The 57671-nt window shown below is 49.5% G+C and carries 44 protein-coding genes and 2 rRNA genes (2 of these 46 running past the window's edge); 33 read left to right on the top strand and 13 right to left on the bottom strand.

All coding sequences use genetic code 11. The features are described from left to right. The 7 genes from ACJJII_RS09550 to glpQ all read left to right on the top strand — a co-directional run. Positions 1-309: the 3' portion of a VWA domain-containing protein gene (locus tag ACJJII_RS09550; RefSeq protein ID WP_413664370.1), read on the top strand. 696 nt of this gene lie to the left of the window's left edge; 309 of the gene's 1005 nt are visible here — the last part of the coding sequence; the start codon falls outside the window, past its left edge; the stop codon is at positions 307-309. 23 nt (positions 310-332) lie between these two features. Continuing rightward, on the top strand, positions 333-995 hold the full coding sequence (locus tag ACJJII_RS09545) for a hypothetical protein (RefSeq protein WP_282934292.1): 663 nt from the start codon (positions 333-335) through the stop codon (positions 993-995). Positions 996-1007: 12 nt separating this feature from the next. Beyond that, positions 1008-1670 (top strand): hypothetical protein, encoded by a 663-nt coding sequence (locus ACJJII_RS09540; RefSeq protein ID WP_444892778.1) that lies wholly within the window; start codon positions 1008-1010, stop codon positions 1668-1670. A gap of 30 nt (positions 1671-1700) precedes the next feature. After that, a complete protein-coding gene (locus ACJJII_RS09535; RefSeq protein ID WP_282934294.1) occupies positions 1701-3164 on the top strand; it encodes a M48 family metalloprotease in 1464 nt (487 codons plus the stop codon). A 100-nt stretch (positions 3165-3264) separates the two neighbouring features. Further along, entirely contained in the window at positions 3265-4896 is a 1632-nt protein-coding gene (locus ACJJII_RS09530; protein WP_413664367.1) for a long-chain fatty acid--CoA ligase, read from the top strand. A gap of 459 nt (positions 4897-5355) precedes the next feature. After that, positions 5356-5775: a hypothetical protein gene (locus ACJJII_RS09525; RefSeq protein WP_444892775.1), complete on the top strand. Its 420-nt coding sequence runs from the start codon at positions 5356-5358 to the stop codon at positions 5773-5775. A 165-nt stretch (positions 5776-5940) separates the two neighbouring features. After that, positions 5941-7029 carry a glycerophosphodiester phosphodiesterase gene (gene glpQ / locus ACJJII_RS09520; protein ID WP_413664365.1) on the top strand — a complete coding sequence of 363 codons (1089 nt, stop codon included), beginning with the start codon at positions 5941-5943 and terminating at the stop codon, positions 7027-7029. A 45-nt stretch (positions 7030-7074) separates the two neighbouring features. Here the strand turns inward: glpQ and ACJJII_RS09515 are convergent, their stop codons facing one another. The 3 genes from ACJJII_RS09515 to ACJJII_RS09505 form a co-directional block, all read right to left on the bottom strand. Further along, positions 7075-7854, bottom strand: coding sequence for an enoyl-CoA hydratase (locus ACJJII_RS09515; RefSeq protein ID WP_444892773.1), 780 nt, complete (start codon positions 7852-7854; stop codon positions 7075-7077). Positions 7855-8069: 215 nt separating this feature from the next. Beyond that, on the bottom strand, positions 8070-8990 hold the full coding sequence (locus ACJJII_RS09510) for a dimethylarginine dimethylaminohydrolase family protein (RefSeq protein WP_444918975.1): 921 nt from the start codon (positions 8988-8990) through the stop codon (positions 8070-8072). An 88-nt stretch (positions 8991-9078) separates the two neighbouring features. Then, positions 9079-10326, bottom strand: a complete 1248-nt coding sequence (locus ACJJII_RS09505) for a Zn-dependent hydrolase (RefSeq protein ID WP_444918974.1) — start codon at positions 10324-10326, stop codon at positions 9079-9081. Positions 10327-10455: 129 nt separating this feature from the next. Here ACJJII_RS09505 and ACJJII_RS09500 point away from each other — a divergent pair, with 129 nt between their 5' ends. Beyond that, positions 10456-11238, top strand: coding sequence for a tryptophan 2,3-dioxygenase (locus tag ACJJII_RS09500; RefSeq protein WP_413664361.1), 783 nt, complete (start codon positions 10456-10458; stop codon positions 11236-11238). Positions 11239-11362: 124 nt separating this feature from the next. On the opposite strand, the gene ACJJII_RS09495 is transcribed toward ACJJII_RS09500, so the two are convergent. Together ACJJII_RS09495 and ACJJII_RS09490 are read right to left on the bottom strand one after the other, a co-directional pair. Further along, positions 11363-11788 carry an ExbD/TolR family protein gene (locus ACJJII_RS09495; RefSeq protein ID WP_413664360.1) on the bottom strand — a complete coding sequence of 142 codons (426 nt, stop codon included), beginning with the start codon at positions 11786-11788 and terminating at the stop codon, positions 11363-11365. 185 nt (positions 11789-11973) lie between these two features. Beyond that, the gene (locus ACJJII_RS09490) at positions 11974-12426 is read right to left on the bottom strand and encodes a methylglyoxal synthase (protein ID WP_413664359.1); all 453 of its coding nucleotides are present in this window, start codon (positions 12424-12426) and stop codon (positions 11974-11976) included. Between the two features lie 272 nt (positions 12427-12698). On the opposite strand from ACJJII_RS09490, the gene ACJJII_RS09485 reads away from it, so the two are divergent. Both ACJJII_RS09485 and ACJJII_RS09480 read left to right on the top strand, forming a co-directional pair. Beyond that, a complete protein-coding gene (locus ACJJII_RS09485) occupies positions 12699-13103 on the top strand; it encodes a hypothetical protein (protein WP_282934304.1) in 405 nt (134 codons plus the stop codon). 1184 nt (positions 13104-14287) lie between these two features. Next, entirely contained in the window at positions 14288-15208 is a 921-nt protein-coding gene (locus ACJJII_RS09480; RefSeq protein WP_444918973.1) for a hypothetical protein, read from the top strand. Positions 15209-15278: 70 nt separating this feature from the next. Here the strand turns inward: ACJJII_RS09480 and ACJJII_RS09475 are convergent, their stop codons facing one another. The 4 genes from ACJJII_RS09475 to ACJJII_RS09460 all read right to left on the bottom strand — a co-directional run bounded on the left by ACJJII_RS09475 (position 15279) and on the right by ACJJII_RS09460 (position 21686). Further along, positions 15279-16199 (bottom strand): phosphoribulokinase, encoded by a 921-nt coding sequence (locus ACJJII_RS09475; RefSeq protein WP_444918972.1) that lies wholly within the window; start codon positions 16197-16199, stop codon positions 15279-15281. Positions 16200-16282: 83 nt separating this feature from the next. Beyond that, positions 16283-19432, bottom strand: a complete 3150-nt coding sequence (locus tag ACJJII_RS09470; protein ID WP_444918971.1) for an efflux RND transporter permease subunit — start codon at positions 19430-19432, stop codon at positions 16283-16285. Further along, positions 19429-20592 carry an efflux RND transporter periplasmic adaptor subunit gene (locus tag ACJJII_RS09465; RefSeq protein WP_444914783.1) on the bottom strand — a complete coding sequence of 388 codons (1164 nt, stop codon included), beginning with the start codon at positions 20590-20592 and terminating at the stop codon, positions 19429-19431. The genes ACJJII_RS09470 and ACJJII_RS09465 overlap by 4 nt, the downstream gene beginning before the upstream one ends. A gap of 383 nt (positions 20593-20975) precedes the next feature. Further along, positions 20976-21686 carry a Crp/Fnr family transcriptional regulator gene (locus tag ACJJII_RS09460; protein ID WP_413664353.1) on the bottom strand — a complete coding sequence of 237 codons (711 nt, stop codon included), beginning with the start codon at positions 21684-21686 and terminating at the stop codon, positions 20976-20978. 345 nt (positions 21687-22031) lie between these two features. Here ACJJII_RS09460 and ACJJII_RS09455 point away from each other — a divergent pair, with 345 nt between their 5' ends. From ACJJII_RS09455 to ACJJII_RS09440, 4 genes are all read left to right on the top strand, one after another. Further along, positions 22032-23246, top strand: coding sequence for a TonB family protein (locus ACJJII_RS09455; RefSeq protein ID WP_444918970.1), 1215 nt, complete (start codon positions 22032-22034; stop codon positions 23244-23246). A 154-nt stretch (positions 23247-23400) separates the two neighbouring features. After that, positions 23401-25464, top strand: a complete 2064-nt coding sequence (locus ACJJII_RS09450) for a M13 family metallopeptidase (protein ID WP_444918969.1) — start codon at positions 23401-23403, stop codon at positions 25462-25464. Positions 25465-25633: 169 nt separating this feature from the next. Beyond that, positions 25634-27520, top strand: a complete 1887-nt coding sequence (locus tag ACJJII_RS09445) for an MFS transporter (RefSeq protein WP_444918968.1) — start codon at positions 25634-25636, stop codon at positions 27518-27520. Positions 27521-27693: 173 nt separating this feature from the next. After that, entirely contained in the window at positions 27694-29517 is a 1824-nt protein-coding gene (locus ACJJII_RS09440) for an MFS transporter (RefSeq protein WP_444918967.1), read from the top strand. Positions 29518-29574: 57 nt separating this feature from the next. Here the strand turns inward: ACJJII_RS09440 and ACJJII_RS09435 are convergent, their stop codons facing one another. Then, positions 29575-31506: a cytochrome c/FTR1 family iron permease gene (locus ACJJII_RS09435; RefSeq protein ID WP_444918966.1), complete on the bottom strand. Its 1932-nt coding sequence runs from the start codon at positions 31504-31506 to the stop codon at positions 29575-29577. A gap of 171 nt (positions 31507-31677) precedes the next feature. On the opposite strand from ACJJII_RS09435, the gene ACJJII_RS09430 reads away from it, so the two are divergent. From ACJJII_RS09430 to ACJJII_RS09365, 14 genes are all read left to right on the top strand, one after another. Continuing rightward, entirely contained in the window at positions 31678-32157 is a 480-nt protein-coding gene (locus ACJJII_RS09430; RefSeq protein WP_444918965.1) for a glutathione peroxidase, read from the top strand. Further along, positions 32157-32636: a MarR family winged helix-turn-helix transcriptional regulator gene (locus tag ACJJII_RS09425; RefSeq protein ID WP_444918964.1), complete on the top strand. Its 480-nt coding sequence runs from the start codon at positions 32157-32159 to the stop codon at positions 32634-32636. The genes ACJJII_RS09430 and ACJJII_RS09425 overlap by 1 nt, the downstream gene beginning before the upstream one ends. Positions 32637-33018: 382 nt before the next feature. After that, positions 33019-34554: a 2-isopropylmalate synthase gene (locus ACJJII_RS09420; protein ID WP_444918963.1), complete on the top strand. Its 1536-nt coding sequence runs from the start codon at positions 33019-33021 to the stop codon at positions 34552-34554. Further along, positions 34555-35343 (top strand): uracil-DNA glycosylase family protein, encoded by a 789-nt coding sequence (locus ACJJII_RS09415; protein WP_444895225.1) that lies wholly within the window; start codon positions 34555-34557, stop codon positions 35341-35343. Further along, positions 35340-35816, top strand: coding sequence for a ribosomal protein S18-alanine N-acetyltransferase (gene rimI, locus ACJJII_RS09410; RefSeq protein WP_444918962.1), 477 nt, complete (start codon positions 35340-35342; stop codon positions 35814-35816). Before ACJJII_RS09415 ends, rimI begins: the two co-directional genes overlap by 4 nt. A 123-nt stretch (positions 35817-35939) precedes the next feature. After that, positions 35940-37322 carry an MATE family efflux transporter gene (locus ACJJII_RS09405; RefSeq protein ID WP_444918961.1) on the top strand — a complete coding sequence of 461 codons (1383 nt, stop codon included), beginning with the start codon at positions 35940-35942 and terminating at the stop codon, positions 37320-37322. A 203-nt stretch (positions 37323-37525) separates the two neighbouring features. Continuing rightward, entirely contained in the window at positions 37526-38836 is a 1311-nt protein-coding gene (locus ACJJII_RS09400; protein ID WP_444918960.1) for a YHYH protein, read from the top strand. A gap of 442 nt (positions 38837-39278) precedes the next feature. Further along, the gene (locus ACJJII_RS09395; RefSeq protein ID WP_444895229.1) at positions 39279-40643 is read left to right on the top strand and encodes a YHYH protein; all 1365 of its coding nucleotides are present in this window, start codon (positions 39279-39281) and stop codon (positions 40641-40643) included. 30 nt (positions 40644-40673) lie between these two features. Then, a complete protein-coding gene (locus ACJJII_RS09390) occupies positions 40674-42221 on the top strand; it encodes a YHYH protein (RefSeq protein WP_444918959.1) in 1548 nt (515 codons plus the stop codon). 30 nt (positions 42222-42251) lie between these two features. Continuing rightward, entirely contained in the window at positions 42252-42794 is a 543-nt protein-coding gene (locus tag ACJJII_RS09385; RefSeq protein ID WP_444918958.1) for a hypothetical protein, read from the top strand. A 284-nt stretch (positions 42795-43078) separates the two neighbouring features. Beyond that, positions 43079-44377, top strand: a complete 1299-nt coding sequence (locus ACJJII_RS09380) for a YHYH protein (protein WP_444918957.1) — start codon at positions 43079-43081, stop codon at positions 44375-44377. A gap of 245 nt (positions 44378-44622) precedes the next feature. After that, positions 44623-45144 carry a hypothetical protein gene (locus ACJJII_RS09375; protein WP_444918956.1) on the top strand — a complete coding sequence of 174 codons (522 nt, stop codon included), beginning with the start codon at positions 44623-44625 and terminating at the stop codon, positions 45142-45144. A 267-nt stretch (positions 45145-45411) separates the two neighbouring features. After that, positions 45412-46860: an ATP-binding protein gene (locus ACJJII_RS09370; RefSeq protein ID WP_444918955.1), complete on the top strand. Its 1449-nt coding sequence runs from the start codon at positions 45412-45414 to the stop codon at positions 46858-46860. Positions 46861-46866: 6 nt separating this feature from the next. Continuing rightward, positions 46867-47541 (top strand): response regulator, encoded by a 675-nt coding sequence (locus tag ACJJII_RS09365; protein WP_444918954.1) that lies wholly within the window; start codon positions 46867-46869, stop codon positions 47539-47541. Between the two features lie 34 nt (positions 47542-47575). On the opposite strand, the gene ACJJII_RS09360 is transcribed toward ACJJII_RS09365, so the two are convergent. Continuing rightward, on the bottom strand, positions 47576-49342 hold the full coding sequence (locus ACJJII_RS09360) for an aminopeptidase P family protein (protein ID WP_444918953.1): 1767 nt from the start codon (positions 49340-49342) through the stop codon (positions 47576-47578). A 277-nt stretch (positions 49343-49619) separates the two neighbouring features. Here ACJJII_RS09360 and prfC point away from each other — a divergent pair, with 277 nt between their 5' ends. The 5 genes from prfC to ACJJII_RS09335 all read left to right on the top strand — a co-directional run bounded on the left by prfC (position 49620) and on the right by ACJJII_RS09335 (position 54458). Then, positions 49620-51203: a peptide chain release factor 3 gene (gene prfC, locus ACJJII_RS09355; protein ID WP_444918952.1), complete on the top strand. Its 1584-nt coding sequence runs from the start codon at positions 49620-49622 to the stop codon at positions 51201-51203. A gap of 63 nt (positions 51204-51266) precedes the next feature. Further along, the gene (locus ACJJII_RS09350; RefSeq protein ID WP_444906448.1) at positions 51267-51884 is read left to right on the top strand and encodes a 1-acyl-sn-glycerol-3-phosphate acyltransferase; all 618 of its coding nucleotides are present in this window, start codon (positions 51267-51269) and stop codon (positions 51882-51884) included. 11 nt (positions 51885-51895) lie between these two features. Next, on the top strand, positions 51896-52663 hold the full coding sequence (locus ACJJII_RS09345) for a TSUP family transporter (RefSeq protein ID WP_413664330.1): 768 nt from the start codon (positions 51896-51898) through the stop codon (positions 52661-52663). A 4-nt stretch (positions 52664-52667) separates the two neighbouring features. Next, on the top strand, positions 52668-53018 hold the full coding sequence (locus ACJJII_RS09340; RefSeq protein ID WP_282934336.1) for a hypothetical protein: 351 nt from the start codon (positions 52668-52670) through the stop codon (positions 53016-53018). Positions 53019-53048: 30 nt separating this feature from the next. Next, positions 53049-54458, top strand: coding sequence for a M20/M25/M40 family metallo-hydrolase (locus ACJJII_RS09335; protein WP_444918951.1), 1410 nt, complete (start codon positions 53049-53051; stop codon positions 54456-54458). 766 nt (positions 54459-55224) lie between these two features. On the opposite strand, the gene rrf is transcribed toward ACJJII_RS09335, so the two are convergent. Both rrf and ACJJII_RS09325 read right to left on the bottom strand, forming a co-directional pair. Continuing rightward, positions 55225-55340, bottom strand: a 5S ribosomal RNA gene (rrf, locus tag ACJJII_RS09330). 203 nt (positions 55341-55543) lie between these two features. Then, positions 55544-57671 (bottom strand): 23S ribosomal RNA (locus ACJJII_RS09325); it runs 754 nt beyond the window's last position.

Here is a 57671-nt window from a genome sequence, read left to right as displayed (position 1 = left end):
TCCAGCCCTGTTGAAGGTATCCAGAAAGCTGTCCGCAGCTTTTATGATCCCAGTAAGAAAATCAGTATTTATGTGCTTGGCGATGAATTCACCGGAAAATCAATCCGAAGGGTTATGTTAGCTGTCGAACGGGTAAATGCTAAGCACGGTGAGGGAAAACGAAATATCAGAATCCATGCAGTAGGATTCCCTGTACAGTTCTCTCGCCCTCCACACCTACAAACCACAGGACTGCGCTTTGCGGCCCTTATGCGCGAACTCACCTATCGAAACGGCGGCACTTTCGTGGGGTTGAATGACTTTCGCTAGTTAAATGATTCAAGGAGGAACATATGAGGTATAGGTCGACTTCCTTTGGACACCTAAAGGTACTTATTCTTGTAAGTTTCTTCCTGGGTGCTTGCAGTCATACAGTACAGGTGGATGGCAATTACCCTGCCCCAATAGGCGATCAATTGCCAATAACAGTAGGCTTCTACCTCAGTGAGGACTTTAAAAGTTTCACTTATAAAGAAGACAGTGAAGATCGTGAAGAATGGAATATAAGCACAGGCAGAGCACAAAAAAATCTGTTTGAAACAGTATTGGGTTCCATGTTTACCGATACCGTATCTCTATCCAGTTATCCACAAGAAGTCCCCGCCAATGTCGAACTGGTGATAGTTCCAGAAGTGCGAGAGCTGCAGTTCACAATGCCCAGAGAGACAAGAGTCAATATTTTTGAGGTATGGATTAAATACAACATGACCGCATTTGACCCCAGTGGCGGACAGGTTGCCAACTGGGTAATAACCGCATACGGAAAAACCCCTACCGCATTTTTACAGTCCCAGGAACAGGCATTAACTCAGGCGATAAATATCGCCCTGCGCGATGCCGGAGCAAATCTCTATACCGGGTTTGGGAAAGTTCCTGAACTACAGGCCTTTCTCTCTGGGAAGCGCCGATCGCTATCACTGAGAGAAATCAAGGTGAAAGCCAAAAAGGCTGAATAAGAGGAGTAAATCGTGTTCAAGCCACTTCTAGTTGCAGCGATAGTATTTATTAGCGGTTGTACCACTGTCGTAATTGATGAGTATCGACGCTCCGATGGTGAGCTTGCCGAAGGAGATTCCGTCGTCATCCTCGGCCGCCGTCATTCCAGTGAATATGAAACAGAGCCTGATTTAATTGCCTGTGTTGGTAGAGAACTACACAACCCTGAGTTAGGTGTAAACATTATTCCAGAGCAAGACTTTGTCGATCTTATGTACCCCTGGTTTGAACCCAGGACAGCACCTATGCATGTTCGCTCCCTAGATCGCCTGATGGAAAATGAAAGTGTGCGTGAGCGAATGGAAACCTATGGAGTGAAGTACATCGTCTGGATTGATGGTTCGACGGAGACCACAGCCAGTGCCGGCTCTATCAGCTGTACCATCAGTACCGGGGGTGCAGGGTGCTTTGGCTTTGGGACCTGGGATAAAGAATCTGACTACGAAGCAGCAGTATGGGATTTCAGGGACCGCGAACTGTCTGGGAAACTTAGTGCAGATGCCAAAGGAACCTCCTATATGCCCGCGATCGTGGTTCCAATACCACTAATCGCCAGGGTCCAGAATAATGCCTGTAAAGGAATGGCGCTGCAGCTCCAACAATTCTTGATGCCAGCAGTAACACCCAGTTCATAAAAATTAAGACGCTACGGGAGGCCAGGGGTAATGAAATTTATCGAGCGTGCTTTTGCCAGCGCTATCCTGATACTCAGTGCAGGCTGTGCATTTAACCCTGCCACCAATAAGCCTGACCTGGTTCTAATGTCAGAGGACAAGGAAATCTCTATCGGTAAAGAGATGCATGAAAAACTGATAGAGAGTACTCCAATCTATAAAGACCCAGTCCTAACCGCTTATGTCAATCATGTCGGCCAAAAAGTGGCCGCCGCCAGCGACAGACCGGATATCAAGTACCAATTTACGATCATCGACAGCCAGGATATCAACGCATTTGCCCTTCCCGGTGGGTATATCTACATCAACCGAGGCCTTCTAACTTACCTGCACTCAGAAGCTGAAATGGCCGCTGTACTAGCTCATGAGATTGGCCATATCACCGCCCGCCATGCGGTAAGGCAAAAAACAGCTGCGACCGGAGCCAGCGTTGTATCAGTATTGTCAGTTTTGGTTACCGGTAGTGGTGTAGTCGGAGATGTTGCAAATTTATATAGCACCGCTGCAGTGAAGGGTTACGGCCGCGAGATGGAACTGGAAGCGGATCGCTTCGGAGCCCAATATATGTTCAACGCTGGTTATGACCCCCAGGCCATGATCAATGTTATTGGGCTATTAAAGGATCAGGAGACATTTGCCCGACGCCGTGCCCGTATTGAGGGCAAGAAACCGCAAACTTACCACGGGGTTTTTGCATCTCACCCTAGAAATGACCTTCGCCTACAGGAAGTTGTAAACGCTGCAGGCCAGCTTCCCGAAGATAACAAAGAAACCAAAGTAGAATACTATCGGGAAAAAACAGATGGCCTTGTGTACGGACAGAACACACAGCAGTCCACTAAAAATCGCTACAATCACAAGCGGCTGGGTTTCTCCCTTCTATTTCCCGATGGCTGGTTGGTAGAAAATCAACGTTCAGCCATTGTCGGCTCTGCACCTGATAAAAGTGCACAAATTACCATTACAGTTACCCAACGCGATGGCAACCAGCCCGCTGACATGGCTCTGCGCTCAGAGTTCGATCTACGACAACTGGAGAAAGGGGAGAAACTCAATCAATATCGACTTGAAGGCCATACCGGAAAAATTCCACCGCTTGAAAAAGAGGATGCAGATCCAGACAGAATTGCGGTAATTTTTTATGGTAGCAGACAATTTGTACTGCAGGGAAAAGTCACAAATGATGAAGACTCAGATCCAGAAGCTATTGATAAATATGACAATTTATTCCTGACCAGCATTAGAAGCTTCAGGCCGCTACGACAAACTGACATTGTAGAAGAGAAGGACATCAAACGCTTGCGCTACGTCCAGGCCAATGAAAAAACTACTTTTGCCTCCCTGGCAAAACATATGGAAATCGGCGAATATGCAGAGGAGCAATTACGCCTGTTAAATGGTTATTATCCCCGAGGAGAACCCAAGCCCGGAGAATGGATAAAGATCGTTCAATAATTTTATAAGAATCAGCCCCTAATCCTTTTTCTATCACCCCCCAAAATTTTGGAGGGTTAGTGTCTATCTGAAAATAAAAGATAATAATAAGGAGTAAGTGATGAATGGCATGATGATGCAATCCCAGCTCATCCTCACCGGTATTATGAAGCATGCTCTAAGCAACTCACCGGATAGTGAGATTGTTTCAGTTACCTTGGATAACCCCGATTTTCGTTATAGCTATCAACAAGCTTTTGAGCGAGTCTCGCAATTGGCAAATGCACTACAAAAGCTTGGAGCCAATGATGGAGATCGAATTGGTACTCTTGCCTGGAACGATCACCGGCATTTTGAACTCTACTACGCAACTTCTTGCAGCGGGCTCGTTTGCCATACCATTAACCCCCGGCTTTTCCCTGAGCAAATATCTTACATTATTGAGCATGCCGCAGATCGATGGCTGTTTATTGATCCACTATTTATGCCCCTAATCGAATCTCTGGCAGAATATCTAGATTCGATTGAAGGCATCATTGTGCTAACTGATAAAGCACATATGCCCGCCACAAGCCTGAGCAATGTTTACTGCTATGAAACATTGATTGCAGCAGAGCCCACTGAGTTTCAATGGCCTGAATTAGAGGAAGAGAGTGCAGCAGCACTCTGTTATACATCAGGCACAACAGGCAATCCCAAAGGGGTGCTTTATTCCCATCGCTCTCTGATGCTGCATACCTACGGCGTATTGATGCCAGATGTCTTTGCGATTAGAAGGGACGAAGCCATATTGCCTGTTGTTCCCATGTTTCACGTCAACGCCTGGTCAATACCCTATGCGGCACCGGCTGTTGGAGCAAAACTCGTGTTACCTGGCCCCAAAATGGGGTGTGGAGAAACGCTCAGTCAATTAATTCAAAAGGAAGCCGTTACTATCGCTGCCGGCGTTCCAACCGTTTGGCTCGCCCTGCTCAAGTACCTGCGGGAAAGTGAAGAGACCCTACCCAGCTTGAATCGAGTAGTCGTGGGTGGATCGGCTTGCCCCTGGAGTATTATGGAGGAATTCGAGCAAAAGCATGGGGTATATACCCATCACGCCTGGGGCATGACTGAAATGAGCCCGCTGGGAACCTACAATGCCCGCATACCTGAGAACCTCTCTAAAGACGAAGCACAGGCCCTCAGGCTCAAGCAGGGCCGAGCGGGCTTTGGGGTCGAGATGCGTATTGTAGACCCAGAGGGAAATACCTTGGCACAAGACGGGCTGGCTTTTGGAGCCCTTCAAGTGCGTGGTCCCTGGGTCTGTGAGCGCTACTACCAATCCAAAGAGTCAGCACTTACCGAAGACGGCTGGTTTGATACTGGTGACGTTGCCACGATCGATGCTGACGGCTACCTGACAATCACTGATCGCACTAAGGATGTTATCAAGTCCGGCGGCGAGTGGATTTCCTCTATTGAGCTGGAGAATTTTGCCATGACACAGGCGGGAGTAGCCGAAGCCGCTGTTATTGGGGTTGCCCATGAAAAGTGGGCTGAGCGGCCTCTCCTGATCATTGTTCCCGCTGAAGGCAAAACACTAAAAACTGAGGAGATTCTGGCATCCTTTAAAGGGCATTTTGCCAACTGGTGGATTCCCGATGACTGTGTCATTGCCAAGGAAATCCCCCATACGGCTACAGGCAAAGTCAGCAAAAAAGACCTTCGAGAAATCTATGCCGACTATCTATGGTCTCACGAAGCCACTGTGTGAAGGGGATTAAGACGCTTTTGGCAGGCATCATCGCGGCATAGCAAAGCGTTGCACTGTAATAACGCAATTTTACCTGCCTCAAGTCTTGATTAAATTTTGACGGCGCTGAAATAGCGCCGTTTTAGAGTGCTTAACTTCCTGTTAATACCTAAACCAGCGGTTCCTCTGTAGGCGACAATCTTTGCTTGCTGACTATTAACCCTTATCGATTCATGGTTTCCGGGCTGACTGGATATCGGTTTATCTTCTATTGACTTACCTAGGCGCACTAGCCAACCAGAATTGTCTAGAATTATCTTGAGTAGAAGTATCTGACTGTGGATATCCTGGAATATCTCAGTCCATGTGAGAGGGAATAGGGAATTTACACTTCCTTGCGTTGGATGGCACTGGCTTACAATCTAGCCATTATCATACTCCTCACAGCAACGGCATTTACTCATTAACGAGGACGTCACAATGAAGAAATTATTCAGTTTGGTAATCGCTGCAATAATTACCATTTCTGCAAATACCCTAGCTTGGGCAGATAATGACCATGCCGCACAACTTGCGGAGCGCTTAGAGGCAACTAAAGCCAAGCTTAATCTCTCTGATGAGCAGGTAGAAAAAGTAAAGCCAATCCTGGAATCAGCCAATGAACAACGCCGCCAAGTGCTTGCAAAATACGGCGTTAACATAGAAAGTCCCTCTGGCGCTATCCAAAAGATGAGCTTTCGTGAGAAGCGCCAGTTAGGCAAAGAAATGGCCGCTATCAGAAAATCTACGCTCAGTGAAATGTCCACCGTACTGACGGATCAACAATTAGCAGAGTTCAAAAAACTTCAAGAAGAAAATCGAGCAGCCTTCAAAGCCAAGCTTCAAGAGAGAAGAAATTAGAGTGTCCAGAGTTCATAATGCCTATCAGATAGACGAAGCCGCGCTGAATAGCTCTACGCTCGCTCTGCGAAAGCCTCGCCCCGACGGGGCTCTCGTATTCAGTTATATCCCTGTCATATTTCTCTGCTAGAAAGTGCCCCACAATTCATCACGGGCCTTTATCACATGTTAAAAAACCTTCTATCAGTAGTGTTGATTGGCTTTTCTGTAGCCGCAACACTAACCTGCGCGGACAACTTTGATCAGAGAAATAAACAAACTATTGTGGTAGCTCATAGAGGTGCCTCTGCCTACCTACCTGAACACACCCTCGAATCCAAAGCGCTGGCTTACGCTATGCGTCCAGACTATATCGAGCAAGACTTGGTACTCAGCAAAGATGATCACTTGATCGTAATGCACGATATTTATCTAGATAGTGTAACTAATGTCGCCGACGTTTTTCCCCAGCGCGCTCGTGATGATGGTCACTTTTACACTATCGATTTTACCCTGAGCGAACTTAAGCAGCTTCAGGTATCAGAGCCCTTCATAGATAGTGAGGATGGACTTCAAGCAAAATACCCTGAGAGATTTCCAATATGGAAATCTAGCTTTAAGCTGTCCACCTTTGAGGAAGAACTGGAATTGATCCAGGGGCTTAACCGATCCCTGGGCTACGATATTGGCATCTACCCGGAGATTAAAAAACCCTACTTCCATCACTGGGAAGGAAAAGATATTGCCTCTATAGCCTTGCAATCACTCAAGAAATACGGCTATACCGATCGCGATCACAAAGTTTTTTTCCAATGCTTTGACGCAGAAGAGCTCCAGCGAGTTAAATTTGAGCTGATGCCCTCCATGGGGATGGATCTATCATTAGTTCAATTGATCGCCGCTACCGACTGGGGGGAAAAATTGGTCGAAGTGAATGGAGAAATTGAAAAGTACAATTATGACTGGATGCTGCAACAGGGGGGCTTGCGCAAAATCGCCACCTACGCAGATGGGATTGGCCCCTGGTATCCTATGTTAATGGAAGTAACGGATGGCCAACCAAGAGCTAACAGTGTTGTCCGCCGGGCACACCGCAGACAGCTAGAAGTTCACCCCTATACCTTCCGCGCGGATACAGGCAAGGTTCCCGAAGAATTTGAAAGCTTCGAGGACTTCCTGCATTTCGCTGTTTATCAGCTGCGCATTGACGGTCTCTTTACCGACCACCCCGACAGAGCCGTTAACTATCTTTCCCGGGGACATAGGGATCGTTAAACAATGAAATCAGAAAAAAGGCCGCATAGTGCGGCCTTTTTTTACTTAATCAAACTTGGAGAAGTCCGCTGGTCTCTTCTCCATAAAGGCCATAGCAGCCTCTTTAAACTCATCAGAGGCGAGGCGCTCCTTAAAGTAACGGCCTTCGTCTTGAATAAACTCTAACCCTTTCTCTTGAGTTGCTCTGCGCAAAAGCTGTTTAGTTAAACGGAGGGCAGCCGGAGCTTTCCTCGCTAACTCAGCTGCGGCTTCACGTGCGCGAACTATGGCCTGTTCTGGCGCCACTGCGGCATTACAGATACCAATCTCAACGGCTTCCTGAGCACTAAAACGCTTGCTCAACAATAACAGTTCAGAAGCTTTGGCATGGCCGGCGATCCTGGGCAACAAGTAGCTGGAGCCATACTCTGGACACAGCCCCAGGTCCACAAATGGCATCTGGAACATGGCGTCGTCTCCAGCAAAAGACAGGTCGCAATGCAACAGCATGGTTGTACCAATACCTACTGCGGGGCCATTAACGGCTGCAACTACCGGCTTAGGGAAGTGGTAGAGAGCACTCATAAACTGGAAAACCGGAGACTCCTCCCCTTCGGCAGAGCCGCCCAGGAAATCTGTCAGGTCGTTACCACTGGTGAATATGCCCTCAGCACCGGTAATAATCGCGACGCGAACATCCGGGTTTGTAGCTGCGCTATTCAATAACCCTGCCATCGCGGTATACATGGCCATAGTCAGGGCATTTTTGCGCCCGGGTCGATTAATCGTAATCTCGAGGATGCGGTCCTTAAGCTGAGCCTGAATTTCAGCGCATTCGCTTTGCATATTGTTCTCCGGGGTAAGAAGTAGATTGGGCTACTCTCAGTAGCCTAATTATGGAACCCCAACGGAAGCCACTTTTAATCCGCTGTAGGCCATCTATTTAGGAGATTCATATTAACCGCTACTCCCAGAGGTTCGAGTTCCTAATCAACCACTTTCGTTGACGGGATTAACCCGGTCACCAGTGACCGGGCCCTCTAGATAACCAGCAACAGTAATCAAACTTTATTGGCTGAGTCCCGGCGCAGAGGTTGGCACATGCAATGAACGCCACCGCCCCCCGGAGTGATCATAGAAATATCTGGGTCTATAACTTCCAAACCATGTGCGCGGCACTTCTCCGCCAGTCCGGTATTGGCCTTAGGTAGCATCACTCGATCATTCCCCAGGGCAACGACATTCACTCCAAGCTCCAATACCTGCGGGAAGGGAATATCGATAATCTCTATATTTCGGCTTTTAAACCACTGCACCAGCTCCGGCTCAACAGCATCAACACAAATTGCTGCCAGCTTTTCCGCAAGCATGGCTACCATCACATCAATATGCAGGAAGAACGGATCGAACTGGTAGCCTTTAACTTCCCAGCCCTCTTTTTCCACCCAACTTTTCATCTGCTCAAATCCCTGCGGGCTGGTGCGTTCGCCGGAGTAGCCACACAGAATAACGCCGGGCTCTAACACCATAAAATCACCGCCCTCCAGAGAGCCTGCGGTGATAATGTCGTAAATAGGGATATCCAGCTCTGCATATTTCTTCACTATGGGCGCCCACTCACCACGGCGCCAAGGGCTGAACATCTGTGTCACGATAGGCCCCCAAGGGGTCATTACCGAAGAATCGCGACCGTAAATTTGGTAGGGCAATGTGCTGTCCGCTGGAATTAGGTGCGTATTCACTCCTGCGTGGCGGTAAGCATCGAGCATCTCTCTATGCTGTGCGATCGCCACCTTGTGATCAAACTTCATTCCGAGGCGCTCGGCACGTCGCGCACTCGCATTACCAGTGCGCCAACTGAAGTTATCTACAGGCCCAATTAGAACATCCCTCAGTACACCGTATTCTGAATCCATCCCCCATTCACTCAGGGGTGCCGTACCGCCGTTATCCTGACGGTGCTTCAAAGTAAAATTACTCATTCGCCTAAATTCCAACTTGTTATCAACTATGCCAAAACAAAGACAGTGCAACGCCGACAGTTGACAGAAGCACTTGTTTTACCGCTACTTAAGCCTGCTCCGCACTGTTTAGCATTGCGTGGAGCAACACATTACAACCCGCCTCAAGATGATCCGGCTCCGCCGATTCCGCTTCATTATGCGACAGCCCTCCTTCACAGGGCACAAAGATCATAGAGACAGGGGCAACTCGGGAAACATATACGGAATCGTGCCCAGCACCTGAGACCATCTTGCGATTGCTATATCCCAAGGTCTGCACAGCACTGCTAACCGAATCAATGCAATGTTTATCAAAGGCGACTGGAGGTGAGTACCACTCTTCCCGAATATCGACTCTGGTACCTGTCTCTTCCTGTACTTTTTCAGCCGCCTTATACAAGGCTTTATGCAGATGGTTTAACCCTTCAGGTAACGGGTGACGGAGGTCCAATGCCAGCACAACCTCTTCGGGCACTGTATTTCGGCTGCCCGGCGCCGCCCTTAAATCCCCACAGGTCATACGCGCATCTTCTGAATACTCCCGGACTTCGCGATACATGCGCTCGCACAGAATGGACATTGCCTGGACCGGATCACGGCGGTCCTCCATCGGAGTTGGACCCGCATGGCAAGGCGTTCCGTAAAAAGTTACGTCATACCAGCGAATACCCTGTACACCGGTGACAACACCAATTACCTGATCCTGTTTTTCGAGGATCGGACCCTGCTCGATATGCGCTTCAAATGAAGCCTTAATAGCCCTCGGCTGAGCGGGCTCAGTACCGAGATAACCGATCCGCTCCAACTCTTCACCGATGGTGATGCCCGACTTATCCGCGCGGCTGTGCCCATACTCCAAGCTAAATTCGCCAGCCCAAACCCCGGAGCCCACCATTGCAGGAGAGAAGCGCGCACCCTCTTCATTAGTCCATACAACCACCTCTAATGGGGCCTTGGTCCTGATACCTTGATCCTCTAGAGTGCGCAGAACTTCCAGGCCGGCAAGTACGCCATATACACCGTCAAATTTGCCACCCGTGGGCTGGGTATCCAAATGAGAACCAGTCACTACCGCAGGCAAGCTGTTATCTGCTCCCGGTCGGCGGGCAAAAATGTTGCCCATCTGGTCCACTCTGACCTCACAGCCTATATCTCGGCACCAGCGCACGAAAAGGTCGCGCCCTTCACGGTCTTCATCTGTCAGGGCTTGTCGATTGCATCCGCCCGCTGGGGTCGCGCCTATCTCAGCAATTTCCATCAGGCTATCCCAAAGGCGAGAGCCATTGACACGTAGGTTTTGCGCTGGGTTTTCCATTCAAAGAGCTCCGGGCTTTATAATGGGTCCAATATAAATCACTTTGCCGTAATTTTTGTTTTGATCCACACCGGCTAAAGAGAGCATTATTTTGTAACTGGTCAAAACACACTCAGGAAGCAGCTGACTATGACAATAACTTATAGCTCTTACCTAAAAGTAGACGAGCTTTTGCAGTGCCAGAAACCCCTTTCCGATGGTCCCGAGCACGACGAACTACTTTTCATTACTATTCATCAAAGCTACGAGCTCTGGTTCAAGCAAATGTTGCATGAACTGGATTTCCTGGTGCGACTGTTCAACGCAGGTGAACGCAATCGCGCATTGCATACACTTAAACGTGTCGACACGATTTATCGTACTTTGATTCAGCAGGTCGATATCCTGGAAACCCTAACCCCACTGGAGTTTATGTCTTTCCGCGATCGACTATCCACGGCTAGTGGTTTTCAGTCGTACCAGTTTCGCGAGTTGGAATTTCTTTACGGCGCCAAGGACCCGAAAAAACTGGAAAACTATACCCCTGGCTCAGAGCACTACCAGCGCTTGATGAAGCGCCTTGAGGCGCCGACCCTTTGGGATGCTTTCCTAAATTTTTTGGTTCACGAGGGGCATAAGGTACCCGCTAATGAGCTTGAAAGAGATTTTAGCCAAGTTGCGGAGCCTTCTTCAGCCGTCCAGAAAATACTGATCGATATCTATCGCAATGATCCACTGGTAAGTGAAATCTGTGAGGCTTTGGTGGACATCGATACTTCGTTACAACAGTGGCGTTACCGACATGTAAAAATGGTCGAGCGAACAATTGGCAGGAAAATGGGGACTGGTGGATCGAGCGGGGTAGGTTATTTACAGGGAACCCTATTTAGACCGGTTTTCCCTGACCTCTGGGCAATTCGTTCAGAATTTTGATATCGGATTTCATTTGAGGGGTACTTGAGTACCCCCAATTTGTGACCAGTTCAAAACCATAATTCACAAATGAAAAAAGCCAGCAATATGCTGGCTTTTTAAGCGCGGGTAACTCACTGGGAACTTAGTCCTCGTAAGGTACCAGGGAGACCTGAATACCCAGGCTCACTTCCTTCGCGGCATCCGCAATCTGTACGTAAGTATCCGCACTAGACTTGTTGTGTGCACGCACAATCACCATTGCCTGCGGGTTCTCCGCATACATTTGGGCGATACGGGCCCGTACAGCACGGCTGTCAATACGGCTGCCATCCGCCATGGTGATTTCATCATTTGCGCTAACCATCAACAGAATATTCTGCTTGGTAGGATCTGGCTCAGCATTGCTGGTCTCATTCGGATCAGGCACATTCACATCCAGCGCCTTCTCTTTAACAAATGAAGCAGTCACGATAAAGAAGATCAACATGATAAACACAACGTCCAACATGGGCGTCAGGTCGATATCTGCCTTTTCTTCTTCTACGGCCTTTCCGCGTCGTCTACTCATAAAACACCGTGCAATTTTCAAATATCAGGGGTGCCGGATTGACCGGTCTAATCTGGTGGGCAAGATTGCCGCGATTTCGCAAGCATTGCAAGTGCGAGCGATAACAGAGATAAATAAACTTTAAAAATCAATAAGTTACAGAATCGAGCCGACAGAAAAGATCAAATTTTAAGCAAAAATTCCGACTAACGTCCTGCTAGATAGCTGTGATAGTCAGGCACCTCATGCTCGAAGGATTGGTCCATCAATGGTGACTGTACCACCATATCTGCACTGCTCTGGTTGCAAGCCACTGGGATATTCCACGCTGCAGCAATACGCAGTAGTGCCTTGACGTCCGGGTCATGGGGCATGGGCTCAAAGGGGTCCCAGAAGAATATCAGTAAGTCCACCTGCCCCTCGCTAATCCTCGCTCCGAGCTGCTGATCACCTCCCAGAGGGCCACTTAAGAGCTTTTCGACACTTAAACCCGTCGCATCTTCAATTTTTCCACCAGTAGTCCCCGTAGCCAATAACTGGTGTCGTTTGAGCAGATTGTGATGTCTGAGACACCACTGAATCATGGCGTCTTTACGGTTGTCATGGGCTACCAGAGCCACTCGCTTTGTCGCCGGCAGTGCTTTAGCAATAAATTCCATTTGAACCTCAATATCAAGAATCTCTTCTATAGTATCTCAAATAAGCACCGACAGATTTGATTTTCCCGTAGGTTTAGTCCCTGTTATCGCAACCCAACTCCTTTATAAAGACTTCCAAAATTACTACAAAACGATTCATTAGATTCGAAGAAGTAATGTGGATTAATTCAAAGACCTCTTTATTCATTGTTATCTAGAGTAAGATCCCCCTGAACACAGCCCCCCTCGCTATAATGCAACAGCAAGAAACCGGACCTTTATAAGGAGTAAGTATGAGCGTAGGAGCCTGGGAGCCACAGGTAAGTGGCCCACAAAATGAAACCAGTGAAGAATTCAACCGGGAGCAGTTGCTCAGACTTATCGAAATTGCAGAGTCAGATAAACCTTTTACAGAATCAGTAGGAGCGTTTGAAAAAGTACCCTCCACACTTATTCGCCTTCCCTTCCAACACTGGATTGAAGAGAGCGAACATTGGAACAGTGCCCAGCTATGGCAATTGATCCGCTTCTTTACCTTGGCAGAAATGAATCTGCCAGGCTGGGACGCCGGCGCTGAGTCTGCAGTAATTCCCCTCGCCAAAGTACTCAAGCAACGCTCGACGCCATTAACAAAAGAACAACTGTTATGGATTCGCCAGAATTCCAACAATCGTTATTTGCCCTACGGGCCACTATAAAGCTACACGATTGACTCCATATCACCCCAGTGACAGAGATATTCTGTTACTGGGTCAGTCCTCTCCCCCTCTCCCATTGCAAAACTCATAAGGTTGCCTTTGGTAAGAGCAGCCACTCCAAAGCAGAAGCATTGCCCATAAAAATATCATTAAGATTGTTGATCAACGTACGGATAATCAGGACTGCATTCAAATAGCTTCTGGTATTACTTGCCTCTGAATAACTGCCCTCTACTCCTTTTATGACTAGCAGGGATGTCACGTGATAGCAAAACAAATGACTGGAGACCAAGCGCTCGCTTTCTCGGTAATGAAAAAGACCTCGACCGAAGAGCACAAACTAATACAGTTCCGTCCCATTATATACATGGTTATAACTAGATTTATCACTGGTTTACTTTCCGCCGTGTAAAAGTAAACCTCGCAGCAGTAATGGCAGATCCCGGCAGCCAAGACCCCAAATACCCCAACCGGTTGGTACTTATATACGCGGCACTAGATCCCGTACATGAGTGTGAGTTCTCCCCCAGTTTTTAATTCCTTACTAAATACCAGGGTACGGCAATAGGACTCAAGCTGTCTCTGACATCTTGACACTTGCCAACTTTCCGCAATTTGAATATCACACTTCAATACGCAAGGTTACACAACCAGCTATGGAGGTTGCCCGCTAATTGACGCAGGCAAAAGCTCGCAGTTAAGTTTTGTTAATCCGGATCTCTGTTAATTGATGAACAGAAACTATCTGCCACTATCAAAATCCAACTATAAAAGCCAAAACAACTAAACCAACAGGTTCATAAAGCTTACAAAATTACTCAACTATTTAACGCCACTGATACTGACTTGATACAAAGAATATTGAAGTTAAAGAATCACCAGTAATGAGTGCTTTCAAGTTCCCAAAAAGATCAAAAACACAGTTCAAACGGCCCCCAATTGAAAAATATGTAAAAAAAAGCCATTTTTTTTACATTAAATAGAAAAAAACCATCTAAAGGACTTGCAATTAGGTATACAAATAAGCTGCAATTAGCGCCGCTAGCTTGGGGGGACTCACTATCAATTGTTTTCTGCCGAAAACATTCATCTTGGACGGTGCCTAATTCCGTTAAAGATGGCTGAGAATAATTGATAGGAATGCCCCCACTTACTAAAACAATTCATTTTGCAGGGATATTTAAATGGCTACTAAAAAAGCTGCTCAAGTCGCTACCAGCGACGTCGCAAAAATGGAAGCGGAGCTACGCTCCCTTACCGCTAAACTGGAAACTGCCCGCCTTAAGCAGGAAAAAGACCTGACTGTCAAAGCCGAGAAATTGGCAAACAGTGCCAAGAAGGCTGCCGCTAAAGCAAAAACTACTCAAGATAAAGTAGCGACTGTTAGAGCTAAGAAAAAGACTGCTGCTCAACAGCAACAGCTGAAAAAAGCACGTGAAGCCGCCGCTGCAGCTAAAACTGCTGCAACTGAAGCCAAAACTGCCGCAACTGAAGCCAAAGATGCACTGGCTGAAATCAAAGCCGCCAACAAGCTGGCTTCTCAGGTAGCTAAGATCGTCGCTAAAGAAGAAGCTGCTGTAGCTAAGAAACTGGCCGCTGCTGAAAAGAAAAAAGCCGCTGCCGAAGCGAAGAAAACTGCTGCTGCCGCTAAAAAAGCCGCTGCTGCTGACAAGAAGAAAGCCACCGCAGCTAAGAAAAAGCCCGGCCGCCCAGCTAAAACTGAAGAAGCCAAGAAGAAGCCTGGTCGTCCCGCTAAGACCGAAGAAGCTAAGAAAAAGCCTGGCCGTCCCAAAAAAGACGCCACTGAAGCCAAAAAGAAGCCCGGTCGCCCAGCAAAAACTGAAGCCGCTAAGAAAAAGCCCGGCCGCCCCAAGAAAGCAGAGACCGCAGCCGCCGCAACAACTGATGCTGCTCCTGTAAAACGCGGTCGTGGCCGCCCACCTAAGGCAGAATCCGCACAAAAGAAGCCCGGTCGCCCAGCAAAAGCGGAAGCCGCTAAGAAAAAGCCAGGGCGCCCCAAAAAAGCAGAAGCCACAGCCGCCGCAGCAGCAACTGAAGCTGCTCCTGTAAAGCGCGGTCGCGGTCGTCCGCCCAAGGCTAAGTAAGCCAGCGCTTAAGCGAAACTGATTTATTCAGTTAGTTTAAACCCTGGCCTCGCCAGGGTTTAAACCGACCTTACTGCATCCGCAAGCCCTTCACCTGATGGTCCTCCCCCAACTCAATAACACAATCTGCCCAGCCCGGCATATCCTCTAGTAAGCTCCGCGTCACTCTTTCGTAGTGTTGTACAAACTGAACAATTTGTTGATCTGTCATCCCCATTCCGGAGCGAACCCTGAGTTTATGTTCCTGTAACTTACGCCACTCAACGATACATTCCATACTCGGCGCTTTGAGCATCACCCATACATCGATAAGCGAAAAAAGATCTCGATAAGAACTTTCCAACTGTTGATTAACATAATTTCGCCATTCGCCAGTACTATCTTCCCTGCACTCCAGTTCATTGAGCGATCCTTCATACCCTTCTGAAGGCCTGGCCCCTAGGCACCATCCTTCGAAGATAACAACATCAACTTGCCCCTTGAATACGGGCCACAAGTGCTCAGGGATCCGATCATCACGTCCTTTATCAAACCTAGGTAATGCGATAGCGGAATCAGTATTGGCTGCACACAGGGCCTTGAGCGTGCTAATTCCCAAGCCGATATCATGGGTTCCCGGCACACCACGAGTTTCGAGTAAAGGGTGTACCTGTGTAGCCAGCTTGCGGCGCTGTTCCAGCGTTAAATAGATATCATCCAGAGACAAAACACAGCAGCGATAGCCCATCGCCTGGTAAATACATTGCCACACATCTGCCAGGGTCGACTTGCCGGTACCCTGCCCCCCGCTAACCCCAATTAATAATGGATTACTGCGCTTATGGCGAGTCAGTACCCAAACTCCGAGGGGAAGAAAAATTTGTTCGAGTACCTGGAGGAAATCGCATGGTAATTGGTGCTCACGCAACAGCTCCTTAAAAGGCCCCGATAAACTCTCCTTAAGCTGTCCACTACGCTCTAAAACTTCATTTGGCCATTTAGCCTTATTCATAAATTTCCCGCTATAAAAACGGGGGCCTAAGCCCCCGAATTTTGTGATCACTAAGTATGATTACAGTACTTATATAGCCGTCACTAACTCGTTACCGACTCAATAACCCCCTCTGGATTACCCCTCTTCTTGGAGCGGCCCGGTAGTACTAACATAATGGGTGTAACCAATAACGTCAGCAAAGTGGAAAAGGTAAGCCCGTAAACAATTGCACTGGCTAGCTTCACCCAAAAAGAGGCTATCACTCCATCGACAACAATATTGCGTCCGACCATATCCACACTGACGCCTAGCGCCAGGGGCAACAACCCGAGGATAGTTGTTGCCGTTGTCAAAAAGACCGGTCTCAGCCTCTGTGTCGATGCCTTTACTGCTGCTTCCGTTGGTGTGAGGCTCGGCTCATTCTTACGCACGAAATTATAGGTATCTATCAGTACAATATTATTGTTCACCACGATTCCAGCCAGCGCCACAATACCCACTCCAGTCATAATCACACTGAAGGTGCTTTGTGTTATTAGCAGACCAAACATCACCCCCAAAGTGGACATAATCACAGATGAAAGTACTAATAAAGACTGATAGAAGCTGTTGAACTGTGTTACTAACAGGATAAACATTAAAAACAGAGCCAGGAGAAAGGCTATGCCGAGGAATTGAAAAGACTCATTCTGCTCCTCATCCGCCCCACGGAATAGCAGCTCAACCCGGTTATCCACCGGATTACTCTGCAACCACTTCCTTATTTCCTTCACTTTGTCATCCGGCAGAACCCCCTCTTGCGCATCAGCCTTGATTTGCATGCGAGTAATTCCGTCGATTCGCTCAATCTTATCGACCTTGGGCATGGCTTCTGTGTGCACAAAACTGCTAATCGGAACGGTACCTTGCACGGTATTAACTTTTAGCTGATCGAGCGCGGCTATACCTCTGGCACTTCTGGGGTACCTGATACGTATATCTACTTCTTCATCTGTATCATCGGGTCGATATTCTGCAACCCGGACGCCATTGGTAACCAACTGCACCGCCCTGCCAACTTCAGTTAGATCGGCACCATATAGAGCAGCCTTGGCTCGATCAACTTTCACTTCCCACTCGATGCCAGGTAGTGGCGCGGTGTTTACAATATCTCGCAACCCGCCAATTTCCTCCATTGCACGGTGTAGTCTCCAGGTTTCCAGCAGTAGCTGCTCATAGTTCTGACTGCGCAACTCCAGAACAATATCCTTGCCTACCGGCGGTCCTCCCTCCATTACATTTGCGGTTACTTTAATTCCGGCAAAATCTGAGGTGCGGGAACGGATATCGGCAAAAATGTCGCGGCTCCGTCGCTCGCGTTCCTCTGCGGGATAAAGCTCCACTAACATATTGGCGATTTGATCTGGGGAACGATCAGAATTTCCAGAAATTCCGCCAGAACCAATAGTAGTGTGAGCTATTCGGACCTCAGGCACACTAAGCACGGCTCTTTCCACTTGCACCACCAGGGCTTTTTTCTCCTCCATGGACAAATTGCCCTGGGCCCTAATTTCTACATTGCCGTATTGCTCTTCCGTATCCGTGAAAAATTCAACACCCGCACCAAAATTGACAAAGCCAATAAAGATGGCAACCAGAATGGCAATAGTGGTTAAGAACCCACCCAATGGGCGCTGCAGAACTTTCTCAAGAATACGCGCATACCAGCCAGTAATTCCAGGCAGGGCTCGAGGTAAGCCATCCTCTAACTGACTCAGGTAGTTACGAGTAGAGGCATCCATTGCGCTTTTGCCAAACAGTGAACCCAGCACAGGAGCAAAAAACAGGGCGTACAAGAGTGACCCCGCCAATACTGCAAATACTGTAACGGGCAGGTAACGCATGAAGTCTCCCACCACTCCAGGCCACAGCATAATCGGCAAAAATGCTGCAAGGGTAGTCGCCGTTGAGGCAACTACCGGCCAGAACATCCGACTGACTGATGCAATATAGGACTCCCTTGCTGACAAGCCTTCAGCCATTTTCCGATCGGCAAACTCGGTAATCACAATGGAGCCATCAATTAACATACCGAGGGCCAGCAACATTCCGAACATCACCATAAAGTTAAACGAATAACCCAGATACCAGGTGATGATGGAACCAAACAGCAAAGAGAAGGGCACTCCCAGTCCCACCAGAATTCCCGAGCGAAAGCCGAGCGCGGCAACGACAATAATCATTACCAATAGCATCGCGGTCAGGATGTTTCCCTGCATCTCACTGACCATATCCCGTGCAAAATCAGATTGGTCAAAAACAAACTCAACCGTAATTCCCTGTGGCAAAACACCAAATTCAGCCTGAACCACTTCCCGGACTCGATCTGCGACATCGACAGAACTGGCATCGTTGCGCTTTTCAACATTAATAGCGAGCCCCGGACGACCATTGATACTGGTGTAGCTCACTGCATCCTTGAAGGTTCTGCGAATATCTGTAACAGCACCCAAGGTCACAACCCCATCGCGTGACTTCTTGAGCGGAATTTCATAAACATCCTGAGCGGTCTCAATCAACCCTGGGACTTTCACTGAAAAACGGCCCCGATTGGTTTCCAGCTCCCCTGCAGGAATTAACAGATTGTTCCCCAATACCGCGTTGATTAACTCCGCACTGGTAATTTGATAGTGTTCCAGTCGCACCGGATCAATCACTGCCTCAACGACCTCCTCCCTATTACCGTGGAGATCTGCACCTAGCACCTCAGGGATACTCTCTATCTTCCGCTTAAGCAATTCAGCCGAGCGCAGTAAAACCCGTTCATTCACTTGCTCGCCGGATAGGGTAACGACGATGGTAGGGAAAGGTTGAGCGGATACTTCCTCCACAGTGGGCTCGTCGGCATCCCGGGGCAGCTCAGCCCTGGCCCGCTCTACAGCATTGCGAATATCATCGACGGCATCATCTACACCAATGGCAGAGTCAAATTCAATCACGATATATGCAAGGGATTCCCGGGCGACAGCAATCACCTCGACAACCCCTTCTACCGCACGAATTTCCTTCTCCAGAGGGCGGACCAACAGGCGTACACCATCCTCTGGGGAAATTCCCTCGTGAGTGACCTGTACAATTACAAATGGAGGGTTCACCTCAGGGCTTGATTCAATTGTCATCGCTGCGCGAGCAACTACGCCAATTAAAACAATCAGCAGCATCAGGCATATTGTACTGCGATTTCTTTGAATAGCGCTTTCCAACAGCTTCATCGCGAATCCCCCTCGGGAATCACTGAAGTTTCGGATACCGGAGTCACCTCAGCGGAATCTAGTGGGGAAGCTTCCTTCGCTTGGTTCTCCCGGGAAAACTCCTCCCCAGTTTTCAGTATTTCTGCACGAACCAAATCTCCCGTAGTGACATATTCTTGTCCCACAGTAATCAGAGTCACTGTGTCGGGCAGTCCAGAAACCCAGACGCCGCCATCACCATCCCCAACCAGTGAAACATTAATAAATTGCACTCGGTTTTTATCATTGAGAGTCCGCACCCCCAATTCACCGCTATCATCCAGCGTGAGTAGAGATGCATTAATATGGTGGGCCGTAATTTCACCGGTCGGGAGGACCAGCTGACCACTCAAGCCTCCGGGAAGTTGATTACCTGGATTATCTACTGCTACCTCCACTCGGTAAGCCCGAGTAATTTCCTGCGCCTGTTGACTGATATAACGAAGGTATCCGTCTACTAACAGTCCTCTTTGTAATTGGGCTCTCGCCGGCCCGCCCTCAACAAGGCTCCCCACTTGATCCTCTGAAACTTCGCCAACAATTAGGATGGGATCCAAGTCAAGAATGGTCGCGCATTCCTCTCCCCGGCGAATAAAATCCCCCAGCTCCACCGCTCGGCTATTCACTACTCCAGCAAATGGTGCACGAATTTGTAGTTTCTCTACCGTCACTTTGGCACGTGTGTACTCCGCCTTGGTTCGGGCAAGCTCAACTTGCTGCTGGGCCATTGCGGTATCCGACTGCAGTCCTTTTTTCTTAAGTTTCTCGGCACCGGCAAAGTCTATTTCTGCTTTGCGTTTTGCCGCTTCAGCTAATGCCAGTTGCTCAATACGATCTTCAGCCTCGATTTCGCAAATGACATCCCCTTGTCTAACTGTCTGCCCTTCCGCAACTGGAAGTGCAGCAATAATGCCATCCAGTTCAGCGCGCAGACGTACATGCCGGTTAGCCTCAGTGCGCCCATTCACTAGTATCTGAGTGGCGTATGGGCTGGACTCAATGATTTGGGCTTGAATTCGCAATTCAGGCTCTGGCTTCTTGGCAGTTACCTCTTTAGATTCTGACTGCTCATCCTCTGCACCGGAGAATAACTGCCCACTCAGCAGCCATAAAATAGCGATCACCGAAACAATAATTGCCATTCGGTAATTGCGCCTTGACCAGATTGATGCCAATACATTCATAACTTTCTAAACCTGTTGGGCAATGATGCGCCATCGCAAAAGCGGGTCTTAAATCCAATCGAAGGGATCTGCGATAACAACTGAAGCTAAGCGATTTTTACACAATCACAGCGACTTATAAAAAGCTCCGCTGTGTCCTACTCGAATTCTGTCAATAAATACGTGGTTAATGTCGGGCAAATGAAATATCCGAGTGATCTACAAATTTAGACTGGAATCAGCAGATAGTCCCACCTTAAGAAAGGTGTACACATGTGCCAATAAAAATAAGTACAAAGAGGAGGGAGAGCAGTCAGGAGCGAGAAAATAATTCTCTCGCCCTTGGTTTGAACGGGAAATCTTTACGACAGCATAGATTCCAGAAATCCAAGCATGTCGGATTCATCATCAACCAGCTCACCAGAACCAAACTCCGCATTCCAGTCGAGCAGAATTTGAGCCAAAGCTTTCGCCTGTTCCGCTAAGGCAATTAACTCTTCCCGGCTATTTTTGGGTCCCGTATAAAGTTTCAGCTTTCTATGGCTATTCGCCAACTGATGCCCCGGATACTTGGATCTATAGACCTCCAGTTTCCAACGCAATGAATGCACCATATTGCGATAGAAAACCAGTTTTGCTGGCAACTGTAAAAGTGATAAGTCTTCCAGGTCACCAAACAGCGTACAATCAACGCCTAGAACCTGAGTATCCTGGCTATTATTCGCGGCAAATACATCGGCACTGCGGGGCTCCGCCAATAGCATCGACAAATCACCAAATAACTCACCTGGACGTATTACCGCCAAAGGACGTTCATTTCCCGGAGCCTCCTCAGCTGCGGGACTATTCACCTTCACATGTAACTCACCGCGTAACAAGAAGTAGACCCATTGATCCACATCCCCTGCACGCAGCAGCTGTTCACCCGACTGAAGGCTGACCAGCCGGGAGCGCTTTAGCAATACATCGTATTGCCACTCACTCGAGGCACGAATATCCCGAAATAGATGGATGACATTGAGAAGACGATCCACAGCATCCCGTGGATACTCGCTTAGAGGTTTAATTTCCATGCACAATTCAAATTTAGTGAAAACTATTCCATTTTCCTGAAAAGAGTGGCCTAAGCCACTCTGCAAAGTGCCATTCTAAACGATATCGACCTAGCACACCTGTTTCTAAGTGTGACAATCGTTTCCTTACCAACCCTTTATCTTGGGCGAATGAGGACAGTCTGACCTTATCAGGCTTGAACTCCGTTCCAGTTACAGTAGAGTTAGGTGTAGTGAGTAGTACATTGTACTCTCACAAGCTTTGGGCGCGCACTTTTTAATCTGACTTGTGTGCATTGGGGTTGGGGCCCCTGAATTCTTACTTAGCGGAACATTTTGCTCCTGCTACTGAGACACCGTAGAACAATGAAATCGATAAAAATTGTCCTCTCTTTTTGGGTGTTTACATTTGCTCTCACTGCGAAAGCTGCACCACTTTTAAACGGTCTTGCACTAGAAAAACAATTTAATAAAGACATTTATATCGCTGCAATATACTCGGAAAACCTAACCCGGGATTCCAGCACACTACTCGATAACAATATTCCTCGGCGCTTGGAGGTTCGTGTTATCACCAAAAGTCTGCCGGCACGACGACTCCGCAATCAATGGATGGAAGCCATTGCGATTAACAACCGCGGAGATACGCTCAGCAGTCAGGCAGAAAACATGGTGACCTTTGCCAATCTGTTTAAGGGGCGCTTTGCTAACGGTGATCAATTAAGTATTGAGTTCGCCGCCGATACCGGCTCAACAACAATCTCCCTTAACAGCATTCGGCTTGGAGAGATTGCTGACCCCGACTTCTTCAATACCTTGCTACGAGCCTGGATTGGTTCTGTTCCTCCCTCTACTGACTTTAAAGATGGGTTGCTCTCCGCCGGCCAAGTGTCAGGTAGCCTGGTAACTACATTCGAGTCCCTGGCCCCAACAAGTGAGAGAATTGCCGAATTACAACTCAAGCAAATAAGCCAGGAAGAGGCCATTGCCGCCGAAGAGGCACCAACTGAAGCCACTAAACCTAAACCGGCTATTGAAATTGCTGATCTTCCGCCCCCAACTCTGGCCCTAGCCGCAACCGCTCCCGCAGCAGCGGTTGTAACTGGGGCCGATAGTATTCAAGGGGGCAGTGAACAGGGACCGCAACCGGAAGGGGCCGCTCCAGCACAAGCTGAGGAAGAGATTGAGCTTATTACGGTACCTCCTGAGGATGGCCCGCTCCTGGCTGCAGATGCCGAAGATATGATGGAAGAGGAGGAAGAGGCTCCCCTGACGGCTGATATGATTCTGGCACGCCAGATCTTCCACTCCAGCTTGCTGCGTCACACGTTTCGCTACATTCGCTACCCCAAACGAGCCCAAGAGCGGGGCCATGAAGGCAGTGTACGCCTCAATGTGACTATTGATTCTCAAGGCCAGGTACAAGATATCCAACCGGTACAGGAATCCCGTCATGCCAGCCTTAACCGGGAGGCCCAAGCTGCCGTACGCAGAGCTGGACCCTACCCTGGAGTCCCTGCGCAGCTAGGTACAGATACTTATAACTTTTCTATCCCTATCACTTTCCGCCTGCCAGATTAAATAGCTACTCAACTTGTACCAAAAGCCCCGCGATGCGGGGCTTTTGGTTAAACTCACTCCAACGCAACTTATCCCCGGCTAGGCGCAGCCCTCTTGCCCCAGCTCACCCCCTGCTTTTAGTATGCTCGGCGGATATTCAGCCAAAAGAGCAAAAATGAAAAAGTTACTATTACCACTCGCTATTGCCGGTACCCTGGCGGGAGCCCAGTTCCCTCTGTTTGCTGTCGCTCACGACCACTCCACCGGTAGTAAAGCTACCGCTGAGCAGGTTCAGCTTTCCTCGGGTATCGACCTGGGCGCTATGGATACCAGTGTACGGCCTCAAGACGACTTCTTTGCTTATGTAAACGGCACTTGGCTGAAGAATACTGAAATCCCTGCGGACAAGTCCCGCTGGGGTGGTTTCTCTATTCTGAGAGATCAAAGTACCGAGCAAGTCAAAGCTCTGATTATGGAAGCCAGCCAGGGAGCCAAGAGCGCCGATGCCAAGCAAATTGGAGATCTCTACAACAGCTTTATGGATAAAAAGCTGATCGAGAAAAAAGGGCTCTCCGCGGTTTCCGGCGAACTCGCCAAAGTCGATGCAATTAAAAACCGCAAGGGTCTTACCGATTTCTTCGCCTATGCGGATACCGTCGGCTACGATGTACCATTTAGCGGAAGCATCTGGCAGGACCTGAAGCAAGTAGAAAACTACATGACTTTCCTGTGGCAGGCAGGCCTTGGACTCCCTGATCGCGACTACTACTTCGAGGACACTGAGAAGAGTAAGAAACTCCGCGAAGCCTATGTAACCTACCTCGCTGACCTTCAAGGCCTCGCAGGACTTAAAGAGGCTGAAGACTTTGCCAACAAGATCTTCAAACTTGAGGAGAGTTTGGCAAAACACCATCGCAGCCGCGTTGATAACCGGGACCCGGAAAAGTACTACAACAAGAAAACTGTTGCTGAACTTAAAGAGCTAATGCCCGTTGTAGATTGGGACAGCTACCTAGCCAAAGCCCAATTGAAGAAAGCAGATAGTTTTATTGTCGGCCAGCCTGAATACCTGGAAGCGGCCAATGAGATTATTGCCAATACTGAGCTGGCAACCTGGAAGCGCTACCTGAAGGTCAAAGTGCTTAATGCAATGGCGCCCTACATGCATGACGAAATCGCACAACTGCGCTTCGACTTCTACGGCACCACCGTTCACGGTATTGAACAAATGGAACCCCGCTGGAAGCGCGGCGTGCAATTCGTCAATGGTTCTGTAGGCGAGCTGGTCGGTAAGCGCTACGTAGAAAAGCACTTCCCGCCTGAAGCTAAAGAGCGAATGGTTGTACTTGTGGACAATCTGAAGGCCGCCTACCGGGAATCCATCGAATCCCTCGAGTGGATGGGCGAAGATACCAAAAAGCAGGCTCTGTTTAAGCTAAGCAATTTTTCCACCAAAATCGGCTACCCAGACAAGTGGCGTGACTACAGTAACTTGACAGTTAAATCCGATGACCTGATCGGCAACGTTCTGGCAGCTAACTTGTTTGAGTCCTCTTACGATCGCAATAAGCTGGGCAAGCCGATTGATCGCGATGAGTGGGGCATGAGCCCACAGACTGTGAATGCTTACTACAACCCAGCCATGAATGAAATCGTATTCCCTGCAGCGATTCTGCAACCACCATTCTTTAATATGAATGCGGATGATGCAGTCAACTACGGCGGTATCGGCGGTGTAATCGGCCACGAGATTGGACACGGGTTCGATGATAAAGGCAGTAAATTTGATGGACGCGGCTATCTCAACAACTGGTGGACCGACTCCGACCGTAACAATTTTGAGCAGCTGACCAGCAAGCTCGTATCCCAGTACAACGCCTACGAGCCGCTTGAGGGTGAACACATCAACGGCGAGCTGACCCTGGGCGAGAATATCGGCGATTTATCAGGCCTGGGAATTGCCTATAAAGCTTATAAAATGTCTCTAGATGGAGAAGAGGCACCTGTTATTGACGGCTTTACCGGCGATCAGAGGGTGTTTATGGGCTGGGCTCAGGTGTGGCGCAGCAAGATGCGCGATAAAGCCCTCAGTGGACGTTTGAAGGTAGATAGTCACTCTCCCGCTGAATATCGTGTGAAAGGCGTACTACCAAATATCGATGCCTTCTACGAAGCATTCGATATTAAGGAAGGCGACGGTATGTACCTGCCTGAAGAGGAAAGGGTAACTGTCTGGTAAACCGGTACCCTCACCTGGCCGCCCACGCGGCCGGGTTTCCCTTCAACCAATTCTACCTCTCCCCCAACAACCCCTAATCTAGCGTACCAATTTACCCTCTATCACGGGGATACCTCCCATCGGCAGTATGACTTACCATTAGCTCACTTAAATAAGAAGAGAGTTGCCAATGGCTAACCAGTCTCAGTTTCATCTTCTCACTAGCCGCCGCTTTTTGCCGTTCTTCAGCACCCAATTCCTGGGCGCCTTCAATGACAATGTTTATAAAAACGCCCTAATTGTCATGATCGCCTTTCGCCTGGTGGAAAGTGAAGCAAACGCACTAATTAACCTGGCTGCTGGTTTGTTTATTCTTCCCTTTTTCTTATTTTCTGCCTCCGCCGGCCAGATCGCGGACAAATACGACAAGGGGAGATTAATACGCTGGATTAAGCTAGGAGAGATCGCTATCGGTGCACTAGGTGTTTTCGCCCTTTTTAGCGGAAGCAACGCACTCTGTTTAACTGTGCTCTTTCTCTTGGGCATACAGTCCGCCTTTTTTGGCCCGGTGAAGTACGCGATTATCCCTCAACACTTGAAGCGTTCCGAACTGATAGGGGGCAATGCTCTGGTGGAAATGGGGACATTTGTGGCCATTTTAACGGGAACAATTGTCGGTAGCCTACTCGCAGGCCTCACAGGCCATGGGCAACAGGGAATTCTCTACTTAGGCCTGGTAATTATGGGCGCAGCTACCCTGGGATATCTGGCCAGCCGCTCAATCCCCGCAGCGCCAGCCCCCACACCCAATCTCAAAATAAACCCTAACCCCATTACTCAAACCCATAAAATACTCCGTGCCAGCGCGAATACTCCCTCAATTTTCTACTCCATTATTGGAATATCTTGGTTTTGGTTAATGGGGGCGGCCTATCTGACACAAATTCCCAGTTTTACCAAGAATGTCCTAGGTGGCAGTGAATCAGTGGTTACATTACTGCTGTGCAGTTTTACCATTGGTATTGCCATTGGGTCCTTAATCTGCGAGCGCCTCTCCAGTGGATTTATTGAACTTGGCCTAGTGCCTGTTGGTGCTGCTGGACTCACCATAAGTGGTATCGCCCTGGGTATTGTCGGGGGAAACTTTGCAGAACTCCATGAAGCCAGCTTTACCGCATTTCTAAGTACCGATGGTGCATACTCTCTTCTCAGTTGTCTGGTACTATTGGGGATGTTTGGGGGTCTTTACATCGTTCCTCTGTACACCATGATCCAGGATCGATCCGACCCGGCAATTCGTGCACAAATTATCTCCGTAAACAATATTTTGAACGCTCTCTTTATGGTGGCTTCAGCGCTACTTGGAATTCTATTCCTCAATATGCTGGACGCGACCATACCGCAGTTCTTTCTTGTCATTGCACTTATGAATGCGGCGGTCGCCATTTTTGTGTTCGCCAAAGTGCCAGAATTTGCTATGCGCTTTTTGATCTGGGCCCTTTCCCACACCATGTACCGGGTAAAGCACCAAGGGCTTGAACAGATACCCACAGAGGGACCAGCCCTAATCGCTTGCAATCATGTGAGTTATGTCGACGCACTATTACTCGCCGGCGCTGTCCGCCGTCCTATCCGCTTTATTATGTACAAGCCCATTTATGAAATTCCAATTTTGCACTTCGTCTTCAAAACAGGCAGGGCAATTCCAATTTGCTCCAAGCAGAAAGACCCTGAAGGGTATGAGCAGGCTTTTCAAGCCATTGAGGACGGGCTAAAAGATGGAGATCTTCTCTGCATATTCCCCGAAGGTCAGTTGACGAAAGACGGAGAACTACAGCCATTTAAAGCAGGCATAGAAAAAATTCTGGAGAGAACCCCTGTCCCTGTAATCCCTATGGCCCTCCAAGGTCTCTGGGGAAGCTTTTTCAGTCATAAAGGCGGTCATGCCTTCACTACATTGCCCAAGCGTTTTTGGTCGCGGGTGAGCGTCGTTGCCGGCAGGCCTGTCGAAGCAGCCGGTGCCAAGGCAGAGGCTCTATACCGCCAAGTGCTGGGCTTGCGCGGAGAGAAACGCTAGCCTCTCCTTTTTCTTGACCAACAAGGATATGTGCCTACTTCACTGGTAGGCACATAAATTCTTCTCCTCCCTCACGATGCCAGCCCCTCCTTAAATCATTCCGATCACCTATTCTGATAGCGAGAATAGAAATACATAGCTGCTAAGGGCGGCACAGGGACGAAGGCCTAACCATGGCTCAAAGCAACCAGTTCAAGCTCCTCGCCAGTCGCCGCTTTATGCCACTGTTTCTCTCACTATTAAGCAGCGTTTTTAATGACAACCTGTTTAAAAACTCCCTACTAGTCATACTGGCATTTCATTTAGCCAAAGCAGAAGCCAATACACTAATTAATCTCGCCAGTAGCCTTTATGTCATACCGTATTTTCTATTTTCACTCGCCGCTGGACAATTAGCTGACAAGTATGAAAAGGGTCGAGTCATAAGAATTATTAAAGCCGCCGAAATACTAATCGGTATCCTCGGGGCCATTGCGCTACTCACTGATGACCGAGTTTTAAGTTTCATTGTATTGATACTTTTTGCCACCCACACAGCTTTCTTTAGCCCTGTCAGATATGCCATCTTACCTCAGCACCTAAAGCAATCAGAATTGCTTGGAGGAAATGGTTTAGCCCAAGTTGCATCCTTTTCCGGAGTACTCGTTGGAACAATTGTCGGCACCCTCCTAGCCGGTGATGTGGGCCAGGGAAAACCTGGGCTGTTATATCTGAGCTTGGTGATGGTCACTGTCGCCGTACTAGGCTATCTCGCCAGTAGGGCAATCCCTCCGGCTCCTTCCTCAGCCCCCAATTTAAAAATAGATTGGAACCCCATCAGCCAAACGCTGAGAATTATGCGGGAAGTGATTAAAACACCCACCGTTTTTTACGCAATTATTGCAAACTCCTGGTTCTGGTTATTTAGCACGGCATACCTAACCCAGGTTCCCAGCTTTGTAAGAAATGTGCTTGGCGCCAGTGAACCAATAATCACGATTCTACTCTGCTGCCTAACTGTTGGCGTTGCTATAGGCTCACTAATGTGTGAGAGCTTGTCTCGCGGGCGTATTGAACTGGGCTTGGTGGCAGCCGGCGGGCTGGGAATGACGGTGGCGGGACTTTGGTTGGGCATCCTATCGGGAAACTATCAAATGCTCTCCAACGCATCCCTTAGCCAATTTCTACAGAGTGATGGTGGACTGACCATCTTATTTATCACGACTTTCATTGGCGTTGCCGGCGGTATTTTTATCGTACCGCTATACACTATTATTCAGGAAAGAACAGCAGAACAAATTCGCGCGCAGGTTATCTCTGTAAATAATGTCCTTAATGCCGTATTTGTAGTCATTATTTCTTTTTCTATTATTGGGCTACTCGGGCCTGTGGGAATGACAATTCCCCAGGTATTTACCCTGCTGGCCGTACTAAATTTCGCTCTTTTAGTACTCCTGCTTTTTCGAATGCCGGAAATGTTATTTGACACCCTTTCTTGGCTTATCTATATCCTGCCCAGGCGCACGAAATACGAGGGGACTGAGCAAATCCCTAGCGAAGGTTCAGCACTTCTAATTGCCCGCTACTCTAACCTGCTAACCCCATTTATTGTTAGCGGGGCAACGCAACGCAAGGTTCGCTTTATCCCCAGCGACGCCATTACTAACAGCCCTAGGCTTCACGCACTTTTACGCAAAAGTGACTATTTCCCCAAAAACTACTATGAAATCGAAGCTTCGGAGCTCAAGAGAAAGCACAATGCGATTCATAAGGCAGAGGCAAACAGGGATCTTCTGTGCATCCTGATTGAAGAAAGCAGCAGGAAAGAAATTACAGAGCTTGTCACTCTGCTCAAGGAAAATTTTCAAAGCGCATCATTGCCACTTATCCCTCTATCGATCCAAGGTTCGTTTAGCTATAAACGAAACCTAAAGACAACAGTACAGGTTGGCAGCCCAATACCGCTTGCAGAAATTTCTCCAGAACTGCTATTCGATAACCTGAAGGGTGCCGAATAAAGAGGGGCGGCTATTAAAAATAGGGTACCCACAGAGTTGCGGGTACCCGAAAGCCATTTAGGCCGCTTTAGCGGAACTGGAATCCGAGCGGCCGCCTTTCAGTAGCAACCACAGAGCGACAACCAGTATTGCCCCCTGAACACCAACACCTTGCCAAGTCGGATAGATACCCAACCAGTCGAAGCTGAGATTTACCGGCAGCGGGGAAATCGCAATCCACGCCGCTTCTTGCAGTGCCGCGACTGCCTTGCCCGCAAGAACAAATGACAACGCCAACAGTAAATAGGTCGTCATGGAGAAGAACTTGCCTATAGGCAAGCGAGCAGAGAAGCGCACAAAGGCAACGCCCAACACAACCAGCGATATCGCACCGGCAGCGAGGCCACCCCATAGGGCGCTGTACTGGCTGGAAGCTGTTTGCACCAATAGGGCCTGGTAGAACAGGATGGTTTCAAAAATTTCGCGGTACACAGCGACAAATGCGAGACCGGCGATGCCCCACAGGGCGCCAGCGCTAAGGCTGCGGTTAATGCTGTTCTGGATATATTGCTGCCACTGATCCGCCTGGGTCTTACTGTGCATCCAGAAACCCACATAGAAGAGCACAACTGCGGCCAGAAGCGCTGCGACCCCTTCCATAACTTCCCGGCTGGCGCCACTGATGGAAACCAAACTCTGTGCGGCAACCCAAGTAACAACACCTGCGACCGCGGCGCTGATCCAACCGAAGTGAACAAATTTCAACGCATCGCGACGACCGGTTTTTACCAGAATCGTTGTCAGTGCAATCACTACCAGTAGCGCCTCGAGACCTTCGCGCAGAAGAATCACCAAGCTGGCAATAAATAGTGCACCCGCAGAGAGAGTTGTCTCCTGCATTAAAGATTCGGCGCGCCCCAGTTGCTCAAGAATTACCTGTACCTGAGCCCCGACTTGCTCGGGGTTACTATCGGCATTCAGCTGACTGCGCAGCCCGAGCAGCTCCCGTTCAGTGGCTTTACGCAGATCGGCGTCGAGGGAATCCAGAGAGCTCTCCGCCATCTCAAAACCATCCAGGTAGGCACTAATAGCCAGGGTGCGAGCGTGATCGTAGTTACCTTCCTGGTAGGCCACCAAGGACTTTTCCAGTTGCGCACGGGCTATCTCAATCGGCTGGCTACCGAGGCTCTCCTCACCAGCAAAGAAGGGTGTGGGGTCGGCACGCAGGGAAGCAACTGCCGCGCCGGACAGTTCCGGGCGATCACTCTGCAGCTCATTGGGGCTGTACATCACGATATCCTGCAAGCTCGGCTCAACGCCATCACCCTCCCCCACTTCACCTTGGAAAGCCAGGCCGCCAACATAAAATGCCAGGGACCAGCGCTGCTGCTCATTCAGGTTTTTGAAGGCGGTCATTGCAGTGCCATCGATACCGTTACTGATAGCATCGTAAAGGCCCAGCAGGGAGCGATTTTCAGCGCGCTCCAACTCGTAGAAGTTTGTAGGCGCCGGCTCCAACTGTACCGCTAAGGGGCCATCCCCTCTACCCTCGATACCATGGCAGGTAACACACTGCGCCTGGTAGATAGCGCGACTCTCATCCACATTCAGCAATGCAGTGGGCAAAGATAGCGCGGGGGCGATAGACAGTAGCCCCTGACGCAACTTGGCGGTATGCGCTTGCACTTCCTGCACACTGGCCTTGCGGAGAATCGCCGCTTGCAGCGCATCCGCCTCGGTGCGGATCATCGCCGCTTCGGGCGACTCTTGCAGTTGTGCGCCGCGATCGATCAGTACCGAGGCGAACTCCTGCATCTCTGCAAACTCATCGTCACTAATGATCTCCCCATCTGCCACCGCTTCCGGATAATCCACACCGATGTACTCTGCCATCTGCATCAGCTGGCGCAATTCCTGCTCTGATAGACCGGAGGCCTGGGCTTGGATGGGTAGAACCGTAATGGCCAGTAGCGCCACTAGCAGGCGGGCCAAGTGTAAGGTGAGGCGCATGGAGAATCCTTTACTGTTATTGCAAAAGGGTTTTATCAATCTGGCGCATAATATAATTGGTAATCATTCTCACAATAAAGCCTGCAAAAGGGCTACTCCCAAATAAAGCGGTTGCAAAAAAGATTGTGCACAACTAAATTTAGCAAAATACAAACCGTCGAGGCTCTCCCTATGACCGATCTCTACTCAATTCCCGTGCAAACCGCTGATGGGCAAAAGACCACTCTTGTCGATTACAAAGACAAGGTGGTGCTAGTTGTTAACACGGCCAGTAAGTGTGGCTTCACCAAGCAATACGCGGGCCTGGAGGATTTATATAAAAAATACAAAGACCGTGGATTTACCGTCCTGGGCTTTCCCTGCAATCAATTTGGCAAGCAGGAACCCGGTAGCGATGAGGAAATTCAGGAGTTTTGTGAACTGAACTTCGGAGTCAGCTTCCCCGTCTACGCCAAGCTGGACGTCAATGGCGATGAAGCTCACCCGCTCTTTGTGGAACTCAAGAAACGTGCGCCGGGCCTATTGGGAACCGAGGGCATTAAGTGGAATTTCACTAAGTTCTTGATCGGTAAGAATGGCGAGAATGTTAAACGCTACGCGCCAAAGGATGCACCGGCATCCCTGGAGACAGAAATCGAGCGTATGCTCTGATGGTTGTCTGTGATGACGATTCCGGCGAGCTGGCACTGAACCGCCAGCTATGTTTTGCCCTCTACGCCGCATCCCGAGCCATGACCCGCGCCTACCAGCCGATGCTAAAGGAATTGGGGATCACCTATCCGCAATATTTGGTTTTAATGGTTCTGTGGGAGTGGGCCAACACCAAGGCGCCATCGGAAGAAGAGCAGAGCGTCAGTGCACTGGGGCAGAGGCTGATGCTGGATTCCGGCACCTTGACCCCGCTGCTTAAGCGGATGGAGCAAAACGGCCTGGTCAAGCGTCGCCGCAGCAATCTGGATGAACGGATTACCCTGATCACTGTGACAGAGGAAGGCCTTACCCTTAAACCAAGAGCCAGAGAGTGGGTGACAGCACAGCTGGACAACAGCCGTATCAGCCGCAGCGAGGTAGAGCAACTACACGGAGACTTGTGGCAGTTTCTGCATAAATTGACCGATACCACCCCTTAATAGCAGACCCCATTGAAACCCTCAGTGGGGCAGCCCTTCAAAAACAGGATATAAACACTAAAAAACAGCCCCGAACGAAAAAAATATAACAAAAACAGAAAATAATACGCCAATATTAGGATATGCATTGACCTTCCGGTTGATTCCGCTTCATAATGCCCTGAATCCGACCTAATGCGGAAACTGTTGTATATGAAGACTCCATTTATCACTCAGCGCCAGTCTTTTCTTGCCCTAGCTTTCTCGCTACGACTGCCCCTGCGCGGCATATAATTTTTCTCCCCCCCACCCCCAACAGAATTCCAAACTTTATTTGAGCGATGCATAGACAGCGGCAAGGCCCCCTGTTTAGCCTCAAAGCAAATAAGGAGAACAAACGAAAATGAGCACTAAAAAAGATAAGTTAGTCATTTTTGATACCACTCTGCGCGATGGTGAGCAGAGCCCTGGCGCCTCTATGACGAGAGAGGAAAAAATTCGTATCGCCCGCATGCTCGAGAGAATGCGTGTCGATGTCATTGAGGCTGGATTCGCGATTGCCAGTCCCGGGGACTTCGAGTCGGTCAAGGCCGTCGCTGAAGCCGTTAGCGAATCACGGGTTTGCAGCCTTGCCCGAGCGGTCAATGCCGATATCGTGCGCGCTGGCGAAGCCCTGAAAAATGCTAACGCCTCGCGTATCCACACATTTATTGCCACTTCTCCAATCCATATGAAATACAAGCTGCAAATGGAACCGAAAGCGGTGTTGCAGCAGGCAGTGAAAGCGGTTCAAACAGCGCGCAACTTTACCGACGATGTGGAATTCTCCCTTGAGGATGGCAGCCGCTCCGAGCCGGAATTTATGTATCGCATCATCGAAGCGGTTATTGCAGCAGGAGCCGGCACTATCAATATTCCCGACACCGTTGGTTACGGAGAGCCGGAAGAATATGGGGCTATGTTCCGCCGCGTTATCGAAAACGTTCCCAACTCCGACAAAGCCATCTTTTCGACCCACTGTCACAACGACCTGGGCCTCGCCGTTGCCAACTCCCTGTCGGCCGTGATGAACGGTGTGCGCCAAGTGGAATGCACCATCAATGGCTTGGGAGAGCGCGCCGGTAATGCCTCCTTGGAAGAAATCGTTATGGCGGTACAAACCCGCCAGGATCTCTACCCGGTAGAAACAGGGCTGGATACCAGCCACATCGTGCCCACTTCGAGAATGGTGTCGTCGATTACCGGCTTCCCGGTACAGCCCAACAAGGCCATTGTCGGCGCTAATGCCTTTGCCCATGAGTCCGGCATTCACCAGGACGGTGTTCTGAAACACCGCGAGACCTACGAAATCATGCGCGCAGAAGATGTCGGCTGGGGTCAAAACCGCTTGGTTCTCGGTAAACACTCCGGCCGGGCTGCCGTCCGCGCCCGTTACGAAGAGCTGGGGGTAGATTTCTCCGATACCGAAGAATTCCAGCAGGTATTTGCCCGCTTTAAAGACCTCGCCGATAAGAAGCATGAGATCTTTGACGAAGATTTGCACTCTCTGGTGAGCGGAGGCGAGTCACCGGTAGAGCGATTCCAACTCAGTGACCTGGATGTGCGCACCAAAATCGGCTCAGCCCCCCAGGCCTTTGTCAGCCTCACCATTGACGGAGAGCCCCGACAGACTGAAGCCAGCGGAGGCGGCCCCGTAGATGCCACCTTCAAAGCTATTGAACAGCTGGTAAACAGCGGCGCCGACTTAAAACTTTATTCTGTAAATGCGGTCACCCAAGGAACAGACTCCCAAGGGTCCGTTACAGTGCGCCTGGAAAAAGACGGCCGCCTGGTCAACGGCGTTGGCGCAGATACAGATATCCTGATTGCCTCAGCACAAGCCTACATGGATGCGTTAAACTTGCTCGCCAGCAGTGAGAGTAAGAAACAGGGCGTATAAGTGAACGAGCTTCAGCGAGCGGAATATTTATCAGTACTTGGGGTTCCAAGCTATGTGCCCCGATTCGTATTGCCGCTCGCACCCGATCCTCGCCAGGCCGAACTGCCTCCCGCCGAAGAGGCTGCTGGGACTCAGCAGCCTCTGGTTGCAAGTGGAATAGCTCAAAACCCGCTACCCCACTCAGCAGATCAGATAATCACCCAACCGGTACAGAGTCCGGAGCGCAACGCCCGTGTGCTAGATGAAATAAGCGCTCTCACCGACCAGACAAAACGCCCACAAGAGACGGTGGCAGTGACACCGGCTCCTGTTGCCCCCCCCCAGCAAAGTGTTAAACCTTTTGTTTTGAACTGCTGGCGTATTGGGGAGGAACTCCTGGCCGTGGACAGCCACGAGCCCGGTGCAGCTCTTCCCCTGGAAGCCCTGTTCAACAATATTCTCCGCGCCTTGCACTGGCACCAGCTCCCCCGGCAACAGGAGCGCCTGCAATGGCCTTTAACAGAAAATCGCTTTGGTCCTGCCGAAGACGCCTCACAGGCTCGCGATACATTCTCCAGCTGGTTGGAGGCCTCTTATTCCCGTATGCCGGTTAAATCCATCTGGCTGATGGGCAGTGAAGCTCAAGACTTTTGCACTCCGATCCCATTGGAAAGCCAGGTTGTCGAATGGCAGAAGGCCCGCTTAATTAGTATGCCCAGCCTCTCGCAACTACTGCGAGCCCCCGAACTAAAACGCCCCCTGTGGAACCTGTTGCGCACTAGTTACCCGACTGAAACCCGCGCAGAATGACCTATTTAAATTACACTGAGCTACAGTTGCGCTCCGCCGATGCCGACGACTGTGCATCTCTGGCCCAGCTGGCAAAAAGTGCCCATAGTCATCCGTGGAGTGAAGCCCAATACCAGCAGAGTCTCAGCGCCGGCCACTACTGCTGGGTCCTGATCCAAGGCGATGACATTATCGCCTGTTGCGTGATCAGTAGCCTATTTGACCAGGCAGAAATCCTGGACATTGCCGTATCCCCAGCGCGACGCCGACAGGGCCTCGCCGAGGCACTACTAAACAGCGTGAAAACGGAATTGCCCAGCGAAATTGAACGAGTTTTGCTCGAGGTGCGGGTATCCAATCTCGCTGCGCGCTCCCTCTATCGCAAACTGGGTTTCTCTGAAGACGGGATACGCAAAAATTATTACCCCGCGCAAAACGGCATGCGCGAGGACGCCGTACTCATGAGTCTCGCTCTGAATGACACTCAGTCGTAGAATGAGCCTCTCATTCGGAATTCCCGCCTTACCGACAAGGCCTTGAACGGCAGGCAACCACTCCTGCTCTGTAACACTATTCCCGACTTCCCAACCCCCTCGTTGGATTGACAAGAGTTATACATGTCTCTATCAAAAAGCAGCCCATCACTGCTGGAAGGTTCAGTTTCCAGTCACTTACAGAGACTGGCACTACCCATGGTCTGGGGAATTCTCGCCGCCATGTCCTTTAATATCGCCGATACCTATTTTGTCTCCCAGCTGGGCGATGGCCCCCTGGCGGCGATGAGTTTCACCTTCCCGGTAGTGATGGCCATAAACAGCTTTGCTATCGGTCTCGGCGCAGGTACTTCTTCGGCTGTGGCCCGGGTTTACGGCGCAGGGGATATAAAGAACGTTCGCCGCCTGGTAACTGACGCATCTGTACTGGCACTGCTGATTGCTGTTGTGATTACTGCAGTCGGCCTGGCCACCATGCGCCCTCTATTTGAGCTGCTGGGCGCCGGTCCCGATATGCTTCCGCTTATTGCCGATTACATGATCCCCTGGTATCTGGGAACCATCTTTGTCATTGTCCCGACCGTCGCGCTCGCTGCTCTTCGCGCCATTGGTAACAGCGCGGTAACCGGCCGTATTATGGTGGCGGTAGCCCTACTGAACCTGATTCTCGACCCCATTTTGATTTTTGGGCTTTTCGGCTTTCCCCGACTTGAACTCCAGGGAGCAGCTATCGCTACGATTATCGTGCGCGCCCTGAGCTTTATTGCTGCACTTTACTTCATCATCAAAAAAGAACACCTAATGACAGCCCCACAATGGCGGCTGAGCGGCCTACTCGAATCCTGGCGCAAAGTGTTAGCTGTCGGGCTTCCCGCTGTGCTCACCAATGTCATTATTCCCGTATCGGGAGGTGTTGTCGTTGCACTCGTTGCCGTGCACGGCGAAGACGCCGTCGCGGGCCTGGGAGTCGCACTCCGAGTAGAACCCCTGGCACTCATTGTATTTTACGCACTTTCCTCTGTGGTCGGCCCTTTTATGGGACAGAACGCCGGGGCGGAAAAGACCGACCGCCTGCAGGAAACCGTGAGCGTACTGGCAAAATTCTGCCTGGTATTTGGAGTTGGGCTGGCTGTGCTTCTCTACTTTGTTGCAGAACCTATCGTAAGTCTGTTCAGTGATTCCACCGAAGTTCTCGCCGTCGCTGTTGCCTACCTGACCCTGGTACCTCTCAGCTATGCCGGGTACGGCTTTGTGATGTCTGCAAATGCCGCATTCAATGGACTCGGGAAACCGCTGCCTGCAACTGTCATTTCTTTCCTGCGGGTACTGGGCCTATACCTACCCCTGGCCTGGATTGGAAACAGCCTGTGGGGCATGACCGGCCTGTTTGTCGCTACAGCAGCATCCAACCTGATTCTCGGCTTTGTTTCCTGGTGGTGGCTGCGCCGCGATACGCACCAGCGCACGGCAGAGACAACATCCAGCCCCGAGCTGTCAACCAACTGATCAATCTATGGGCCGAATCACTCCTGATTGGGCCCATATCTATCCCCCCCCCCTAAAAACACAACACAAGGAAATCAGTGCCTTAACGGGCAGCGTACACATTACTTGCCATTTTTGCCGATAACTTCAAATTCCTCCAAACCCCGGCAGACAGCAGCATAGCCCGCCTTCTTCTCTTACTGCGAAACATGGATGGTGATTCGATGAGGCTTCAGGAGATTTCCCCCCTTCAAACCAGCACCCTATTAATCAGCGCACTGACAATACTTCTGGTCTGTGCACCTTTAACAGGGTGCGACAATGACGATTCAGATCCACCCCCATCAGATGACGATACTGGCGATGACAGCAGCCCCTGGGTGCTAAATACCGACGATGAACGGGCGCCTTACATCTACGAAAGCAATAGTAATGAGCAGGTCCTGGTCAATGTACAAAGCATCGAAACCGTCACTGTCGACGGCAGGGAATACACTCAAGTCACTGCATCCGGCATCCCGGATTATGAAATTGAAATCACCACCGCTATCTACGACGAGCTAATCAATCGCCCCAAGGCGAGCACCGACTTTGTCTACGGCAGCCCCACGGTACAAATTGGCGATATCGTGAGTTTTGGTCAGGATATCGGCTTTAGCAGCAATCCACATACCTGCTACGCCGAAGCGGGTTTTGGATTCTGGCCGCCGGGCCCTGTCTGCCCAGAAAATGTTTCCCACAACAGCTATTTTCCAACTGAGCCAGAGGTCTCAGAAGAAGCTTGTGAAAGTGGACTCGGACCACAGGGCTATTGGGTCAACGGCACCTCTATCTACCAGTGGAGCGATGGACAGTCCGTGAATGGTACCTGGCATACTCTGGCACCGGTCGCTGAGATGTACGATGTTGATATCTGTGGTGGACACGCTGCTCGGGGAGACTATCACCACCACTTCTACAGCGATTGCCTGGCCGACTTGGTTGGAGACACTGGAGATAGCCACTCCCCCGTCTACGGGTTTACCGCTGATGGCTATCCCATTTATGGCCCTTGGGAGGCCGATGGTGTACTTGTAGTAAGTAGCTGGGTCACTAGAGACTATGACGATGCCGACTCTACCAGCGGCTGCGGGATTGCCGGTGAGCGCAGTTGTTTACTGGTAGATGAATACGATTTATCACAGGGCACAAATACACTTGCCCAATCCGGCCCCAGTACCAGCGATACTTTTACGTCCCTATCAGGCAACCTTTTTCAAACCACCAGCGGTTTTTTTTACGAAGACTATTACTGGGACTCCAATTTGACCAATCAGGAGGGCGCTTATCTGGATCAATACAATGGGCACAGTGACAGCGAGCGTGGTTATCACTACCACCTAACGGTAGAACTGAATGGTGAAGGGCAGCTGACACCATCATTCCCCTATACTTTTGGGCCCCGCTTTTACGGCAAACTCGATGACCAGACAATTGTGAATGTTTGCTCCGATGAAGTCGGCGGAGGTTTTCCCCCTGGACCACCGCCCATGTAGCTAGGCCAGCAGAAAACAGCTTACCTATATCACCTATAAATCATTGATAAAGCCCCACGCCAGCCTGGAACCGGTTAAAGCTTCCAGACTGGCGACTCTCCCAAATACAGTCTCAGAATCCAGGCCTCTGCTTTCAGTAGCTGGCTTCACTAGATACAGCCAGCCAACTACTAGACCTTTTAGTCAAAAAAAATATCGAAAGAATAATATTTTATTTAAATTAAATACAAAGAAAGTCATTAACGAGATAAGTAATTTTCCAGCAAATAACTTTTTAACTGTTGATGCCAAAAGAAAAGCTATCCTTTTGAACTTACGCACAAACTAGGCAGAAATAGAGAGCCAATTTAACCCTTTGCAAATTAGGTTAATATTTATCCACATTTTCTCCACTTTTATCCGCTAATTTCTGGATTAACCCCCATCTAATTCACGGTGTGCTATGAAATTAACGGAAATTTTTGACACGGACCGAAAGTCCATTTTGCCTTATGTAATATCTCTGGTATTGCTTTCAGGCGTACTCCAGGCATGCGGTGGAGGCGGCAGCTCTTCATCTGATTCAGATTCGTCATCTGAAGATACTAGCGACAGCGGCTCAGATTCCGGTGACGATAATGACGATGACGATTCATCAGATGATAGTGACAGCTCAGACTCGAGCACCGATAGCGGGGTTTGGATTCTAAATACTGATGATGAGCGCGCACCCTATATCTATGAAAGTAACAGCAATGAACAAGTACTAGTAAATGTTCAGAGCGTTGAATCTGAAACTGTCGACGGTAAAGAATACACTGTTGTATCAGCAACTGGCATTCCAAATTACACTATCGAAATTACGCAAACTGTTCTCGATGCACTCCTGGAACGTCCAAAAGCATCCTCTGACTTTTTAACCGGCAGCCCCTATGTCAGCGTTGGCGATATTGTCAGTTTTGGGCAGGACATTGGATATAAAAGTAATTCGTCCTGTGGTGCAGAAGCTGGTTATGGCTTTTGGCCACCGGGGCCTGTCTGTCCTGAAAATGTTTCCCATGTTGGCTATTTTCCCGTTGAACCTGAACCTGCAACTGACAGTTGTGAAACTGGTTTAGGGGTACAGGGCTACTGGGTAAATGGAACCTCTATTTATCAATGGAGTGACGGGATGAGTGTTGATAATACATGGCATACACTCGCCCCCCTAGCTGAAGTCTACGACGTTGATATTTGCGGTGGTCACGCAGCAAACGGTGATTATCACCACCATTTTTACAGTGAATGCCTCGCAGAGATGGTCGGCGATATTGGTGACGACCACTCTCCAATTTATGGCTACACCGCCGACGGCTATGCAATTTATGGCCCTTGGGAAAGTGAGGGTGAATTAGCGGAAAGTAGTTGGGCTGTTCGAGATTATGATGATGCCTCATCCGAAAGCGGTTGTGGTGTCGCCGGCGAGCGCAGCTGCTTATTAATCGATGAATATGATATTTCCCAAGGCGTGGAAACTACTTCTAATACTGGCCCAACTACAAGTGATTCATATACCTCCGCGTCCGGAAATGAATTTGAAACAGCTGCTGGTTTTTTCTACGAAGATTATTATTGGGACGAAGAACTTACAGCTCAAGGTGGAGTCTATTTAGATCAGTACAATGGCCATTCGGATGATGAGCGAGGATACCATTATCATCTTACCGTCACTGTCGATAGCGATGGACAATTAATCCCCGCCTTTCCCTTCACTTTTGGACCGCGCTTTTACGGAAAATTGGATGACCAAACTGTTGTCAGCCGATGCTCAACAACCGTGGGGCGGTAACCAATAAAGATAAATTGAGGTAACCTTCTCGTGAAAATTAACGGGTACTTTCTTGCCGGCTCATTAGCCTGGCTAACTGCAGCCAGTGTTGTGGCTCAACCTAATCCCAACTCTGGGCATAACAACGATCAACGTTCGGTTAGGGAAGTACCTGTTCGCAATAGCAATGGAAGAAACTGGCAAAACAACAATTCGATAAATTCAGAAAACACTAGAAATAACACTGCAGATTCCTCCACCGACTCAAACAGCAATACAGTTGAAGAGGAAAGTCCAACAGATACTACGGTAGATAATCCAACAGAAACAACTACCGACGAAACAAGCAATACATCGAATAATAACGAGGACACTTCTTCGGACGTTAACGAAGAGAATTCCGGCTCCTCAGATAATTCGACCATTTCAGGTAACGAGGAAAGCTCGGTAACAGAGAGCTCCGGTACTACCTGGATTATCAATTCAACTAACGAACGCGCCTCCTATATTTACGAAAGTAACAGTAATCAGCAGGTTCTGGTTAATGTGCAAAGTGTTGAATCTGTAACCGTTGCCGGAAAAGAATATACCCGCGTATCTGCTACTGGTATCCCGGACTACCAGATTGAAATAACCCAGGAAATACTAGACGCACTCATCAGCCGTCCAAAAGCCTCTACAGACTTCGTCAATGGCTACCCCTTGGTACAAACTGGTGAGATTGTTAGCTTCGGCCAAGACATCGGCTATCGCAGTAATTCCAGCTGCGGCTCAGAAGCCGGTTATGGCTTCTGGCCCCCAGGTCCCGTGTGCCCCGAAAACGTCGACCATGTAGGATATATTCCTGCTAAGCCTGAGGCATCCACTGAGAGCTGTGAAACTGGGCTCGGTGTACAGGGTTACTGGGTAAATGGAACCTCAATTTACCAGTGGAGTGACGGGCAGTCAGTAAATAACACTTGGCATACCCTGGCTCCCATGGCAGAAGTCTATGACGTAGATATCTGTGGCGGCCATGCAGCTAACGGCGATTACCACCATCACTTTTACAGTAATTGCCTGGCTGAAATTGCCGGGGACACCGCCGATGGCCACTCCCCTATCTACGGTTATACCGCCGATGGCTACGCAATTCACGGTCCATGGGAAAGCACAGGTGTGCTAGCTAAAAGCAGCTGGGCAATACGGGATTACGACGATCCCCGTTCAGACACCGGCTGTGGCGTTGCCGGGCAACGCAGCTGTCTGCTAGTCGATGAATATGATATTGATCGCGGCGTATCCAATACAAATAACACCGGCCCCACTACCAGCGGTAGCTACACCTCTCAATCTGGAAACGAATTTGAAACTCCGGCAGGTTTTTTCTACGAGGATTATTACTGGGATGAAGGCCTGACAGCGCGAGGTGGCGAATACTTGGATCAATTCAATGGACACACTGACAGTGAAAGAGGTTATCACTACCACCTGACAGTTACGCAGGATAACAATGGCCAACTAATTCCAGCTTTCCCATTTACCTTCGGCCCGCGCTTTGCCGGCAAGCTGGATGACCAAACTATCGTCAATCGCTGCTCAACCACCGTTGGCCGCTAACTCATATTCAAGCTTGGGAGTAAGAGTTAAATGAAAATGCACAGGTTCTTTATCGCTGGGTCTTTGGCCTGGATTGTTTCATCCTCTATGACCGCGTATGCGGCACAGCCAAACCCTCACGCGGGCCATAATGGCGATCAGCATCCGGTGATAGAGATACCTCTGCATGTTGCGGCTCCCAGAATCGAACTGGACATGAGCCGCGACGATATGTCCGGCTATAACCTGCATATTGACTACGATCGGTTTGAGCTGGAATCCCCTCGCTTTGCCAATGACGATTCTGAGCAGTTTCTGGAGGGGCACGCCCACCTTTACATCAATGGGGAAAAAATCCAACGTCTTTATGGCTCGGATTTACATATTCCCGGAAAATTACTAAAACCTGGTTTTAACCAAGTCACCGTGACTCTCAATGCACACGACCACAGCACTTGGAGCCGCGGTGGCAAGCGAATACTGGCAACCTTATTTGTTCACCTCGATAAGAAAGAGCTGGTATTACACCGCTTTTCAACATCACCTATCGGGGGCAACAAACAAATAGCCAAAGTCAGCCGACCTGATAATTAGATTAAGACCTGGAATTTTTCAAAGAGAGAATTGGAGCTAATACCCCAAAAAATATTTAATTAATAGCCGGCCCACTAATTAAAGGCTACTTAGGCTATTTACAATAAAGCAATAAGATATTTTTTGCCTGACTCACGGAGTATCGCTTTTGAACGCAGTGCACAAATCTGAAAAAAATTAAGACGATAAAGAGGATATAAAATGTAGCTAGCAGGCCATCCACATTTCATTCACTTTTGTGCGCTAGGTTCGGGGAGCAACTCCTCCATATGCCACGGTGTGATATGAAAATAATTAAAATTTTTGACCGGAATGGCCAGCCTACACTCTCTTATACACTAGCGTTGATAATATCTCTCGGAGTTCTTCAGGGATGCGATAGTGGCTCTTCCTCAGATGAGGATGGCGATGACTCTTCTGAGACCTCCTCTGAAGAGTCAGATTCCAGCACTGATACTGGTGTCTGGATTATGAATACTGATGACGAACGCGCGCCTTACATTTATGAAAGTAACAGCAATGAGCTGGTTCTGGTCAACGTCCAGAGCGTAGCATCAGAAACCGTAGATGGCCGGGAATACACCGTTGTCTCAGCAACCGGTGTTCCCGACTACGAGATTGAAATTACTCAAAGTATTCTAGACGGACTACTTGAACGTCCATTAGCCTCCTCTGATTTCCAAACCGGCAGCCCCACTGTCAGCGTTGGAGATATTGTCAGCTTTGGGCAAGATATTGGCTATACGGGTATTGGCACCTGTGATGTAGATGCCGGCTATGGATTTTGGCCACCAGGGCTCGTTTGCCCAGAGAATGTCTCTCATGTCGGATATATCCCTGTCGAACCCGAGCCCGCAACGGAGGAATGCGCAACGGGGCTCGGCGTACAGGGCTACTGGGTAAATGGCGTCTCTATTTATGATTGGGGTGATGGTCAATCAGTGGATGGCACCTGGCAAACCCTGGCACCGGTTGCTGAGGTCTACGATGTGGATATCTGTGGTGGACACGCCGCAAACGGAGATTACCACCATCACTTTTATAGCGATTGCCTAGCCGATCTTGTTGGCGATATAGGTGACGACCACTCCCCTATCTACGGCTATACCGCCGATGGCTACGCAATCTATGGCCCCTGGCAGAGTGAAGGAGAGCTCGCAGAAAGCAGCTGGGCTGTACGAGATTATGACGACCCCAGCTCCGAGAGCGGTTGCGGCGTAGCAGGCGAGAGAAGCTGTCTCTTGGTGGATGAATACGACCTCTCCCTAGGAGTCGAAACAACATCGAATACCGGCCCCACGACAAGTGGCTCTTATACCTCCCTGTCAGGCAATGAGTTCACTACGGCGGCGGGCTTTTTCTACGAGGACTATTACTGGGACGAAGACCTGACTAATGAAGGCGGAGTATATTTGGACCAGCATAACGGTCACTCAGATGACGAAAGGGGATACCATTACCACCTGACTGTCACTGTCGATGATGATGGTGAGCTTGTCCCCGCCTTCCCATATACTTTTGGCCCCCGCTTTTACGGCAAGCTAGATGATCAAACTATTGTCAATGAGTGCTCAACACAGTAGTTCGGCGGTGCACTAACATTGAAGGCCAAGCCACTTTCCTAATACGCCGGAAATCTCCCTGGAGTCGCAGTAAGTGTAAGCTTTGCGATCCCTTGTTTTTGCGGGGACCGACACTCCAGGTAAAGGAAGTAACTGGAGCAATAGCACCCGATAGACTAAAAGCACTGGTAACCAGAAGTATTCACAACAACAGCAGTTTGAATGAAGTATGTTGCCCCATCGCCAAACCTGGGAGTGAGACAATAATGAAAATTCTTCGAGCCGTTCTAATCGGGTCTTTTATCTGGGGAATGACCAACCTTGCTACAGCACAGCCAGACTCTCACACAGGCCATAACGGCGACCAACACCCAGTAGTCGAGATCCCTTTACACAATGCTGCACCGCGCATCGAACTGGACATTAGTCGCGATAAAATGTCCGGATATAACCTACATATAGACTACGACCGGTTCGAATTAGAATCCCCTCGCCACGCCAATGATGCCTCAAAGCAATATCTGGAAGGTCATGCCCATCTCTATATCAATGGTAAGAAAATACAGCGAATCTATGGTCCAGACTTACACCTTCCCGACAAGCTGTTTAAATCGGGCTTCAACCAAATTACTGTCACTCTCAACGCCCATGACCACAGTACCTGGAGCCGGGGAGGGAAGAGAATTCTTGCAACTCTATTTATCCGGCTCGATAAGCCCGATCTGATATTGCATCGTTTTTCTACATCTCCAATAAAGCCGGGAGTAAGCACAGGCAAATCGGGATAACAATAGAAGTAACTACCAGTAGGGACTCAATCTCTCCTATCGACTCAGGGCATGGAGGCCCCAAGAACAGCTTTGGATAACCAAGCTAAGCTTGTTGGCACTTAGCTTGGGCTCTTATCGTGAGACTCTCGGAGTGTTAAAAGATTGCCCTGATATTTACAGTAAGTGTAGGCTTGATCTTCTGAGCCGCGTTTCCTCAGTGGAAACAGAGTAAAATGTACCTGAGCTCACTGTGAACACAGGCTACTGAAATCCAAGCTACCGGCTATGTCGTTAAATATTCGCTATAAACTAAGCCTCGCTTTCTTATTGACTACAGCAATTACTGTTGGCGGAATGTTCGTATTCTTTCAGTGGAGCTTTAAGCATGGTTTTATGACCTATATCCAGTCTCAGGAGCTTCGCGAGGTCGGCGATTTAGTAGATGAGTTACAAGAAATCTACGCCAGCGAAGGGAGCTGGCAATCTATCGACGGCAATAGCAGGCGCTGGCAAAGACTCCACAGACGCGTGATGTCCAGTCACTTTGAGGATATGCCACCCCCACATCGTCCACCTCCGGGTACGAGGGGCCCCCGCCGCCCGCCTGAGCCCCCACCTGAACACGCAGTGGGCAAGTCGCTTAATGCCCGCCTGGTCCTGTTGAACAAAGAGAAAAGACCTCTGATAGGTCGTTATTCAGGATCTGAGAACATGGTAATGCAGCCTCTGGTTGTGGACGGAGAAACCGTTGGTTACCTGGCTATCAATCCACTACCGGTGTTAGATGATGATTTGGCCGTAGGGTTTGTTAAAGAGCAATCGCGGACTTTCGCTCTTATCTCTGTTGCCACCTTCATTCTGGCACTAGCCATTGCCATCCCCCTTGCCTGGCAGCTGGTAAGGCCCATCCGTAAGCTGACCGAAGCAACATCCCATCTTACATCCGGCAACTTTAAAACCCGTATTGATATAGAGCAACGAGATGAGCTGGGCCAATTAAGTGCTGACTTTAATCGGCTCGCCGCAACGCTGGAAGCAAACGAACATGCTCGAAACCGATGGATGGCAGATATTTCGCATGAGCTGCGCACACCTCTCGCAGTATTAAAAGGGCAGATTGAAGCCATTCAAGACGGTATCAGATCAGCCACACCAGAGAACCTGCGTATACTGCACAGCAAAATTCAACAATTGAGCCGCCTGATAGATGATCTCTATGAGTTGTCTCTCTCCGACGCGGGGGCACTAAGTTACTGCAAGTCCGACATCTCCCTGGAGAATATCCTACGAAGTGTTATCGAAGACTTTGAAATTCCATTCGACCAGAAAGGTATTCGCTTAAGCAGTGACCTCCAACTATCGGAAGATAAGTTAGTCTACGCAGATGAAGCACGCCTCAATCAGTTATTTAGCAACCTGTTAACCAACAGCCTGCGCTACACCGATAGTGGGGGACAACTCAAAGTAACTGCGCGCTGTGAAGCCCGAACAGCCATTATCACTTTCGCCGACTCCGCCCCCGGTGTTGCCAGTGCTGATATACCACACCTGTTCGAGCGCCTGTATAGAGCAGATAGTTCACGCAGCCGGGAAACCGGCGGTGCGGGTTTGGGGCTATCAATTTGCCAAAATATTGTTACAGCACACGAGGGTAGCATTTCTGCAACTCCGTCCACTATGGGCGGTCTTGAAATAAGTATTTTTTTACCCCTAAGCCAAAGGATTAAATGGTAGGAAGTTATGAGCGCCAAAATATTAATAGTCGAAGATGAAACCGAACTTGCGCACCTACTACTGGATTATCTTCATGCCGCCGACTATCAAGCCGAGATCATTTCTGATGGTAATCAGGTTGTCCCCAAAGTGGAAACTATGAAACCGGATTTGATCCTTCTCGACCTGATGCTACCTGGGCGGCATGGGATGGAGATTTGCGAAGAGATTCGCCAAAAAGGCAACGACGTTCCAATTATTATAATGACTGCGCAAATTGAGGAACTCGATCGTTTGCGCGGCCTGGAATCCGGTGCCGACGACTATGTTTGTAAACCCTACAGCCCCAGGGAACTCGTCGCACGGGTGAAAGCGGTGTTGCGCCGTCGACCACAAAAGGGCGAAGTCGGAAATGGTGGCATCGAACTAGATAGAAATACCGGGCAACTGCGAATCGGAGGTAAAGACGCCAATCTTACTGCGCTGGAGTTCCACCTATTTGACCTACTTTACAGTGAGCCCGGTCGAATTTTTTCCCGCGAACAAATCATGGACCGTATCTATTCCGACTACCGCGTAATCAGCGACCGAACTATTGATAGCCACATCAAAAAAGTGCGCAAGAAAATATCAGTGCTTATGCCTGAAAAAGAGTTAATTCACTCTGTCTACGGTGCTGGCTATAAGTTTGAGATAAATTAATTATGCCTGGGGGCACGCAGCCCCCAGATTCACACTACAAAGCTCCAGTAGCCAATTTTAACCATTCAGCAGTTTTTTCAGTAACCAGCGGGGTAATCACATCTCGCACCCTCTGGTGGTAGCGATTCAGCCATTCCCGTTCAGTCTCAGTGAGTAGTGCCACGTCAATCAAATTACGATCGATCGGAGCTAACGTAAGTTCTTCAAATTCTAGAAAATCTGGATAATTTTCGCTCTTTTTCACAAACACCAAATTTTCAATACGGATGCCGTACTGCCCAGTGAGATAAAACCCCGGTTCGTTGGAAACGATCATCCCCGGCTGAAGAGCAACACCTGTTACAGCCTTACCTATCCGCTGTGGCCCCTCGTGAACACTTAAGAAACTACCAACACCGTGACCGGTACCGTGGGCATAATCCAGACCCACCTCCCACAGCGAACGGCGTGCAAGCGCATCAATTTGCTCTCCACAAGTCCCCCTGGGGAATCGCAAAGTCGCAATTGCTATATGCCCCTTTAAAACCCGGGTAAAGTTTTCTTTTGCCGAGGGCGGGAACTCACCCAGAGCAACAGTTCGGGTAATATCAGTGGTGCCATCTGGATATTGGCCTCCAGAATCGCACAGATATACCCCTTCTGGCTTTATAGCCAAACTGGATTCAGGGCTCACCCGATAGTGCACAATGGCCCCATTCGGACCATAGCCGGAAATTGTCTCAAAACTGTTGCCCTGAAAGCCTTCGCGAGCCTCCCTTTTACTTCGTAAAAGCTTTACTGCGGACAATTCGTCAAAATGGCCTGTGGCAACCTGTTCAGGTATTTCCGCCAGGAATTCACACACCGCAGCACCATCCCTTTCGTGTGCAGCCTGGCTGCCTGCCAGTTCAATCGCATTCTTACAGGCCTTGGCTTCTGTGACCGGGTCACCTTCCAGCATTAGTTCAATATCCAGTGCCCGCAATTGCTGTAAAGTCCAACTGTTGCTAATCAGGGGATCTATCCATATTTTATTGACGTGGCGGCGCTTAATATTTTCAAATAATTCCCCTTTGGCCACGACTAGACTTACATCTTTATCCAAGTGCTCAATCAACGCATCCCCTACAGCGTCCTCCCCCAAATAAAGAGTTGCACTGCCATCCCGATAAAGGACTGCATTGGCCAAGGCCACTGGTAAGTGCGGAATATCCTCTCCACGGATATTAAAAAGCCAAGCACAGCTTTCAGGATTTGGTAGCCATAAAGCATCGGCTCGTTTTTCTGCGAGACGTCGGGCAATCCTCTGCCGTTTCTCTTTGGAATGCTCACCAGTAAAGATGAAGGGGTGTGGGCGCGCAGGCCCACAGGGAGATGCGGGGCGGTCATTCCAGATGGCATCAATCGGGCTCTGTTCCATCGGCTGCAGTTGGATATCCCTTTCAGCCAATCGCTTCTTGATCAAGGCCAATCCCGGCTCCGTGTGCAGTCGCGGGTCATACCCCAGAGACTGACCGGCATCCAGCTGACTACACAGCCACTCAATGATCGCGACTTGACTGAGGCTCATTAACTCAATGGGTTGATCACCAAGTTGTTGCTGCGCCTGCAAGGTATAGCGACCATCAACAAATAATGCCGCTTCTCGACTGCCTACCGCAGCCATTCCTGCGGAACCAGTGAAACCTGTCAGCCAGGGCAGTCGCTCATCTGCCGCAGGAACACTTTCATTTTGGTACTCATCAGCCCGGGGTACCAAGAAAGCATCGACACCCTGCCGCTGCAACTCTTCCCGCAATGCCTGTAAACGCTCCCGGCTCATAACCTCTCCCCTTCAATAACTGAGTTTGCCACTGCACCGCTAAAAGCCCCTCGATGACTGCTGGCCACAACAGAGTACAGTGTTAATCCAAATGGATTTGAGCAAATTGTCCAGGTGTGCCAGTCCCGCTGGCAACTCAGCCCATTGACATGACCCCATTCGCCGAGCTGGTAAACTGACAAGTCTAATTTCGCAGTATACCCCACCCTCGGAGCAACGCCTGCGTGTATAATACGCCCCTATTTTTTTCGAATATCCAGTGATCGAATCTTAAAGTATGGGTCAAAGTTCTTCCCTGGCAGGCTTTGCCGGCCGCCGCACCTTCGCTATCATTTCCCACCCGGACGCCGGTAAAACAACCGTGACCGAAAAGCTTCTTTTGTTCGGGAATGCAATCCAGCAAGCGGGCTCCGTTAAGGGGAAAAAAGGTCCCCACGCACGCTCTGATTGGATGACGATGGAACAGGAACGCGGTATTTCTGTTACCTCTTCCGTTATGCAGTTCCCCTACAAAGAGAGGACTGTAAACCTACTGGATACACCGGGACACGAAGACTTCTCTGAAGATACCTACCGGGTACTCACCGCCGTCGACTCCGCACTGATGGTGATTGACGGGGCCAAAGGTGTGGAAGACCGCACCATCAAGTTGATGAATGTGTGCCGCTTGCGAACAACGCCGATTCTCTCATTTATCAACAAACTCGACCGGGATATTCGCGACCCGATCGAGGTAATGGATGAGATTGAAGAAGTTCTGAATATCCAGGCTGCCCCTATCAATTGGCCTTTGAGTTCAGGAAAAGGTTTCAAGGGGGTCTATAACCTCTACACCGATACCATCCATGTATTCTCCCAGGGTCAGGGCCACAGAATTCCCGATGATATTCAAATTAAGGGTCTGGACTCCGCTGAAGCTGACGCACTACTTGGCGAGTACGCCGAGGATATTCGGGAAGAGATTGAATTGGTTCGTGGAGCCACTCATGAGTTTGACCAGGAAGCTTATCTTGCCGGTGAACTGACCCCGGTATTTTTCGGTACGGCCTTGGGTAACTTTGGCGTAAAGGAAATGCTCGATGGTTTCGTTGAATGGGCGCCCTCACCCCAATCCCGGGAAACCAAAGAGAGAAAAGTAGAGCCCAGCGAAGATAAATTCTCCGGCTTTGTTTTTAAAATCCAAGCGAATATGGACCCCAAACACCGCGATAGAATTGCCTTTATGCGTGTCTGCTCCGGCACCTACAATCGCGGTATGAAAATGAAGCATGTGCGCATTGGCAAGGATGTAAAAATTGCTGATGCGGTGACATTTATGGCTGGCGACCGAACCCACGTAGAAAAAGCCATTGCCGGCGATATTATTGGTTTGCACAACCACGGTACTATCCAGATCGGCGATACCTTTACCGAAGGCGAAGCACTGAAGTTTACCGGCATTCCCAATTTCGCCCCGGAGCTGTTCCGTCGCATACGTTTAAAAGACCCTCTCAAATTAAAGCAATTACAAAAAGGGCTTCAGCAGCTTTCTGAAGAGGGGTCCACCCAGGTATTTTTCCCGCTGGATAACAACGACATTATCGTGGGCGCAGTTGGTGTACTACAGTTCGAAGTAGTCGCTTACCGATTAAAAGACGAATACAAAGTTGAAGCCATCTACGAAAACGTCAACGTGAACACTGCGCGCTGGGTAGATAGTGAAAGTGCCAAAGAACTAGAGAATTTCAAGCGCAAGGCCAGTACCAACCTGGCACTCGATGGCAGCGGACACCTAACATACCTGGCACCGACGCGCGTTAATTTACAATTGGCTGAAGAGCGCTATCCGGAAGTTCGCTTTTATGCCACGCGGGAACACTAAAGCAGCAAGGCTAAGTACCTTTGTTGAAACCTTAGTGTGACAGCAGTAAGAAAGAGGCAAATAATGAGTCAGTTTGTAGAAATACCTACTGAAGTACCCAATGAAGTACCTCGGCTGGGCAATCGCATCACCAAAGCTATTGGCAAGTTGATAATCAAGGTGCTCGGCTGGCGAATGGATGGGGAGATCCCTCCAGAAAGAAAAGTCATGGTGGCTTTGGCTCCCCACACATCCAATTGGGATTTTGTGGTTGCCATGCCATTTATTATGGCATTGGGTATTAAAATTTCCTGGCTCATGAAAAAGGAAGCTTTTTTCTTCCCGTTTAAAGGACTATTTATGTGGCTTGGAGGTGTTCCTACCGATAGGCGCGCCGCAGGTAATATCGCTCTACAAGTTGCATCGAGTTACCGGGAAAATGAAAAAATGTGGGTGGGGATTACTCCCGAGGGGACCCGCAAAAAAGTAGGGCGCTGGAAGAATGGTTTTTTAAGGATTTCCTATACCGCTCAAGTTCCTATTTTGCTTGTTGCCTGGGACTTTCCCAATAAGCGTATTTGCATTGACTCCCTGTACCAGCCTATCGGTGATCTGGAACAGGATATGGCAGAGATCCAAAAGCGCTTTAGCAAGTATCAGGGGTATTACCACGATAATGAAAGTACTCTTGAAAAGGGGTAACCAGTCCACTCGTGATACAGTTAAGTAGTGAGCTTTCTACTTATACCTACCTGATACTGACAGTAATCGCCTTTACCGCAGGCTTTGTCAGTGCGATCGCCGGGGGTGGGGGAATAATCACCCTCCCCGCTTTACTCTGGGCCGGCATTCCCCCACTCGATGCTCTCGGTACCAATAAGTTTCAAAGCGTCTTTGGCACCCTATCATCCACCATTAACTTCCTGCAAAAAGGCCAGTTGAATTTACGCCCCCTCTGGCCAGGACTACTTGCTGCAATTATCGGTTCCTGCCTAGGCACCTTAACAGTCGCTTCACTTGGGGAGGCTGGCCTCAATACCTTACTTCCCATCCTACTCATTGCTATTGCCCTCTACTTTATTCTGTCCCCCCGCATTTCCGACATTGACTCAAAACCCAGAATCAGTAACGTTACTTTTAATCTAGTTGTTGGCGGTGGGCTCGGCTTTTACGGGGGCTTCTTTGGCCCTGGGATGGGGTCTATCTGTGCAGCCGCCTTCGCAGCGCTACTCGGCTACAATATGCGTGCGGCTACGGCATCAACAAAACCTATTGTGCTCGCTACCAATGTGACCTCTATGCTAATTTTTATCGCTGGAGGCCATGTTTTTCTATTGCTCGCTATCGCTATGTCTTTTGCCCAGGTTGTAGGAGCTCGTCTCGGCTCCAACCTCGTGATTGCAAGAGGTGCCAGTATTATCAAACCGGTAATCATTATTGCCACCATTGCTGTGGCAATAAAACTATTAGTGGAGGATTGATATCGTGACCTGGCTGGCAACGCTTATTCTTTCTTTCATTGCCTTTGTTATTGTGGTTTGGGTTCTTATGCACCTGCGCAGACCCAGATTTCGAATGGACCGAGGCAGTTTTGTTAAGGGCCTTGAAGATGTAATCACCGGGCAAGCCAGCGATACTGAATGGCGAGCACTCCTCGCCTGCCCAATGCGACACGACCCAAAGCTTGAAGAGATGCGACAACGTTGCCTCAATATTGAAGACAGCGAATATACTGGCGAACCGCCCTACTTATTTACAGAAAAAGGCCTGCGTAAGTTACGTGAAATTCGCGAGCAACTGATCGCGGCCTCATCAAATAACGAGCCAAAAGCTTAAGACCGAAGAGTATTAACAAAGGATAGACCGATGTTGAAACCACTGCTTTCCCTTACCGGGGGACTGATCACTACCATGGCACTGGGAATAGCCCAGGCAGCCCCTCTGTCACAGGAAGATGTATCTGTGGCGGAAGTATTACGTGACCGGGCACTGGAAAGCTCCGACGCCTACAGTATTGTAGAGTCTTTGACCGTCGAGGTTGGACCACGACGGACAGGCACTGAGGGCGATGAAAGAGCCGTTGCCTGGGCACAAGACAAAATGAAGGCATTTGGCTTTGATCGCATCTATACCGAGCAAATTGAGGTACCCCGCTGGATTCGTGGCCATGCTCACGCCGAAGTCATATCCCCTTTCCCCCAGCCACTAGTTGTCTCCTCCCTCGGCTATGGCGCCGCCACTCCTGCGGGAGGGTTAACAGCGGAAATAATCGAGTTTCCCGATGTGCAGGCCCTGCTGAAGGCCCCAGCCAGCCAAGTGAAAGGCAAAATTGCTTTTATCAATAAGCGTATGGAGAGAGCGCGCACGGGAGAAGGCTACGGCCCTGCGGCGCAAGGCCGCAAGTTGGGAATGCGCGCTGCCGCTGAAAAAGGGGCTGCTGCCATGCTGTTGCGCTCCGTAGGAACCGACTCAGACCGATTTGCCCACACCGGTATGATGTCGGTTGATGATGTGGAAAACCCAGTTCCTGCACTCGCACTTTCCGCTCCTGATGCAAACCTGCTCGAGGCTATGCTCCAACGCGGCAAGACAGTCCAGGTAAAACTTGATGTTGAAACTGAGCGACTGAGTGACGGCCCCTCTTTTAATGTCATCGGTGAGATTACTGGCCGTGAGCAACCTGAAGAAGTCATGATTATCGGTGCGCACCTGGATTCCTGGGATGAAGGCACCGGAGCCTTGGACGACGGAGCTGGGGTTGCCATTGTTATGGAAACTGCACGTCTAATTGCTGAGCTGCCACAGCGCCCCCGTCGTACCTTGCGAGTCGTGCTGTTTGGTGCAGAGGAAATCGGATTGGTAGGTGCTAAGCAGTATGTTGAGGCACACGTAAAAGAACTGGACAATATTATTGCCGTCTCCGAATCAGACTTTGGAGCAGGGAAAGTCTGGCGTTTCGATACCCGTCTCCCTGAGAGCAAATTTGATATTGCAGATCAAATGATGCAACTCCTCGCCCCCCTGGGTATTGAGCGCGGAAATAATGAATCTTACGGTGGCCCAGATAGCAGTGTGTTTGTTGCGCGCGGTGTGCCAGCCTTTGGTCTATACCAGGACGGCACCGACTACTTCGATTATCACCACACACCCAACGATACCCTGGATAAAGTCGACCCTGAGAATCTTCGCCAGAATGTAGCGGCCTGGGTTGTAATGTCTTTCCTGACCACAGAAATGGAAGGAGACTTGGGCCGAGTTCCTACTGCCTCTGAATAAATAAAAGATACAGACGATATTTTTAAAGCCCCACCTGGTGGGGCTTTTTTTATCCCCAAATTTTTCTTCACTCACATACTGCCGTACCAATCAGCCGCAGTAATCCACAGATTTATCGCTCATAACACTGTTAATAACTGATGTCCGTTTCATGGTGTCTTTGTTACCAACAGAAACCATGGATAGAGCTGTGTATAACTCCGGGATATCCCCGGCCAGCCCCGTGGTTGCTTGGCTGCACTCAAGGCGGGTAAAAAAGCAGCACTTCTTGCGCGGATTTCCACAGCCAGGTGTTACTAACAGAAAGTCTGGATAGAGTTGTGCATAACTTTAATAAACGGGCTACAGACCCCGTGGTTACAGGGGATTACTACAGAGACTAAAAAATCACCGATATTTTTACCGGCTAAATTTAATTTTTGGCGGGAGTGGTATGGGTACTTTTCTGGTTTTTACGCGAGTTATTTTTGTTGGATTGTTTTTTGTGTGAGTGCAAAGGCGTTTGCTACGGAGGTAGGTAAAGGCCTATTTTTATAGGCCTTTTAAGGTGCTCAGGTAATTTTAGGTTTTATTTTTTAATTACTGACTGACTTTTTAAATAGAAGCTGAGCATTAAAGTTTTCAAGCGATTTTTAATTTCTACTAAGTACTTTCTGCTTTCTCTTTCTTATTTTTTTGTTTTTTGTTTTTTGTTTTTTGTTTTTTTAAATATTTTTCAGCCATAAAAAAAGGGCCACCCTATTGGGTGGCCCTTTTCGGATTAGAAGCCTGACGATGACCTACTCTCACATGGGGAAGCCCCACACTACCATCGGCGATGTTGCGTTTCACTTCTGAGTTCGGCAAGGGATCAGGTGGTTCCACAACTCTATTGTCGTCAGGCAAACTGGCTTGGGTTGGCGTTGGTCTTATAAGCAAAGTGCTTGGCCTGCCGCGTTATCGCTGTTTGCCTCGGTCATGTTGCTGACCGGCGATAACCCCAAATAAGTCGGTAAAACAATCTGTAGTAATACACCGCAAGCGATCGTATGTCTCTAACTCACAATCCGCTAGCTTAGCTAGTCGTTAGTAACCATCTCTGTTGTATGGTCAAGCCGCACGGGCAATTAGTACTGGTTAGCTCAACGCCTCACAACGCTTCCACACCCAGCCTATCAACGTGGTAGTCTTCCACGGCCCTTCAGGAGGCTCAAGGCCTCAGGGAGATCTTATCTTGAAGGAGGCTTCCCGCTTAGATGCTTTCAGCGGTTATCCCGTCCGAACATAGCTACCCGGCAATGCCACTGGCGTGACAACCGGAACACCAGAGGTTCGTTCACTCCGGTCCTCTCGTACTAGGAGCAACTCTTCTCAAATCTCCAACGCCCACGGCAGATAGGGACCGAACTGTCTCACGACGTTCTAAACCCAGCTCGCGTACCACTTTAAATGGCGAACAGCCATACCCTTGGGACCGGCTTCAGCCCCAGGATGTGATGAGCCGACATCGAGGTGCCAAACACCGCCGTCGATGTGAACTCTTGGGCGGTATCAGCCTGTTATCCCCGGAGTACCTTTTATCCGTTGAGCGATGGCCCTTCCATACAGAACCACCGGATCACTATGACCTACTTTCGTACCTGCTCGACATGTCTGTCTCGCAGTCAAGCGCACTTATACCATTATGCTCATTGCATGATTTCCGACCATGCTGAGTGCACCTTCGTACTCCTCCGTTACTCTTTGGGAGGAGACCGCCCCAGTCAAACTACCCACCATACACTGTCCTCGATCCGGATAACGGACCAGAGTTAGAACCTCAAACATACCAGGGTGGTATTTCAAGGACGGCTCCACAACAACTAGCGTCGCTGCTTCAAAGCCTCCCACCTATCCTACACAAATAGGCTCAAAGTTCAGTGCAAAGCTGTAGTAAAGGTTCACGGGGTCTTTCCGTCTAGCCGCGGGTACACTGCATCTTAACAGCGATTTCAATTTCACTGAGTCTCTGGTGGAGACAGCGTGGCCATCGTTACGCCATTCGTGCAGGTCGGAACTTACCCGACAAGGAATTTCGCTACCTTAGGACCGTTATAGTTACGGCCGCCGTTTACCGGGGCTTCGATCAAGAGCTTCGCCGAAGCTAACCCCATCAATTAACCTTCCGGCACCGGGCAGGCGTCACACCCTATACGTCCTCTTACGAGTTTGCAGAGTGCTATGTTTTTAATAAACAGTCGCAGCCACCTGGTCACTTCGACCGGCCTCAGCTTAGGGAGCAAGTCCCATCACCAAAACCGGCGTACCTTCTCCCGAAGTTACGGTACCATTTTGCCTAGTTCCTTCACCAGAGTTCTCTCAAGCGCCTTGGTATTCTCTACCTGACCACCTGTGTCGGTTTAGAGTACGATTCACTATTACCTGAAGCTTAGAAGTTTTTCCTGGAAGCAGGGCATCAACCACTTCACCCACTAAGTGGGCTTCGTCATCAGTTCTCAGCCTTAGGGACCCGGATTTGCCTAAGTCCCCAACCTACAACCTTAAACATGGACAACCAATCGCCATGCTGGCCTAGCCTTCTCCGTCACTCCGTCGCAGTAATAGCGAGTACAGGAATATTAACCTGTTTCCCATCGACTACGGCTTTCGCCCTCGCCTTAGGGGTCGACTAACCCTGTCCCGATTAGCGTTGGACAGGAACCCTTGGTCTTCCGGCGGGGAGGTTTTTCACCTCCCTTATCGTTACTCATGTCAGCATTCGCACTTGTGATACCTCCAGCAGACCTCCCGATCCACCTTCAACGGCTTACACAACGCTCCTCTACCATGCTCCTAAGAGCATCCGCAGCTTCGGTTATCAGTTTGAGCCCCGGTATATCTTCCGCGCAGGCCGACTCGACTAGTGAGCTATTACGCTTTCTTTAAAGGATGGCTGCTTCTAAGCCAACCTCCTAGCTGTCTGGGCCTTCCCACATCGTTTCCCACTTAACTGATATTTGGGACCTTAGCTGGCGGTCTGGGTTGTTTCCCTTTCCACGACGGACGTTAGCACCCGCCGTGTGTCTCCCGCGATTGCACTCCTCGGTATTCGGAGTTTGCATGGGGTTGGTAAGTCGGGATGACCCCCTAGCCCAAACAGTGCTCTACCCCCGAGGGTGAGACGCGAGGCGCTACCTAAATAGCTTTCGAGGAGAACCAGCTATCTCCCGGCTTGATTAGCCTTTCACTCCGATC

The sequence above is a fragment of the Microbulbifer maximicatervae (SeqCode) genome (assembly GCF_052467825.1).
This window is presented reverse-complemented; position numbering and strand designations above follow the sequence as displayed.

Coding starts and splice junctions, on each gene's coding strand:
- ACJJII_RS09465 (WP_444914783.1), bottom strand. CDS start 20,592: ATGGCAATTATTGTTTCGGTGATCGCTATTTTATGGCTGCTGAGTGGG.
- ACJJII_RS09370 (WP_444918955.1), top strand. CDS start 45,412: ATGTCGTTAAATATTCGCTATAAACTAAGCCTCGCTTTCTTATTGACT.
- ACJJII_RS09380 (WP_444918957.1), top strand. CDS start 43,079: ATGAAAATAATTAAAATTTTTGACCGGAATGGCCAGCCTACACTCTCT.
- rimI (WP_444918962.1), top strand. CDS start 35,340: ATGACCTATTTAAATTACACTGAGCTACAGTTGCGCTCCGCCGATGCC.
- ACJJII_RS09405 (WP_444918961.1), top strand. CDS start 35,940: ATGTCTCTATCAAAAAGCAGCCCATCACTGCTGGAAGGTTCAGTTTCC.
- ACJJII_RS09450 (WP_444918969.1), top strand. CDS start 23,401: ATGAAAAAGTTACTATTACCACTCGCTATTGCCGGTACCCTGGCGGGA.
- ACJJII_RS09440 (WP_444918967.1), top strand. CDS start 27,694: ATGGCTCAAAGCAACCAGTTCAAGCTCCTCGCCAGTCGCCGCTTTATG.
- ACJJII_RS09545 (WP_282934292.1), top strand. CDS start 333: ATGAGGTATAGGTCGACTTCCTTTGGACACCTAAAGGTACTTATTCTT.
- ACJJII_RS09375 (WP_444918956.1), top strand. CDS start 44,623: ATGAAAATTCTTCGAGCCGTTCTAATCGGGTCTTTTATCTGGGGAATG.
- ACJJII_RS09395 (WP_444895229.1), top strand. CDS start 39,279: ATGAAATTAACGGAAATTTTTGACACGGACCGAAAGTCCATTTTGCCT.
- ACJJII_RS09490 (WP_413664359.1), bottom strand. CDS start 12,426: ATGGAATTTATTGCTAAAGCACTGCCGGCGACAAAGCGAGTGGCTCTG.
- ACJJII_RS09445 (WP_444918968.1), top strand. CDS start 25,634: ATGGCTAACCAGTCTCAGTTTCATCTTCTCACTAGCCGCCGCTTTTTG.
- ACJJII_RS09475 (WP_444918972.1), bottom strand. CDS start 16,199: ATGAATAAGGCTAAATGGCCAAATGAAGTTTTAGAGCGTAGTGGACAG.
- glpQ (WP_413664365.1), top strand. CDS start 5,941: ATGTTAAAAAACCTTCTATCAGTAGTGTTGATTGGCTTTTCTGTAGCC.
- ACJJII_RS09535 (WP_282934294.1), top strand. CDS start 1,701: ATGAAATTTATCGAGCGTGCTTTTGCCAGCGCTATCCTGATACTCAGT.
- ACJJII_RS09525 (WP_444892775.1), top strand. CDS start 5,356: ATGAAGAAATTATTCAGTTTGGTAATCGCTGCAATAATTACCATTTCT.
- ACJJII_RS09425 (WP_444918964.1), top strand. CDS start 32,157: ATGGTTGTCTGTGATGACGATTCCGGCGAGCTGGCACTGAACCGCCAG.
- ACJJII_RS09495 (WP_413664360.1), bottom strand. CDS start 11,788: ATGAGTAGACGACGCGGAAAGGCCGTAGAAGAAGAAAAGGCAGATATC.
- ACJJII_RS09485 (WP_282934304.1), top strand. CDS start 12,699: ATGAGCGTAGGAGCCTGGGAGCCACAGGTAAGTGGCCCACAAAATGAA.
- ACJJII_RS09530 (WP_413664367.1), top strand. CDS start 3,265: ATGAATGGCATGATGATGCAATCCCAGCTCATCCTCACCGGTATTATG.
- ACJJII_RS09435 (WP_444918966.1), bottom strand. CDS start 31,506: ATGCGCCTCACCTTACACTTGGCCCGCCTGCTAGTGGCGCTACTGGCC.
- ACJJII_RS09480 (WP_444918973.1), top strand. CDS start 14,288: ATGGCTACTAAAAAAGCTGCTCAAGTCGCTACCAGCGACGTCGCAAAA.
- ACJJII_RS09515 (WP_444892773.1), bottom strand. CDS start 7,854: ATGCAAAGCGAATGCGCTGAAATTCAGGCTCAGCTTAAGGACCGCATC.
- ACJJII_RS09455 (WP_444918970.1), top strand. CDS start 22,032: ATGAAATCGATAAAAATTGTCCTCTCTTTTTGGGTGTTTACATTTGCT.
- prfC (WP_444918952.1), top strand. CDS start 49,620: ATGGGTCAAAGTTCTTCCCTGGCAGGCTTTGCCGGCCGCCGCACCTTC.
- ACJJII_RS09360 (WP_444918953.1), bottom strand. CDS start 49,342: ATGAGCCGGGAGCGTTTACAGGCATTGCGGGAAGAGTTGCAGCGGCAG.
- ACJJII_RS09505 (WP_444918974.1), bottom strand. CDS start 10,326: ATGGAAAACCCAGCGCAAAACCTACGTGTCAATGGCTCTCGCCTTTGG.
- ACJJII_RS09365 (WP_444918954.1), top strand. CDS start 46,867: ATGAGCGCCAAAATATTAATAGTCGAAGATGAAACCGAACTTGCGCAC.
- ACJJII_RS09430 (WP_444918965.1), top strand. CDS start 31,678: ATGACCGATCTCTACTCAATTCCCGTGCAAACCGCTGATGGGCAAAAG.
- ACJJII_RS09420 (WP_444918963.1), top strand. CDS start 33,019: ATGAGCACTAAAAAAGATAAGTTAGTCATTTTTGATACCACTCTGCGC.
- ACJJII_RS09350 (WP_444906448.1), top strand. CDS start 51,267: ATGAGTCAGTTTGTAGAAATACCTACTGAAGTACCCAATGAAGTACCT.
- ACJJII_RS09400 (WP_444918960.1), top strand. CDS start 37,526: ATGAGGCTTCAGGAGATTTCCCCCCTTCAAACCAGCACCCTATTAATC.
- ACJJII_RS09510 (WP_444918975.1), bottom strand. CDS start 8,990: ATGAGTAATTTTACTTTGAAGCACCGTCAGGATAACGGCGGTACGGCA.
- ACJJII_RS09460 (WP_413664353.1), bottom strand. CDS start 21,686: ATGGAAATTAAACCTCTAAGCGAGTATCCACGGGATGCTGTGGATCGT.
- ACJJII_RS09385 (WP_444918958.1), top strand. CDS start 42,252: ATGAAAATGCACAGGTTCTTTATCGCTGGGTCTTTGGCCTGGATTGTT.
- ACJJII_RS09335 (WP_444918951.1), top strand. CDS start 53,049: ATGTTGAAACCACTGCTTTCCCTTACCGGGGGACTGATCACTACCATG.
- ACJJII_RS09470 (WP_444918971.1), bottom strand. CDS start 19,432: ATGAAGCTGTTGGAAAGCGCTATTCAAAGAAATCGCAGTACAATATGC.
- ACJJII_RS09500 (WP_413664361.1), top strand. CDS start 10,456: ATGACAATAACTTATAGCTCTTACCTAAAAGTAGACGAGCTTTTGCAG.